Source organism: bacterium, assembly GCA_035307765.1.
Classification (GTDB): Bacteria; Sysuimicrobiota; Sysuimicrobiia; order Sysuimicrobiales; family Segetimicrobiaceae; genus Segetimicrobium.
The window spans coordinates 1-57,671 of record DATGHU010000006.1 but is presented as its reverse complement, the minus strand read 5'-3'; the positions used below and the strand labels follow the sequence as shown (position 1 = coordinate 57,671).

Genomic DNA, 57,671 nt, shown 5'->3' with positions numbered 1-57,671 from the left:
AAGTTAGCATACTGAGGACTGTTGAACTGCCGGTCAAGAATGCGCTCGAGGGTCGCCTCCACATCGGCCGCCACCAGTGACGTGCCGTCATGAAACTTGACGTCTTTGCGGATGGTGAAGTGCCATTCGGTCGGGGTGACGGCCTTCCACGCCGTGGCGACATAGGGCTCGATGGCGCTCGTTTGCGGATTGCGGTGAAGGAAGTTGTCGTAGATGTTTCGGTAGACGTCATAACTGTTGGTATCATACTGACGGCCGGGGTCGAGCGTCGCCGGATCCCCCTGGAGATCGATCGTCAAGGCGGTTGCCCCGGTGGCCATGGTTGGTCCGGCGGCGGCCACCGCCAGTGCGAGTGCAAACGCGGTCAGGGTCCGCATTGACATCACGAACAGCCCCCCGTCGAACCGGTAGTGTTGCCCGGGACGTTTCGTGAGGGCGCTCACGACTTCCTTGCGGACACACGGCACGACGATCACGCGTGTACTGACCGCGACCGAGGGGGCACCTCAGTTGAGACGGTACCCGTGGCGGCCAACCAGGAGCGCTCGGACCGGTCCCTCCGAGGTTAACGGAGAGGTGATAGATGCGATTTTCAAGGGATCTGTGGAGTCGTGCTAAAGATCTGCCTCTTCGAACTTGACGCCCCTTCCAGCAACGATACTGCGGCGCGCACGGGCGATCCGCTGAAAAAAGCGCGGATCGTGCTCGAGTCGATACTCAAACCAATCATCCTCGGAAGAGAACCCGATGAGCACCCCGGCAGGCTTTCCATGCCGCGTGATCACGATCTCCTCCTTCTCCGCATCACGAAGATACCTGGAGAGATCGTCTTTAGCTTCGTGAAGAGGGACCCTTCTCATTTTCCCATGAGGTCCATGGTCACACCGGCCCCAGGCCCCGCAGTCGCGGATCGAGCACATCCCGCATGCGGTCGCCCAGCAGGTTGAAGGCGAGGACCACGAGGGTAATGGCCACGCCGGGGATGGTCGGCATCCACCAGGCCTGCCACACCAGGTCCTGCGAGTACCCGAGCATCTGCCCCAGGCTCGGGGTCGGCGGCTGGATGCCGAGGCCGAGGAAGCTCAGCGCCGCCTCCAGGACGATCACCACCGGCAGGTGGAGGGTCGCTAGCACCAGCACGGTCGGAAGCACGTTTGGCAGCACGTGCCGTGCGAGGATGCGGACGTCCGAGGCGCCCACCGCCCGCGCGGCCGCCGCGAACTCGCGGTCCCGTAGGGACAGGGCCTCGGCGCGCACGACGCGCGCGTAGGCCGGCCACCCGGCGATCACGAGGACGGCCACGATCTGCAGCAGGCCCGAGCCCAGCACCGCAACCACGGCGACCGTCAGCAGGAGCGTCGGGATGGACAGCTGCGCGTCCACGAGGCGCATCAGCGCGACGTCGAGCCATCCGCCGCGGTATCCCGTCACCATGCCGACGGTGGCCCCCACCAGCGTAGAGAGCGGGACGACGGCCAGGGCGACCAGCAGCGAGATCCGGAGGCCGACGAGCAGCCGGCTGAACACATCGCGCCCAAGCTGATCCGTGCCTAGCAGGTGGACGGCGCCGCGCACCGGCGCCAACGAGGGCGGATGCACGGTCAGGCCCAGGTTTTGCGCCGCCGGGTCGTAGGGCGTCACAAACGAGCCGACGAAACCGGCCGCGAGCAGCACCGCGAGGAGCGCGGCGCCCACCACCCCCGATGGGCTGCGCAGCAGCCGGCGAAGCGGCGAGTCCCGCCGCGCCTTAGGCGCGCTGCGCGGCGTTTCGAAGGCGAGGGTCGACCCAGCCATAGAGCAGATCCACCATGAGGTTGACGGCGATGAAGACGGCGCCACCCATGATCGCGGCGCCCTGCACGACCGGGAAATCGCGACCCAGCACCGCCTGGACGGCCAGACGTCCCATGCCGGGCCACGCGAAGATGGACTCCACAATTAGCGCGCCGCCCAGCATCTGACCGAAGTGGAGGCCCAGGACCGTGAGCACCGGCAGCGCCGCGTTGCGCAGCGCATGCTTGAACAACAGCACGCGGCCCGTCAGGCCTTTGGCCCGGCCGGTGCGGACGTAGTCCTGCGCCAGGGCATCGAGCAGGCTCGTCCGGGTGAGCCGGCTGACCTGCGCGGCATAGAACCCGCCGAGCACGAACGCGGGCATCACGAGGTGGTCGAGACCTCCGTAGCCCGAGACCGGCAGCCATCCCAGCTTGACCCCGAAGACGATGATGAGCAGAAGCCCCAGCCAGAAGCTCGGCATGCTCGTCCCAAGCAGGGCGATCGTCATGGCGGCCGTATCGACGCCCGACCCGCGGCGGGCGGCGGCCACCATGCCGAGCGCCACGCCGAGGAGCATCGCCACCGCCAGGGCGGCGAGGGCCAGTTCGAACGTCGCGCCGAGGCGGTCGCCGATCAGTTCGGTCACCGGCAGGTCCTGGCGGTACGAAAAGCCGAGATCGCCGTGGGCGACGCGGGTGATGAAGCGCCAATACTGCACGGAGAGCGGCCGGTCCAACCCGTAGGCCTGCCGGATGCGGTCCATGTCCTGCTTCGTCGCGTTCTGCGTCACCAACAGCGCCGCTGGATCGCCGCTCGCGTGCAGCAACACGAACACGATCGTGATCACGCCGAGCATGGCGGTCAGCGAGAGCGCCAGCCGGCGGATCAGATACTCGCTCACAGCGAAAGGTTCGGCGCGGGCCGGCGGCGCGCCGCGCGCCCGCCGATCAGTGCGTCCACGACGCGTCGAACATCGTTAATTCCAAGTCCGGCCGGGGCGTCCACTCCAGGTCGCGGCTCATGCCGTTGGCGTTGGGCGCGGTAAAGAGCGTGAGGGCCGGCGCCTGCTCCTTGTACATCAACTGCAGGCGCTTCGAGATGTCGCGCAGTTTTGCCTCGTCGGGCGCGGCCTGCGCCGCCTCGACCAGCTGATTGAACTGCGAGTACCCGGGGCGCCACTGCGACCATTCGCCGGGCGAGTAGAACGCGCGGAGCGGGATGATGGTGCTGATCCCGAAGAAATCGGTGAAGCGGGTAAACCACCCGTCCTCGGGCAGCTTTCGGTCCAGCACCGCCCGCAGCTGCACGCCAATCTCCGTGGTGTCCACTTTCGCGCGCACGCCGATGTGGCTCAACTGGTCCGCCACGGCCAGGACGATGTCCCGGTCGCCGGGGTAGGTCCCGCTCGTCCCGCTGATGGTGAAGTCGAACCCGTTGGGGTATCCCGCCTCACGCAGCAGCGCGCGGGCCCGGTCGGGATTGTACGGGAACGGTGGGATGGACGCATCGCACGCCACCATCACGTCGGAACAGAACGTCGCCACCGGCGTGCCCACGTTGTGCATCACGCTGGCCAGAATCGCCTGGCGGTTGATCGCGTAGTTGAGCGCCTGCCGCACCCGGGGGTCGGCCAGCGGCTTGTCCTTCGCGATGTTGACCAGGTTGTAGATGACGAAGAACACGCTCAGGCTCTTGCCGATCACGAGTTTGGTCTTCGAGGAAATCTGCAGGGGACTGAAGAGTTCGGGCGGCAGGAGGTTGGCCAGCTGCACCGACCCGGCCAGCAGTTCGGCGACCCGCGGCGCGTCGGTGGGAATGACGCGGAAGACCACGTGGCCGATCTTGGGCCTGCCGCCCCAGTAGTCGGGATTGGCCTGCAGCTCCACGCGGTCGTCCTGCACCCAGCGGACGAAGCGGTACGGCCCGGTCCCGACGGCGTGGCGGATCAGCGCGTCCTCGCCGTTTTGTTTGAGGTATCCCGGCGGCACGATCATCCCGTAGTACCCTAGGTATCGCGGCATGTCCGGCCAGGGCTGCGAGGTGGTGAATCGCACCGTGCTTTCGTCAACCGCCGTCACTGTTTTGATCAGCTGCAGGGCGCCGGCGCCCGGCCAGTGCGTCTTCGGGTCGAGCATCCGGTCGAACGAGAACTTGACGGCGTCGGCGTTGAAGGGCTCGCCGTCGTGAAACTTCACACCTTTGCGCAGTTTGAACTCCCAGGTGGTCGGGTCGACGGCCCGCCACGACAGCGCCAGACCCGGCTTGAGATTCAGGGCGGCGTCCCGGTGGACCAGCGTGTCGTAGATATTGGCCAGGACGGCTATCGTCGCGAGTCCGGTGCTTTTGGCAGGGTCGCCCGTGACAATGTCGGCGCTTTGAGCGACGACCAGGGTGCGGGGCGTCTGCGCCTGCGTCGCCGCGCCCGAGCTTACCGCGAGCACGAGCGCCGCACTGGCGCAGACCGCGGCGAATTTCCGCCAGCTACCGAGTACCATTCCGACACCTCCCTCTCAACTTCGCCGCGCGCGGGCCGCGTCGACGTGCCGCTCCGCCCCTACCAGCCGGCGGCATAACTCTCACGACGAGGGTCGGCGCCGCCTTCGAGCACACCGCCGTCGCGGCGCCGTATCGCGCACACCGCCGCCACCGAGGGCGAGACATTGGGCAGCACCTCAACGGTGTGGCCGAGCGCGGCCAGCCGGTCCCGTACGTCGGGGGGAATTCGGCCCTCCACCCGTACCATCCCCGGCTCGTATGGATGGGGGTGGAAGGACGACGGGAAACTCGCCGAGATGACCCGCGGCGCTTCGATGGCGGCCTGCACGTTCATCCCAAAGTCCAATACGTTTGACGCCACCTGCACCATCGCCTGGACCTGCGCATCGCCGCCGGGGCAGCCGAAGGGCATCAGCGCCCGCCCCGACTGCACGAGCATGGCGGGATTCGGCGTCAGCCGCGGACGCTTGCCCGGCGCAATCGCCGAGGGGTGCCCCGGCGTGGTCCACAGCTGCGCTCCGCGCGTCGAGATGATGATGCCGAGGCCGTCGACGAGCGGAGCGCTCAAGCCGGGATCGGACGGCGTCGCGCAAAAGGCGTTGCCCTCGGCGTCCATCGCGCAGACGAAGGCCGTATCGGCCTGCGCCGCGCCGGCGGCGGGAGCCGGAACGTACCCCACGGGCCCCGAGCGCCCTTCGTACCGCCACGGGTTCCCGGGGAGCGGAAGTTCCGGGCACGCCCGCCCCGGGTCGATCAGGCGGCGCCGCTCGTCCGCGTACTCGGGATCGAGCAAGCCCCCAATGGGCACGTCGACCTGAGCCGGATCCCCGATGAACGCTTCCCGGTCGGCGCACGCGACCTTGATCGCTTCGATGAGATAGTGTAGGTGCGCGGCGCTCCCCTGCCCCAGCTGCCGCAGGTCCTGACCCTGCAGCAAATTCAAGACCATCGGCAGGAGCGGTCCCTGCGACCACGGCCCGCAGGCGTGCACTTCCACGTCCCGGTACCTCGAGGAGACTGGCGGCTCGACCGAGACATGGTACGCCGCCAGATCCTCCGCATCCAACTCGCTTCCGGTCCGTTCGGCGTGCGCGGAGAGCTCGCGCGCGACCTCGCCGCGGTAGACCTCGTCCCGGGCCGCCATGATCGCCGCCTCGCGTCCGCGTTGCTTGGCGCCGCTTTCGACTTTGACAAGCCGCCTGAACAGGTCGCCGAGCTCCCGTTGCACCAGGACCTCGCCCGCCTGCGGCGGCCGGCCGTTGGGCAGAAACACCCGCGCACTGGCGGGCCATTCCCGCAGCCGCGGAGCCAGGTTGGCGATCGTACGGGCGAGGCGGTCGTAGACCGGGAATCCGTCGCACAACTCGCATGCCGGCCCGAGCACCTCGCGAAGCGTGAGGCGCCCGTACCTCGCCAGCGCGGTCAGCCAGGCATCCGGTGCCGCGGGCGTGACGTAGCGCGGCGCGCCGAGCGGCATCTCCCCGTTGTACCGCTCGAGAAACCGCTCCAGGGTCAGCCGCCGCGGCCAGCATCCGACGCCGGCGATCGTCTCGGGCCGCGGCATCCCGGGCCGAAAAAACATGATCGGCGCGACGCCGCCAAAATCCGTCAAATGGCGTTCGAGGACGTTGAGCGCGATGCCGGCGGCCACCCCCGCGTCCGCGGCATTCCCACCGAGCGCGAACATGCGCAGTCCGGCCATCGTGGCCAGGTAGTGCGTTGAGCTGACCATGTGGTTCGTGCCCAGAAATGCGGGCCTGCCTTGCGTGACGGGGAGCGCCGGGCCGGTGGCCCCGGTCATCAAGTCGAGCATCTCGCACCTCGTCGAGGGACTCGTAAATCCTGAACCTGCCAGGGCGGATGAGCGACGCCCAAACTTACGAGAGTGTAGCACTCTCGAGGGTACTTCTCGCACGGAGGCGCCCAATCCCGCCATGCGTCAAGAGCGGTAAGCAGAAGAGGATCCCCTCGACGCGAACGGCAGAACGTGGCCCTGCCAATCTACGGTCAGGGGGGGTCGTTTCAAAACGAATTCAACGGGTTGGTACCACCGAAATAGGGCTTAGACTTACGAACCCGCGGGAAGCTAAAGTGTCAGATCCACCTCATTAGCTTCAAGAAAGCATAGAGTAGAATAATCAAGAATGGCAGAATCAAAAGAAGCGGTATGCGTTCTTCGTTCTCAAGGACCCACCGGGTTCTGCCATTTTGAATCAACTCTCGTTCCCGCTGGAACACGGAGAACAGGGCCACCACGCTGCTCGAGCTCGCGAAGAACCGAAAACTTTGCCCCGAAAAGCGTCCCATAGGACACGACGGTTGGAACCATATACAACACAATAGGAAGGCGAAAAGTGGCACAACCACTCGGAGGATCGGTTGTAAGTCCGTGAGACCCTCGCCAGGCTTTGTAAGGGCCAGAATACCAAGCAGAGCTGTAATGATGGAAAGATGAAACCCGTTCAAGGTAGTATACCTCGCATCAGTGTTGCTGAGGTCTTGAAGGTAAGCCTTGTACTGCTCCAAGAAGGCAGGTGGCGGCGTGGGTATGTCATTCATAAATATATCCTCCGTGGCGGGGTGCTGCATGACGATTTTAACACCAGGCGATTTCTCGCCCACCATACTCCCAATGTCTATCCCAATCTAGCTTTGCGGTGATGCAAGGGCTCCTCGGTTTCTAGGAAGCATTGAACAAGCGATCCCACTGCTTCATCTCCCCGCGTTTCATTTCTTCCTAGCTCTCATCATGCCCAATGCAAGCTATTCTTATTCTCGGTGCGGCCGTAGTATTTTCCTCATAGCAGCGCACGCATGTACTGTGATGAATTGCGTATCTGCACAATGGGGACGGGAATCTAATGAGCATGCAGTTAGCCCCCCCGGTTATGCGGCGAAGTTGCACGTGACTCCGGCGCTGGCGGGGCGAGCCGCGGGGACAATCTGCCGCACCCGCCGGCAGGCGCGCCTCAGGCGCGCTAATACACCCTATCGACAATCAGATTGCACGGACCTTGCCGCACCGCCATCCCGCTGCAGCGGACGGGAGTTTTTTCTGCGCGGGGCCGGGTTGGATTTCCCAGGTGAGATGGGACGCTCGACACACGCATGAGTTATCGATATTGCTCCAAATCTTCTGCACCGTCCAGCGATTCGCACCTACTGTGATGGTGTCCTGTCCTTGCTCACAGAGGTCGCCGATTTCGGTCATCCCGCCGTCAGGACTCCAGGCATCATACTCTGGATCGGTGATAATCTCCGCGAACTCATGGCTGGCCACCGTGGTCGTGTCATCGGTGTTCGCGGAGTATGCGACGAAGCCGTAGTAGACAGGGTCCCCCGCGGCCGTCGTGAAAAACTCGTGATACCCAACGTCATAGGCTCCCAGGAAATTGAGTTGGCGACCGGTCGCGGGGTCGTTAATGATTATGTGTTCATCGAGATAAAGCAGGATCACATGCGATCCTGCCTGCTGCGGGGGCAACGCCCCGGGGAGGACGTTGGATTGAATGATGTTCTGATATTTCGCGACTGTCAGCACCCGGGGGACCCAGGGGAGGAAGGAGGCATTCACAAAAGCGCCAGCGCCGGGCCCAAGGATCCCGTACTGTGTGAGCACGTCCATGACGCTGCTATTTAAGAGATCTTGATGGAATTGGTTGAGCTGTGACGCTTGCGCTTGGTGAACGGGATCGGTCCACCCCGGGCCCCAGAAGCTTGAGTAAACTAACGGGCGTCTGACCACCGGTCCCCCTGCATAAGTGATCTGCATGCCGGAACCACCCTCCTCACATTTCTGTACACCGTGTGTGTAAAAGACTCCATTGGCAGAGTGTCAGCAGATCCCACTGCGGAAATCAGACGCCGACCTCGCGCCTATCCGCAGCCATACCGCGCTTAAGGGTACAGGCTAAGCGCAGCTTCCACCAAGAGCGAAATTGCCTTGGCGAGCCGCTGGATGGCGCGAACATCGGTCTCGGCGAGGGAACGCACGGCCAACTCCCTTGCCAGCAGGGTAAACGTTAGGGCATCCTCTGCGTAGGGGTCCTTCTCGGCCACCCGTTGCCCAAGAGCAGGGATAATCCCCAGCGGAAGGCCCTGCGTGTCAATCCCCTCGCTAGGATTCCCGGCGCGCCGATCGAAATGCGCCCCCCCCGGGCCTTCAAGGACATTCAATCCTTGCTTAATACGAGACCTGAATGCATCGATTGACGTGGCGAATGCGCTCATCTGACTGATCCCGTCCCAGTGACGGGACCCGATATTCAGTTGGTCGAGCGGGACTTTTGCGCCGGGCCCCATGTCCCCCCTCCTCAAACGTTAAGCGCGGTACTCCCCTCTCTTCAACTACACTCGGGTGCGGCCAGAGCGTGAGCACCCTGTGCGGTTACCGACGATTTCCCTCGTCAGATCGATGCGTTGGCGTTAGAACATCTCCCTTCCGGCGATCCGTCGGTGTCCATTGCTTCACTGACAACCCGATCCAGGGTCATCGCCCTTCCCGCCGACCACGCTGCAGCGAAAGCGTCCAGGGTTAGCCGCGCTCGCGCGGCAGCGACTTTGCGGTCGTAATCGGGGCGATCAGTGGGTCGAAGGGGGGCGCCGATAGATTCCCGCAGGGCCTCTGCAGCTCCAAAGAGCCGTGCCGCCCGCGCCCCTGCCCCCCGGGCTTCTGCCAGGCCCGCGAATCCCTCGAGCGAATGTGCGATGCCCCATTTGTCCCCTGCGGCCAATCGCACTTCGAGGCTTTCCTTCAGGAACCGATATGCCCCCGCGAAACAACCGCGGCTCAGAGAAACGAGTCCAAGGTTGCTGAGGGTCTTGGCAATATTCTGCCCGTCACCCTGCTCTCGCCAGAGAGCCAAACTCTCCTCGAAGAGTGCGTACGCGGCAGAGTAGTCATTCTCGCGGTACAACACAAAGCCCAAGTTGTTCAGGGAAAGGGCGAGGCCCCATTTGTCCTGGAGCTGCCGCCGAATTGCCAAGCTCTCTTCGTACAAGGCGCGAGCTGCGGCGTGATCATCCTGGACGGAGAATAGGGTACCAAGATTGTCGAGCAGGGCCGCAATGTTCGGCCTGTCTCCCGCGTCTCGCCAGATCGCGAGACTCTTGCTGAGGAAGTCGCGTCCGGCCGCGTAATCTCCCTGGCCTAGAACGGCAATAATGCCAACCGCCTGCAGCGCTTTCGCACGCACAATTCTCGTTCCTTTGCCCTCGCTATTCATCAACAGGGCCTCAAGCCAGGTCCTGCCCTCCCCAAAGTAGCCGCGGATCCACCAGAAGCGCCAGACCGCCGCAGCCAATCGCAATCCTGACTCCGCCTGATTGTTCTCAAGCGACCATGAGAGTGCCGCCCGCAGGTCATCGTGCTCGAGCTCAAGGCGGGTAAGCCGTAGGGTCTGACTAGCCGCGACTAGCTCGGGTTCCGATCGCTCCGCTAGCGCCAGGTACCACATGAGGTGCCGGTTCCGGACACGAACCGCTTCTGCTGATCGCATTAGCCGTTCTCGAGCATACTGCCGAACCGTCTCCAGCATGTGGTACCTAACTTCCCTTTCCTGATGATCCATGATCACGAGAGACTTGGACACAAGCTGGGTCAGCAGGTAAAGGACATCCATCCCTGCGTCTTGATCATCCGCGCAGATCCCCTCCGCCGCCTCTAGTGTCCAGGGAGCGGCAAAAACTGAGAGCCGGCGCAGCATGGTACCCTCCCGCTCCGAGAGGAGTTGATAGCTCCAATCCATCGTCGCCTGAAGAGTCTGCTGCCGCGCAAGGGCCGTCCGGCTGCCTTGGGTCAGGAGCCGGAAACGGTCGTCCAACCGCGCAACCAACTCTGCGATGGACAACGCTTGGATCCGGGCCGCCGCCAGTTCAATGGCAAGGGGTATCCCATCCAGGTGCCGGCAAATTGCGATGACGGCGGGGGCGTTTTCAGCAGTTAACTTGAACGTCAGCCGCATGGCTGCGGCTCGTTCAACAAACAGGCGGATGGCTTCACACTCCATGAGATCATCCACAGTTCGGGCCCGTAGTGGATCGGGCAGGGGAAGGGGGGTCACTGGAAAGATGGTTTCTCCCCCGATTCCCAGCGGTTCGCGGCTGGTGGCGAGGATCCGAATGCTTGGGCACATGTGGAGCAGCGCCTGGGCCAATTGCGCGCAGGCGGTGATAAGGTGCTCGCAGTTGTCGAGCACGACTAGCATCTGTTTTTCGCGGAGAGCACTCATAAGAGTTGACAGCAACGGCTGTCCGGCCTCTTCTCTGATGCCCACGGCGGAGGCTAAGGATCTGGGGACGAACGCGGGGTCGGAAAGACCAGCTAGCTCCACGAGCCATACCCCGTCTGCATAGTTCTCCAACAAGCCTAAGGCCGCTTGAAGGGCGAGACGGGTTTTGCCGCAGCCACCGACCCCGGTCAACGTCAGCAGGCGGGTCATGGATAGGAACTGCTTGGTTTCCGCGACTTCAGAATCCCGCCCAACGAAGCTCGTCAGCGGTCGGGGCAGATTGTTTGCGAGAGTGGTAAGGGACTGCGGCAGTCGGAACTCGGTTGGAAGGTGCGGGTCGATCACCTGAAAGATCCACTCCGGCTGACGAAGATCCTTCAATCGATGCATGCCCAGGTCGCGCAACGCTACCCCCGGGGGCACGCTGCCGGCAACAAGCATTGCCGTCGTGCCTGAGAGAAGAATCTGCCCCCCATGTCCGGCCGCGCAAATGCGCGCCGCCCGGTGGACATCCATCCCTTCGTACCCCGTCGCCGTGATGAGGGGCTCGCCCGTGTGCAGGCCCATCCGGACACGGACGAGCGCCCCATCGGTCCACCGATGGTCCATGATGGCGCACTGAGCCGCTATGGCAGCTGCAATAGCGTCTCGTGCCCGAGGGAAGGCGACGAAGAATGCATCTCCCTGAGTTCGGAGTTCTTGACCACCGCAGTCCTTGAACGCAGCGCGGAGTAGTCGGTGATGGTCGGCGAGGACTTCCACATACCGAGCGCCTAGTTCTTGGAGCAGGCGCGTGGATCCCTCAATATCGGTGAAGAGAAAGGTGACCGTTCCGGTCCGCAGCCCGGGCATTTGCGGCCTCCGGGAGAGGCTATGATGGGGCCGCTTACATTAAGGGCGACGTTCGCGAAAGACGAAAGCCGACTCGGGACAATTCCAACAGTGAATACCAGGACCAAAACAGTCTTTCACAATGGACGCTTGATCAACAGGGGGATCGGAAAACCCGAGCCCCCCCGCTAACTGGCAAAGAAGAGAACACACTAGCCTACCGTGAGCTTCTTTGCTATTCGCTAGAAGAATCCCTTCAATCCGATAGCCCTTTAGCGTGGCGAAACCAAACGGCAGTCGGAAAAATCTTCGAGAGGCTTCCGCTCTCCCCCGCCCCCCCATAGTGAAGCCAATCCGTGCCAACCCCAGTAAAATAAGGGTTTTTTGAGGGTTGACCCACGCGCAAGTCCCTTGCAAGCGACACTTCGAGATGGCTAATACGAGGATCAGGCTCTGGCTTGGCCGAGGCGAATTGGTCGATCCTCTACTATCCGTTCCACCTCACCGCCCTTTCGACTCCATGCGGCAGGGGCCTCTTGGGGCTACGCTGGCAAGGTCGTTGAACTGTGCTGGGTGCTTCGAGTGAACCTGAACTTCTATCGCCTTTGGGGGGGCGGTCTTCAAAGCACAAAAGACGGAGCAGGCCTGGCGAACGGTCGCGGCTCCCGTCGGTCCTGTTGGAGATCCTGAAGAACCTCGGCGAAGGCCTGAGCCGGCAGAAGTTGCTCTTTTCGCCTACCCAATCAGGTCAAAATGATCGCCCGAGTTTATCGCGTCCCCCGTGTCCGCGAGACCGCCTTTCCCCCACCCTACCGGGGTCGCTGAAGTGTTCTGCGCGTGGCGCAGGTAAGTGGGGGCTGACGGCCTGACGCAGGCGCCCGCGCGGACGCTACGGCAGCGCGGTGAGGACGGCAGTCAGCTGCGCCGCGATGCGCTCAAGAGCGCCGGGTTCGTCCAGTATGTCGAGTGTGCAGAGATGGGCTCGCGGGCCTTCACGTCCTCGACAAATTTCATCGGCGCCTGGCCGGGTGCGGGCGCCGCCGGGTAGCCGCGGTTGAAGAGCGGCTCGAGGTGGTGCGCAACGAAGTCAGCCGAATGCCAAAAGTTCTGCCAGCGCCAGCGCAGCATTCCGGCGGACGTCTCCAGTGCGCCCGCCTGCGCGAACGCCGCCGGGCACGCCTCGGTCCAAAGGTCAGTGGAGTCCAACAACGACGGCTTGCGGAACAGGAAGAGTGAGATGGGGGACCCCATCGTGGCCATCCCGACCGGGCACACTATGTCTTGAACCCGCTTCGCCCTCTCGAGGAACTTCTTTCTCTCCTGCAGCGCTGCGTGCGCATCCTCCACGCCCCCCCTCTTGCTTGCGGCCGCTGCCGCAAGAACTGTCGTGGGGACCGCAGGCGCCGTCTCGAGCGCCGCCAGCGCGATGTTGACGGCCGCCAGGTCCCGGTGGACAGCAGTCGGCTTGTTCCACGTGGTCGCGCTCGTGCCGAGCAGAATGTCGTACACAACGACGGTGCCAAGGCTGTGCCCGACGAAGACGACCGGCAGCGCTGTCAGGGTGCTCGCTTTGTCGATCGGGTACGCTTCGGCAAGATAAGGCTCGATCGTATCCAGGACCACTTTGAGGATCTCCTCACGGGGGGCGTCACTCCCGTACAGGACCACATCGCTCAGGGTGTTTGCCTCGAAACCGCGCGCGAAAGTCCAGAGATGGCCCCATGGGTACCGGGGCAGAATGAGGAACCAGGCGGCCAGCGAGGCTGCCACAAGCCCCACGGCCGTTCCAATGACCCAGCCGAACACCAGCGGCGGAAGGCGAAGCATGCCGAAGCCCGTGCCCACCGCCCCAATTACCGGCACGACCAACGCGTAGAGCACCATGGTCAAGATTCGCCTGGCACGCGTCCACTGGCTAGCGTGGCTGGGGAAGAGGTGCGCCAACCAGCCCCCGCGTTCGTTGAATAAGTGGCTCCAGTCGGCGCGCTTCACAAGGAGGCGTGGCGCGAGGTCGCTACGGCCGAGATCCTGCAACCTGTGTATTGTTGCGGCGCGGAGCCGATCGAGGAACTCGTACTGAGCGGTCGAGTTCTGAGGGCCGATCCCGTGAACGAGAACAGCCAGCAACGGGCGAGAGCCGTTCACGCTCAAGCACCTCCCCGCAGAGTCGGGGTTGAGAGTTCCAGCGTCCTATTGCTGATCCCTTTGTGAGTTCTCAGAATCCCCTACGCTGCCAGACGGCTGGGTGAGGTGCTTGCAAACACCCGGGCATCCTTACACCTTCGCTAAGTGTCCGGAAGTGGAACCGGCCAACCGCCTTTGGGGATGCTGCTAGTTCGCGCGACGCGTGGCAAGCATATGTCCTCATACCAAACCGCCTTCGACAATCTCTATGCCAAAGGCTCAGCCGGAATCAACTCCACCCTTGAGCTAAAGGGCCTCACAGTCAAGTCTTTGATCTCTGAGGATCTCGGGGAAGTAATTTTCTTTGTAGATTCAAAGAACTGGGGGGAGCTGTATCGGGAACCTCGCGGTGTGCACAAAGGTCCAACGATGGGGGCACAGCTTGGCTGCGCCTAAACTGTTTGCGATCAACGCCCATCGCGGGGAGCAGGCCGAGATAGGTCTTACGGCTACGAATGGCAGGACCGTCGTCACCCGGTCGACGAAACCACCAAGCGGAACCTCCACCGTGAGGCAGATACAGGAACCCCTGTCGGTATAGAGATGTAGTAATCGGCGCTTTTCGCATACAAGCCGGGTAACGAGCAATTCTGGAGGACCGCCGACCTGGAAGGCAACTGTTCTGTGCATCACCCGCTGGCTCAAGAGCATCAGTGCGAGGCCGCGTCGGGCCAGGGAGAGCATCGCACGGAGCAGAACACTACCCGCAGATGCCATCAACAAGCCAACCACGCTATTTACCACGGGAGACCAAGCCGAGATGAATGCCTCTCGGACGTGGAGACCAAACAACCGCTGACGGAGGGTGCGCAATGTCGGCCCATAATCCACTTGACCTGCCGCCTGATCTGCCTGTCCCCGAGGATGACGGGGCGTGCGCTCATCTCAGCGGGATGCGCATGCCCCCCGTCGCGCTGTCGTCAACCGAAGGCGGCGCCGTCCACTTGTCCGCGCTCCCGGGGTGGACGGTCGTCTACTGTTACCCCCGGACCGGCCGGCCGGACCAGGAGGTCCCCAAGGGGTGGGACGAGATTCCCGGCGCGCGCGGATGCACGCCGCAGTCCTGCGCGTTCCGCGATCACCACGCCGCGTTCGAGGAGCTCGGCACGCGGGTGTTCGGCCTCAGCACGCAGACGACGGACTATCAGCGCGAGGCCGTGACGCGCCTGCATCTCCCCTTTGCGTTGCTAAGCGACGCTGATCTCGCGTTCACCCGAGCGCTGCGACTGCCAACGTTCGAGTTCGCGTGGAGCTTCGGGGCGCAGCCGGCCGAGTTGATCAAGCGTCTCACGCTGGTGCTCCGCGACGGCCGCGTGGAGCACGTTTTCTATCCGGTGTTTCCGCCGGACAAGAACGCCGAGCGTGTCCAGGCGTGGCTCGCGCAGCACCTGCGGTAGACTCGCGCGCCGGCCTTCCCGCCGCCGGGGGCGCCCCCCACCATTGGCTTGGCATCGCGCTAAACCTCGCCTCCGCCGTCGCCTACAGCACCTCCGGCTTCTACACCCGGCTGATCCCGCTTGACCCATGGACGATCCTGTTCTGGCGGGGCATCTTCGCGGGCGCGTTCATCGCCATCGTGATCGTGTGGCGCTACGGCCGTCGGGCCGTCGACATCGTCCGCGGCATCGGCGTGCCGGGCGTGACCGCGGCGTGCCTCTCGACGTTCGCCACCATCATGTACATCAACGCCTTCCGACGCACTTCGGTCGCGGATGTCATGATCATGAACGCGACGACGCCGTTCCTGGCGGCGGCGCTGGGATGGTTGTGGCTCCGAGAGCGCGAACGCTGGAACACCTTGCTGGCAAGCGCGGTCGCGCTGTTGGGCACCATGATCATGGTCGGCGGATCGGTGCGCGAAGGACACCTCGCCGGGGACCTGCTCGCGTTCGGGATGGCGCTGTGCATGGCCGGCGTGATGCTGATCATCAGGCGCCATCGTGAGACCCCAATGCTGGCGGCCGCGAGCCTCTCCGCCCTTCTGTGTCCGGTGTTTGTGTGGCCGCTGGCCCACCCGGGCACCGCCGGTCCAATAAACATGTTGTATCTTGGCCTGTTCGGCGTAACGCAGTTCGGTCTCGGCCTTCTGCTGCTCACGCTTGGCGCGCGGCTGATCTCCGCAACCGAGACGGCACTCATCCAAGCCGCGGAAGTGCCACTCGGACCGCTTTGGGTCTGGCTGGCGTTTCGCGAGGTCCCGCCGGTGCCGACCTGGATCGGCGGAACGATCATCATGGCCGCCGTGTCCAGCCATGTCTACATTAGCCGGCGCCCGTCCACGCCCAACACGTAGGCGATCGTCGCCGCCCAATCCGCCCGGTGCGGCGCCTGTACGGCCAGCGCGGGTGTAATCGACACCGCAAGTGGGCGGCCGCCCTCAGTGCAGCCGGGGATCCAGGGCGTCCCGCAGCCCGTCGCCGAGCACGTTGACGCCCATCACGCTGAGGAAGATCGCGATGCCCGGGATCGTGGACACCCACCACGCCTGTTGTAAGTAAGCCCGGCCCTCCGAGACCATGGCCCCCCACTCGGCGGCGGGGGGCTGCACGCCGAGCCCGAGGAAACTGAGCCCCACTCCGGTCAGGATCGCCGTGCCCAGCCGCAGCGTCAGCAGCACCACGACGGGCGCGAGCACGTTGGGGAGGATGTGCACCCTGATGATCCGCCCCTCGCTTCCCCCCACGGCCCGCGCAACCTCGACATAGGCCTCCTCCTTGACCGGCAGCACCGACCCGCGAACGAGCCGGCAGACGCCGGGCACGCCGGAGATGCCGATGGCGAGCAAGACGTTTTGAAGGCCCGGGCCGAGCACCGCGACGATCCCGATCGCCAGCAGCAGGCCCGGAAACGCGAGCCAGACGTCGACGGTCCGCATGATCACATCGTCCAGGCGGCCGCCGTAGTACCCGGCCGCGATGCCGAGCGGCACCCCCACGGCAAACGAGATGACCACTGAGATCGCGCCCACCGTGAGCGAGATGCGCCCCCCGTACACCAGCCGGCTCAGGATATCGCGGCCGAAGGAATCGGTACCGAGGGGAAATGCGGCGGACGGCGGTTGCAGCCTCAGATTGAAGTGCGGCGCGGTCGGATCGTAGCGGGCGACGTACGGCGCCAGGAGGGCGCCGAGCAGCAGGCCGACGATCAGGAAGGCCCCCACGATGGCGCCGCGGTGGCGGGCGACCCGCCGGAGGCCGATCGCCCCGTGCGACAGCGTCCGGACCGGCGGGGCGCTGCCGGCGGCCTCAGACGTAGCGGATTCTCGGGTCGACGAGAGCGTACAGGAGATCCACGCAGAGGTTGACGGCGACGAAGATTGCGGCGGCGACGAGAACGACCCCCTGGATCACCGGGATGTCCCGGTTGAAGATCGCGTCCACGGCGAGGCGGCCGAGCCCGGGCCACCCGAAGACCGATTCGACGATGACCGCCCCACCGAGGAGCCCGGCGAACTGTAGCCCGACGATCGACAGCATCGGGATCAGGGCGTTCCGCAGGCCGTGCCGGTACAGCACCCGCAGCTCGCCCGCGCCTTTGGCCCGCGCCGTGCGAATGAACTCCTGCCGCAGCACCTCCAGCAGACTGCTCCGACACAGGCGGGCGATGATCGACGCCGCCCCGGTCCCGAGCGTGACGGCCGGGAGGATCAGACTTCCGGCGGTGTCGGCGCCCGCCGGCGGCAGCCAGCGCAGGTAGTATGAGAAGATCAGGATCAGCACCAGCCCGAACCAGAAGCTGGGGAGCGAGATCCCGGCCAGCGCGACGACCGTCGCGGCGTAGTCGAGGAGGCGGCGGTGGTGGATCGCGGCGAGGGTGCCGAACACGAGGCCGAGCGCGATCGCGACGACCATGCTGGCCGCCGTGAGCCGGAGCGTGTAGGGCAGCCGGAGCGCGATCTCGGAGGCGACCGGCCGGCCGGTGCGGATCGACCTCCCCAGGTCACCGTGGGCCAGACGCCACACGAAGAGCCCGAACTGAAGGGGGAGCGGTCGGTCGAGCCCGAGCGTGTGCCGGAGGGCTTGGGCCTGCTCGGCGGACCCGTAATCCTGGAGCATCACCTGCACCGGGTCCCCCGGTACGAGGTGGATCATGAGAAACACGAGGATCGAGACGCTCAGCAGCACCGGCACGAGCTGCAGGAGCCGCTGGGCGATGTACCGGTGCACGGCGGCGGCTACTTCTGGATATAGGTATCGTCGGTGAGCAAGTCGCCGTACTTGTCCTCATAGAAGTCGTGGACCCACGGCTGCGCAAGCGTGATCGTGTAAGGACTCGCGATCGGGATCCACGGCGCCTGTTCGAGCAGGGTCTCCTGGAGCTGCCGGTACACCTCGAGACGCTTCGCGGGGTCCACGGTCACCCGACCCTCGTTCAGCAGACGGTCGACGTCCGGGTTGGAAAAGTGCACCCGGTTGGTGCTGGCCATCCGGCCGCTGTTAAAGAAGTAGTACAGGATATCCGCGTCGGGCCAGCCGTAACTGATGAGGATCGCGTCCTGCGCGCCCGAGGCCGTGCGCGCGAGCAGGGCGGCGGGTTCGATCTGCTCGATGTTCATCCTCACACCGGCTTTCTTGAGTTGGGTCTGGACGACGACGGCGATCCGGACATTCGTTTCCAGCGGGTACGTCCAGACCGTGAAGGCGAGCGGCTGGCCGGCCTTCTGGAAGATACCGTCCGGGCCCGGTTTCCACCCCGCTTCCGCGAGCAGCCGGCGCGCGCGGTCGGGATCGTAGTGATACGCGTTCTTGAGGCCCTTCGCGTATCCCCAGATCGTGGGCGCCAGCGGGCTGTCCATGGGCACCGCGAGCTTCTCGAGCGCGTAGTCGACGACCTCGTCCCGGTTGATCGCCCAGCCGAGCGCCTGGCGCACCCGGATGTCGGAGAAGATCGGCTTCGTGACGTTCAGCCCGAGGTACAGACCCCCGTCCTGCGGCGTCCGGAACACCTGGTACTTGCCGCTGGCGATCAGCTGCTGAGCTTGAGCCGCCGGCGTCGCCGGCAGGACGTCGAGATCGCCGCGCTGGAACGCGATCACCCGGGTCGATTCATCGGGGATGATGCGCGTCACGACCGAATCGACGTAGGGTGCCCCGCGGTTCTTGTAGAACTTCGGGGCCCACGCGTAGTCGGGATCGCGGTCCAGCACGATCCGGTCGCCGGGGATCCACTGCCGGAACTTGTATGGGCCGGCCCCGACGGGCGTCTGCCCGTAGTTCGGGCCGAGCTTGGCGATGGCGGCCGGGGACAGCATGCCGAGGAAAACGATGCGGAGCGACGAGAAGATGGGCGCGTAGGGCTGCTTGAACACGAATCTGGCCGTCAAGTCGTCCGGGGTCTCCACCCGGTCGATCGGGCCAATCCAACTGGAACCCGGCGCGGCCGTCTGCGGATTGATCAACCGCTCGATCGTAGCCCGCACGGCCTGTGAGTTGAACGGCGTGCCGTCGTGGAATCTCACCCCGGGGTGCAGCTTGAACGTAATCACGCGGCCGTCGGCGCCGATGGTCCAAGAGTCGGCTAGCTCCGGGATGAAGTTACCCGTGTTCTTGTCGGCGGTGACGAGCGTGTCGTAGAGCAGGGCGTGGACGAACACCCCCGAGGGTGTCTTGTGTGGATCGAGCGACGGCGGATCGGAGTCGGTCACCAGATTCAGCGTCCCGCCGCGAATCGGTGCCCCCACGCTGGGGGCCGCGACGGCTAAGGCCAGGACGAGGACGAGCAGGCAAGCAAGACGCATGCGCAACACGGTCGCGTTCCTCCTGGATCCGCCACGGCATCGGTCGGGTGGTCGGCGGGGCGCGATCATTGCCAAGGTGAACTTCTGTGGCGCCTTAGCATCCCCTGCGTGTTTGGCCGACCCCTCCGTTGGGATGGGGGGTCTGCGCCGCACAATCATGATCCGCCGGGAGTCTACCTCGGTAGCCGCGAATGTAGACCCAAGAACTGTTGCATACCGACTACGCCACAGTGTCCCAGCGTTTACACTGGCGACTCATACTCAGGGCATCTCTGAGATGCAGCGGCAGGGGTTGCTAGGAGCTTGCAAGTAAGACCAGCGGCCCACTGAGCGGAGATGCCTCGCGGAAACCGTTGATAATATGGAGCCGGCGAACGGATTCGAACCGTTGACCTGCGCATTACGAGTCGGCTCCCCTCTTTGTCGCCCTTTGCCGTGTCGTGCGCTGGTCCGCCTCCTCCAACTTTTCCGGCAAGCGCGACTGCCGCCCTCCGCCGTCCTCTCCACCCCTCTGCCGCCAGGTCCGGTAGCAAACCGGTAGCAGATTCCCGCCTCGTGAGCGCCGAACTTCTAGCAGGAAGTTGGCATTTCCCATCACAAGACTTGGGGGAGCCCCGACCTCCGGCAGCAGGTGAATGCAGATGAATGGTCACGGCGAGAAGTTGACTCGCAAGCAGGAACAGGCCATCGCCTCGCTATTGATCGAATCGACTTTTACGGCTGCGGCCACTCGGTGTGGTGTAAGGCGAAAGCACGCTTCGGCGCTGGCTACAGAACCCCGAGTTCAACACAGCCTATCGATCGGCCCGGCGCTGTATGGTCGACGCCGTCGTCGCCGACCTCCAGCAGGCCGGGGTGGAGGCCGTTTCGAGGTCAAGCCGGTCCTGGGTCCCAAGGACATATTCGAGAACGACGCCTGCGGCCCGCACTTCGGTGCCCGGGTGTCCGGAATTGAGGTTGCGGCGGAGGCATGCGAGAGCGGCTCCAGCGGCTGGAGGCGCTGCCCCAAGTCTGCGATGCGAACGATCGGGCATAGCCGTCTGGTCCACCGGTTGGACAAGGTGGAAGCCCGCCTTAACCCCGGGATACCTCGGCCGCTGGGTCCAGCCCTCCGGGAGCGGCTGCTGGGAGTTATGGGCAGCGGAGATCCCGCGGCGGTCCGCAGGGCTGTTGAGGACTTGCCCACCTGGCAAGCGCTTTTTCCCACAATGGACCCGGAGCACGTCGCGATCGTCCTCGATGTGTTCGCGAGCGGGAACTGGCCACGGGAGCGGACCGGCCGGTGCAACCTGGCGCGGATCGTCTACCACATCCTTGCGCAGGAGTGGGGCGGGCCCCTGGCCTTGCCCAGAGTGGTTGCGGATCTGTACCTGAACGATCCCGATACCTTGCCCATCCACAATTGCGCAGCGTGTCGGTACCGAATACCGACGTATGCTGGGTCTGGTTGTGAGAAGCGCGAAGTCTACTTCGCTGAATGTCCCCTGTGCGGCGGGCGCATCCGCTGGGAGTTGATCAGGATGAGCGACAGCCCGATCGGACCGGATGGGTATCCACTGCACCCTAAGCTCTGAGAGCTGGGGAATCCACCAGAGACGGGCCGGAGAGATACGGTCATAGCCGTGCGCGGAGCGGATCGCAGTAGCTCCATTTATCCAGCGGGCGTTCGGCGCAAGATCGATCTAAATTTTTGCACCGTCAGAAATGGCTGTTCGCGGTGGACCATGCGATGACAGTTCGGACAAAGGGGCCTCAGCTGATCCGGCCTTACCCTCTTCCGCCGGTTCTCATGGCTAGCTTCGTCTATCGTGGCTTGCAGACGTGGAACGGTCCCCTCGGCATGGAAGGCCGCGCTGGCTTGGGCAGGCCTGTGCGAGGCTTGGATGATACCTCCGACACCGGAGTTGAATGATGTTGATACTGCGGCTCTTGCACAAGACTTGTCGACGCTCCACCTCTGAAGAACATCCGGCTAATTACTCCCGCGGATGCGGTTTGTCGACGCACAGTTGGCAGGTTCGATCTGCGGCTCGCCCAAGTCTTCGTAGTCGGTTACGGTGATACCCTCACCGGTTGATACCCTAGCCGCCGCGAAATCTCGTCTGCGGCACGTCGCACAGCAATTCCGATGCGCAATTGGGCCGCTTGATCCATGCGGATCGATGGGCCAGACACGCTAAGCGCCGCCACCACTTGACCACGGCGTTCCCTGACCTCGGCCGCCACGCAGCAAATGCCCTCTCTGTACTCCTCGCGATCGATAGCGTAACCGCGCGACCTCACTGCAGTCAGATCTGCGCGCAACGCATCGCCGGTGGCCAATGTGTGCGTCGTGTGTCTCTCCAACCCCGCCGCGATCACGGTTGACAAGTAACCTTCTCCCGCTTGCGCGAGGATAGCTTTTCCCAACGCTGTGCAATAGAGCGGACTGCGTGTCCCAATGTGCGACACCATTCGTAACGACTGAGCGCTTTCGACCTTGTCAACATAAACGACTTCGGATTGGCTCGGGATCCCCAAGTGGACGGTCTCAAGCGTCTCGGCCGCAAGTTGCTCTAGCATCGACCGCGCTTGTTCGACGACATCGAGATCATCCAAGTACGCGGAAACCAGGTCCACGAGGCCCAGTCCGATACGGAAGCGCCCGTCCGACTGTCGCTCGACCAAGCCGTTGTGCTCGAGGCTATTCAAGAGTCGTAGAGCGGTGGTCTTGTGAACGCTGGCCTCTGCAGAGATGGCACTCAGTGGCATGCCTCGGCTGGGATGCCCACGACCCAAAGCCGCAAGTAGCCTTGCTGTTCTGTCGACGGTGGAACGGCTCTCGAATCCTTTGCGTACAGATGTTCGATCATGGCCCATCAAAAAACACCCCCACTTGTCAAATCCAGCAACCGTAGCCATAATAAAACCGCCAAACCAAAAATCGATAATAGCGTACCATATTCGTACAGCATGTGAAGGAAAACGGATGGGGTGAAACAAACTCTGTGGACGCTGAAGCGAGCTCGTCCGGGATCGAAGAGGGGGGACCGCCCTGATGAGAAAGCGTGACATCGCTCTCATAAAGAACGACGTGGCACACGCCCGACTCGGCCGCCGCGAGGCAATTGTCCGACTTCTCGCCCTTGGGTTGTCTGCCGCAGAGAGCGGGGCGTTACTGTCCACGATCGATTCGAGACCGGCGGCAGCCGCTCAGCCGCAAAGACGAGGCGCTGATGGAACTCTGAAGATACTCTACTGGCAGGCTCCGAACATCTTGAACGCCCAGTTGGCCGAAGGCAATCAGGAGATCCAGGCGACGCGGTTGTGCACTGAACCGCTCCTGACGGTGAATGCAGCGGGCCAGTTTACGCCGGTGCTAGCGGCCGAGGTGCCGACCCGCGCGAACGGCGGCCTGGCGCCGGACGGCAGATCGGTGACATATCGGCTCAAGCGCGGCATCCGGTGGGCCGACGGTCAGCCGTTTACCGCGGATGACGTCGTCTTCACGTATAAATTCATCACCGACACGCGCACCAAGGCGACCTGGTACGCAAGCTATTCGAGTATCGATCGTGCCGAGGCCCTGGACGCCAACACGGTAAAGATCACGTTCGCCAAACCGACGCCGGCATGGTATCAGCCCTTCGTGGGCGACAGGGGCCAAATTCTCCCGCGGCACGCGCTGGAAGCGTATCTGAACGAGTCGGCGCGCAGCGCGCCCTTCAACACGAAGTGTTTCGGCACCGGACCGTACAAAGTCGATTCGTTTGCCCCGGGCGACCTGATCGTCTATTCGATCAACGAGTTCTATCGGGAGCCCCTAAAACCGGCCTTTAGTCAAGTGCAGTGGAAGGGAGGCGGGGATGCTGTCTCCGCAGCACGTGCGGTCTTTCAGACGGGCGAGTACGATTTCGCGTGGAGCCTCCAGGTGGAATGGCCGGTCTTGCAGGCGATGGAGAACTCCGGGCGGGGCAAACTGCTGACTGCTCCGGGCGCCAGCCTCGAAGGCGTCTATTTCAACATGACAGATCCGAACACCGAACGGAACGGGCAGCGGTCGGCGCTCGGCATTCCCCACCCTATCCTGACCGATCTCCGCGTGAGACGCGCGCTCGCCCTGGCCGTCGATCGGCAGACCATGGCGTCGCAACTCTACGGTGAAGAAGGCGCCGCCACGGCAAACGTGCTCACCACGCCGACCCGATATGCGTCGAGAAATGCGCGGATCGTCTTCGATCTTAATGAAGCGAATCGGCTGCTCGATGCCTCGGGGTGGCAGCGCGGTCCGGACGGCATCCGAGTGAAGAACGGTGACAAGTTGCAACTGACGCTCACGACGAGCGTCAACTCACTCCGGCAGAAAGAACAACAGATCATCAAGGCCGGCTGGGACAAGATTGGAGTATCGACACAAATCAAGGCGCTCGACTCCGGCTCGTTCTTCAGCATCTCCGCAGGCAATAATGACACGTACCTGCACTTCTACAATGACGCCGAAATGTATGCAGTGAATTTCACGCTCTTTCCGAGCGGTTATATGGCGCAGTTCTACAGCGGGGATCCTGCACGGTCGGTTGCGCAAAAAGAGAATGGCTGGTCCGGTCAGAATGTGACGCGCTGGCAAAGTGCCGAGTACAATCAGATGTATGAACAGGCGTTGGTCGAACTGGATGCTCAGAAGAATGAAGATCTCTGGAGGCGCATGAACGACCTGCTGGTCGAGCAGGTTGTCGAAGTGCCCCTCATTGACCGGAAAATCGTCGCGGCCCGAGCGGCGACGCTCTACACAGGCAACAACATGAGTCCATTCGACAGCGCGACGCCCAACGTCGCCGATTGGCGCCGCGTGTCCTAAGCCGCATCCTCTGACCGGTCCGGCATCCTGACGAGGATTTCATGATGAAGATTGTCTCCGCCGAACTCATCAAGATTCGCATGCCCCTGGTCGTGCCCTACGTTGGCGCCGGAGGTTCACGGTCGTCGGTTGATCGTACGCTCGTCCGCCTTCGGACCGAGGATGGCCTGCAAGGCCTCGGGGAGACAGTCGGGTCTGCCAGCACCTTCGGGTTCCTGACCGCCATCTGCCAAGCCCTTTTAGGGGAGGACGGCCTAGACCGGACGGCCCTCCGGGTACGGATCGCCCCGCCTACGTTGCGCGACTCCGAGGGGCGGGATGGCTGGATGGCGGTCGCGGGCATTGAGATGGCGCTGTGGGACCTCGCGGGCAAGCGCTATGCGGCGCCGGTCTGGGAGTTGCTCGGAGGTGCGGTGCGGCGACGCGTTCCGGTGGCTCTTTGCTTCGGCGCGGCGTCGCTCCCCCTGGGAGCCACGCGAGAGGAGGCGGTAGCGTTCATCGCCGACGATCAGAACGTCGCTCGCCTAGTCGACCACGTCGCGCGCTTCGCCCGGCAGGACGGTTGCGGGACGGTCAAGATGAAGAGCCTAGGAGTGCGGCGAGACTGGGACGTGGCGGTGATGGCAGGCTTGCGCGAGGCCCTTGGGCCAGCCGTCGAGCTTCGCCTCGACCCCAACGCTGCCATGTCGCTCCCAGAGGCGCTGGCGCTCTGCACCGCGCTCGAACCTCTCCGGTTGGAGTACTACGAGGATCCGACATGGGGCCTCGAGGGCATGGCCAGCTTACGGCGACGGCTCCGGACACCGCTCGCCGGCAACATGTGCGTCGTCGAATTCAACGACCTGTCCTCGGCCGTTCGGCTCGGTGCCCTTGACGTCGTCCTGGGCGACGTTTTCTGTTGGGGCGGCCTGTCGGCGCTCGGGGAACTGGCAGCGATCTGCCGAACGTTTGGGCTCGACCTCGTGATCCACAGCTGGTTCGAACTCGGAGTGGCCACGGCCGCCAACCTCCATCTGGCTGCTGCAATTCCGCACATCAAGCGGGCGATGGACTGCACGTTGCCGCTCCACGCCGGTGACATCGTCACCGGGGGCAAGCCGCAGATCCGCGAAGGGATGCTGAGCGTGCCCGATGCGCCAGGCCTCGGTGTCAGCCTCGACGACGGGGCTGTTAATCGCTACGCCATCGAGCGCTGGGAGGCGATGCTGTAGCCGTCCGCGGCTACCTGTTACACCCGCTGGGGGGAAGTTCGAAGTGTCCCGTCTCACCGGAGCAGGAATCAAGACCGAAGCTTGCCCCCGCTGGTGGCCAGTCGTGGCCGCGTGACGATGAGCTCAATGGTCCCGCCGATGTTTGGAAAGACGAAATCTCCCTCCCGGCACCAGCTTCACCAAACAGAGTCGCAACGATTGAACCACCATGTGCTATTTGTGCAGCCAGCCGAAAAACTCGTTTCCTGAAATACCCAACCGGTGTACTTCATCATGGTCGACATTGCACAGCGTTATCAGGTTCTCGTGGTTGTTCGATCCGCCAGCCTTATGATGCTCGATATGATGCACTTCCAGGAATTGCCTGCGTTCCTCCGATCGTCTCTGCTCCACGGACCATCCACAATTCCTGCACCTGTTCATGTCCCTTTTCAAGACATCGTCATACACGGTGTCGGAGATATGTCGATCATGGTCTGGTAGTTGGTCTTCGGATTCGAGAACATAAAACTCACTCGAAAGATCCGGGCGGCCCGTAAACCGAGTAGCAACCCGATAGCCGTCTTCGGTCCGCAGCTCACGAGTTCTTCGGCCTACCTCCCTAACCCGGCCTGCCACGTACGCCAGCTGTTCTCCTGTCACAGGGCGCCGAACATTCGCAAGAAGGAAGGCCAGAATCCTGCTCTTTCCCGACCCTCCCTGCCGTCGAATCGTGTTGGCGACCTGCCACTTTCTGGCCGCCTCTGTGTCGGGATCGGTGCTCTCCAACACATATTGATCCGGCCGCAGATCCTCACGCACATTACCTGCCGCAATGCTTCCGGTTGAGATTTTGTAGCCATCCTGCACCCTCAGTTCCCGAACCCGTCGGGCGAACTCTTGAATACCTGAAACAACCTGAAGTTCCTTGCCTTCAATGACCTCGCTCTCGAAGAGTTTCATATACGCGAGTATTCGTTGGGTCGCACCCCTCGCGGAGGTGACGGCCTTGAGACGAACTCGTCCCAAATCCCTCGTATTATGCACGGCCTCTGCGAGGAGCAAAACCTCCCGACGGATTTCCGACGGGTCCCTTGCGAGGGGCTTTTCCAGTTCACGGAGAAGTTCTGTTATACGCTTGACGAGGTTCGCGGTCTCTGGATCAGGCTGACTCAACTCCGCTCCACCGCATTGCCGCGAGAAAAGACAGAGGGCCTGGTTTCGTTACCAGGCCCCCATTTTGGGGTTTTCCGCGCCTCTGCCAACGGGCGAGACCTCCTAGATTCGTGCCAGCTGTTTTTCCGATCCCATCCTCCGCTGCTTGATCTCTTCGAGTATCGCCCTTACTTCAGCCGCAACCGCACGTGCCAACTTGGGGGGAACCGCATTGCCGATCTGACGCGCCACCTGAATCTTGGACCCGTAGAATTCGAAGTCGTCCGGGAACGTCTGAAGCCTCGCCGCTTCTAGATGGGTAATCGGCCGGTCTGCCTGAGGGTGGAGATACCTACCCTTCTCCGGCTTAAAGAACTCCGTGCGAATCGTCAGAGCCTGTTTGTCCCATTCCAGGCGTCCGAAGACATCCGTACTCCCGGTGGGCTTGTTGAGCCAGCAACGGGGAGCCAGATCGGGCCTCTTCTTTATGAGATCGAACCGATTCCCACCGGGCGGAACACACCTGTATCGCTTGACCGACTTCGGAGTAGGATTCCGACCAATGTGCCAATCGACGCCCGTCGGTTGCAGAGGCAGATCGCCAATGGCATCACGGACCGTCATTCTCCCGGTCGTGGGGGGAGGAAGGCGCGGAGTGCCGCCCTTCACCGCCACTACGAATGTCCTCTTTCGCTGCTGGGGGACACCGTATTCAACCGCGTTTAGCACCGCGGCCGCGATTTCGTATCCCAGTTCCGTCGCCTTCCGCTCAAGGGACTTGAACTCCAACGATCGCAGGAACTCCGGCACATTCTCCACGATGAACACGGTAGGGTTGACCTGCTCGACGATCCGCATGTAGTGACGCCAGAGCTTATTCATGCTGCGGTGTTCCGCCAGCGGGATCATTTTCCCTAACGGGGAGAACCCTTGGCACGGAGGACCGCCGATGATGATCTCTGCCTTCACAGGAATGCGATCTAGACTCTCAATAGGCCCGTCCCAGACTTCGTGCTTGAAGTTTCTCCTGTACGTCTCCGCCGCCAGCTTATCAAAGTCCACCGCATAGACAGATTTGAACCCCGCCTGAACAAAACCAAGAGCCATACCCCCCGCCCCGCAGAACAGGTCAATGAACGTGTGTGGCTTCACTCCGTGCCCTCCCATAGAAAGCACAAATGTCCTGCATGGGGCACTTCTCATGAATCGGCCTCCGCGTCCGACAGATCGTCGAGGCGAGGTCGAGCAAGGCGAGATTCATTTCCCGACTGCGTCCCTTCGGCATCAGGTCGTCCACCGTCCTCCACATCGAAGAATCGGTGTGCGGCCGTTGTTTTGTAGATACGAACCCAAAAACTCTCCCGATGACGCGATAGATGTTTGGGTCAAAGAGGCCAAGTCGCCGGTGGTGTGCAAACACCAAAACGGCGCGACCTGTGTAGGGACCAACCCCCGGAATCTTGAGTAGCTTCTTGAGTGAGGATGGAAGTTTCCCCTTGAGCTCTCCGGCCAGATATAGCAAGGCCCTCCGGAGTATCTTGTACCTTTCGACCCTTCCCAAAGGCCAAAGAATGCCTCGAAGTGTCTTTCCGTCGGCCTCTGCGGCGTCATGTAGTGTAGGGAACCTCTTGACGAACTGCATGTAGACCGGCAGAACCTGCTGGGCCCCCGTGCGCTGAAGCATGAACTCCGCCACAAAGATCCGGTATGGTTCTCGCGTTTCGCGCCACGGATAACGCCGGCCGTGAGCCCTGAACCAACGAAGCAGTCGGCGGGCGAAAAGTCGCCGATATCGCGCTTGGTGTTCACCTTCCGGCTTCGAATCACCGCACAACTCGGGATGCACGTATTCGCGCCCTGTAGGGCGAACTCCTGTTCGTTATCGGCTGGTTGATCCTTCCATCCCTCATTCCGCTAACTATCCCACCCGCAGTCCTTCGCTTCTCAATTATGGAGCCTGCTTGTGAGTCCCCTTGTTAATTTCTTGTGTATTTACCGGAAATAATTTCTCGCCCCTCCCATGCCCCTGAAGCAGCCCATTTGTCCCGTGCGATTCCCCCGCCCGCTGATGACGACGAACACATTGCTTCACATCGCTTGTTGCGAGATGCATTCGCAATCTTGGTTTCTCGTCACGGTCTCAGACACTTGAAGATAGCGCTGTAAGCATCTCACTCGGTTGGTCGAATGCTTCATACCATTCTTTTGATGCCCGGATAGCGAGTGCCGGGCGATGTTCGGGGGCCCGTGCGATACAAGTCCGACATGCTGGACGATCGGGACCTTGGCCAGCCCCCGATCGGTGGGGTACATTAGGCGCGACGGCGACCATGCGAGCCGACCAGCGCAGTCGTAACCGGCAGGAGACCTGACGATGGCCGACAACGGTCCGCACAGAACTGCGACTGAAGTACGTGTGGGGTCTCCCCTCGTCCCGGGCGTCGATCCCTAGAGGAACGCTGGTGACCGGCGGCAGGGCCTCGTCCGTCTCGTTCGGGCGGCCGCGGGCGATGGAGAGGACCAAGAGAGACGAACAGCGTCTGCTTCCCAAGCATAGGTTCAAGGCTCTGCACCACCTCATAAGCGATATGAACGGCTAGCCATGGCTAGCCGCGGCCGACGACCGGCGGCACGAAACGTGCCTCCTCGACGCTCTTCGGGCGCAAGAAGTCGAGATCGCATCCTTCCGGCGCCTGCAACACGTGGTCGGCGAAAAGGCGCATGTAGCCGCGCACATGCGGTTGTGACGGCAGCGTCGACGTCGCACGCCGCCTCCCGAGTTCTTCATCGTTCACCTGAACCTCGATACGGCCGGCAGGGATGTCGAGTGTAATTTCATCTCCGTCCCGCACGAGACCAAGTGGACCACCCACTGCAGATTCCGGTGCAGCGTGCAGCACCACCGTGCCGTACCCGGTACCACTCATGCGCCCGTCGCTGATGCGCACCATATCGTCGACGCCCTGCCTCAGCAACTTTGGCGGAATTGGTACCGCACCCCACTCTGGCATACCCGGAACCCCGACAGGCCCGCAGTTCTGCAGCACGAGCACACTGTCCCGGTTGACATCGAGGGTTTCTTGCACGATTTTCATGAGCATGTCGTTATAGTCGCGGAAAACAACGGCGCGGCCTGTATGGCGCATGAGGCGCGGAGAGCACGCGGTCTGCTTCACGACGGCACCGTCAGGAGCGAGGTTGCCACGCAAGACCCGCAGTGCTGGCCCGAAGGATACAGGGTCGTCGAGTGTACGGATGACACCACTCGGCCCCGTTTGCGCAGACCGGTAGTTCTCGGCAACCGTCTGTCCTGTTGCCGTTAGGGCGCCACTCTCGAGGCACGGAAGCAGCACTCGCATGACTGTCGCAAGGCCCCCGTCTCTGTGGAAATCGTCCATGTTGCCTTTACCGTTCGGCTGAAGATCGACGAGTTGCGGGATACCGTCCCAGGCCACCTCAAAATCCTCTAGCCCGAGGAAGATGCCGCGGCGTCCTGCCATCGCCGTGATGTGCAACAGTGCGTTCGTCGACCCTCCGAGTGCCGCGAGCACGCGGATGGCGTTCCGGAACGCCGCCTCGGTCATGATCTTCGACAGCCTCAGATCCTCCCGCACCATCTCGACAATCCGTCTCCCGGTCGCCTCCGCGGCCGCGATCCGCCGTGCGTGGGTCGCAGGGATGTCGGAGGTACCTGGCAGCATCATCCCCAGTGCCTCCGAGATACTCTTCATAGTCGACGCCGTTCCCATTACCGCGCAGCCCCCCCCCGAGCTAGACATGTTGCGCTCCAGCGAGTCCCAATCGTCGTCGCTGAGGCGGCCTGCCGCGTACTCGTCGAGATAGCGCCAGTAGTCGGTCGCATACGTTACTCGATTTCCCTTGAAGCATCCGGATGAACGGTGACCGGCTGCGAGCTGGATCGTCGGCAGGTCGACGCTTGCCGCACCCATGAGCTGTGCAGGCGTCGTCTTGTCGCACTCTGCAAGCAACACGACCCCGTCGATGGGATGGCAGCGCAGCATCTCCTCGACGTCCATCGCCATGAGGTTGCGGTAGAGGAGATCCGAAGGCTTCACGAAGTCCGACGCCGTGGTAATGGTGTGGAACTCCATCGGGTAACCTCCACCAGAGATTACGCCACGCTTCACCGCTTCGACGAGGTGCTTGTGTGGCAGGTTGCAATTGTTGAAGTCGTTCCACGAGTTTGCGATGCCGATGATGGGCCGTCCACCGTACTCAGCATAGTCACGACCGACGGCCGCCATCGACATGCGGTGCTGAAACGTCGACGACTTCGGCCCGTCGAACCATTCCGCGCTGCGCAATCTCATGTCTGCCACCTCCGAAGCGATCGGTCATTGAGCCGTGTAGCCGCCGTCCACCATCAAGACCGCCCCGGTTACGAACGAAGCGTCCTCCGAGGCTAGAAACAGCACCGCTCGGCCCACCTCGTCCGGGCGGCCCAGTCGACCCAGCGGTTGCAGTCGGCGGATCTCTGGCATCATGGCCTCGATGCCACCGTGCTTGTCCATGGACCGGCGGGCCATCGGGGTATCGATCCAGCCTGGGCAGACGCAGTTGACGCGAATTTGCTCGGGGGCGTAGTCGAGCGCCATCTCGCGGGTCAGCATCACGATCGCACCCTTCGACGCCACGTAGGCTGCGCCGTTCCGCTCACCCACGATGCCCTCGATCGACCCCGTGTTGATGATGGCGCCGCGACCCTGCCGCTGCATATGGGGAATGACGTATTTGGAGCAGAGGAAGACGCTCTTCGTGTTCACGGTCATCTGGCGGTCCCAGCGCTCCTCAGAAGTCCTCGTGACCGAATCCGTGTCCTCGATACCCGCGTTATTGAAGAGGACATCGACACGAGTGAGGCTCCGGATCACGTCCTCGACCATCGCCTCGACGGCTCCGGATTGAACCACGTCCACAGTATAGGCCCGCACGCGGTCCTTGAAAGGAGACGCAGACACCCATGCATCGAGACGTCGCCCGTCGATGTCCACCGCTGCGACGGACGCTCCTTCCTCGAGGAAAAGCTCAGCCGTCGCTCGCCCGATCCCCGAAGCAGCTCCTGTGACGACGACTACAGTACCGATGAACCTCTCCATGCACGATCCCTCCTTAAACCCCTTGGACGTCCCCTGCTTCTGTAATCTGCAGAACCTCCGAGAACCCACGGAAGCAGACCAGCACGATCGAGGCGTGAAACTGCGCATCTGGTTTGATCCAGCAGGCCGTCCCGGCCTCGACCGCCTGGCTAAGGGTGATTGGATGTCCTGTCCAGGGCTCCAGCGCCACGTGGTAGTAGCCGCGCCAGCCGCCGTACACCTGCCAGAGCCAGAGCCCGGTGAACGCCTCGGAAGCCCAAAGCCCAAGCCCCGCGCCCCCACCTGGGTCCGTGAGCGCCCAGAAGGCGCGCCCGGCGTCTGGAAACAGGAAGTGCCCGGCAAACTGGCCAGCTTCGGGTCCGCGCACGACGCCCATGTCGACCGAATCACCGCCTGCGACGGGCAGCATGGGCCAGCGATAGCGCTGCCCGACGTGGCCCATGCTGCCACCGCTCGACTCATCCACCTGGGCCGTTCCTGGCGGCAGGTGGATGCGGCTGCCCGGCACTACCTGAAGCGCAGGATGGAACCCGATTAGGAACGGTAGCGGTGCGTGTCCAACGTTCCGGATCGAGAAGTCGACGCGAAGATGACGAGCGTCGTGGCCTAGACTTATTCGCCTGAGCGATTCCACGGGGAAGACGCGCCCGCCAGCGCGGAGTTCCAGCCGGACGGCTGCCTCGTCTTCATGGGTGGAATCCTCCCATGGTACGTTCCACCATTCGCCGGAGTCCGGGATGTCGAGTCCGTCGACGCTACATGGATAACATGTGGGAAAGAAGGTGTCCGCTCCACCCGACCAGTGGTCATCGAACGAATCCCCGACGGATGCGCGCTCTGGTGCGATCCGCGGATTGCGCCAAAGCCACTCCCGCCGCTCCGCGCGGTCCTCTAGGCTGAGGAGTTTGCCACCGGCCTCCGGCAGCACCGTCAGCCGAAGAAATCGGTTCTCCAATACGACGGCCTTGAGACCGTTGTACGCCCACCGATTGTCGGCCACCGCACGCGAACGGCTCACCGCTGGCGCTCCCCTGTGTCCGCACGGAACACGACGCGGCAGGGCGCACCATCGAGTCCGACGAGCGGCAGCGGTAGGCAGATAAGTTCGCCGGACGATCCGGGCACCTCCTCGAGGCGGATCAGACCTTCGAGCACGGCGACTTGACTCCCAAGCAGCGCCTCGTGCATGGTTTTCGGATCCTGCTCATGCGGGGTCGGCGTGTCCATCCCCACGAGGACGACCCCAGCTTCGATCAGTCGCTGTACTAGCTGCAGGCAGAGGGACGGGAAGCCAGAGAAGTATCCTCCTGCGCCCCAGCGCTTCCCCCAACCCGTGTGCAGCAGCACTCGGTCGCCCGAACCTGGCTCACGCGGCCAATCGAAGTCACCGTAGTCCACTTCTCCAGACTGCGGCTCTCCGCGTAGGCGGGCGATGATCGCGGGCCCGATCAGCTGTGTGAGCGGCCAAGTCTCGATCCCGCCGCCGTCCTTGATGAAATGGGACGGCGCGTCGAGATGCGTCCCGAGGTGCGTGTAGAGAAGGAGTTGGTGCGAAACCCAGCCCTGCACGGCGAATTTCGCAAACGGCAGGACGTAGCCGCCGGGCTCTCCCGGAATGCTCGGCGTTCCGTTACGGATCGGAATCGTCAGGTCAATGAAGTCCATGCGCACCCTCCTCACGGGCAGGCAGGTCCCTGTCAAGTCCCGACCTTTGGACGAACGGGCGGCTGAAGATCAAGCAACGCGGTCGGGGAGGATTAAGGAGGTGATGTGCTACGGTCGATACGCTCGGCCGTTCGCAGATAGCGAATACTGTGAGTGGCCCGACATCGCGCGTTCCGGCTGGACTCACCGATTCTCCGGGCGCCAAGCCCTAACCATGGTGCCATCGACTTTAAGGCCGCGTTCATCTGGCAAAGTCCGAGGCCGACCGTCAATAGGCATTGGCCACGAATATGCTCAGGGCCCGAGCCGCTCTCACGACCTCGGCGGCCACGGCGTCGAGGTTACGTTCACCCGGAACTACCAGCCGGGAGATGCTGATGCCAGCGACGGCAACGCCTCGATCATTCAACACCGGGGCTGCAACGCATTCCAGGTGTTCTGAGTACTCTTCCAGATCCACGGCATAGCCCTTCCTACGCACATCGCCCAAGTGCCTGACCAGTTCCGTCGGATCCACCAGGGTATTCGGAGTATGGGGGATCAAGTCGGCCTGCTTTATGTAAACACCCACCTCTACGGTCGGGCGGAATGCCAACATCGCCTTGCCGAGCGCGGTGCAGTACGATGGCGCCGTGCGACCGATGCTCGTGTCGATCCGCACCACTCGGTCGGTGACGATCTTGTCAACGTGGATGACATCTCTAAGGTCGTCGCTCAAGACCCCGAGGTTGACGGTTTCGTGGACCCGAGAGAAGAGGTTCTCCAAAACCGGGCGGGCGACGCGCGTAAGGGTGAATTGCTCCTGCAGCTGAATCGCGACTTGCAGGAAATGGAGCCCAGGTCGATAGAGCCTAGTCTCCTCATCGACGGCGGCAAAACCACTTTGAACCAGAGTTCGCAGAAACCGCATAGCGGTGGAAGGCGCGATGTTCAGCTCGCGCGCCAACTCCCGCACGCGCACCTTGCCCCTGGATGCCAGGATCTCGATGATCTTCAATACGTTCTCGGAGCCGGTCGCCTGGGCACGTTTCTTCGGCATACGCACTATCGCCTTGTACAGTCCGTCATTCTAACACCCAAGCCTCAACCCGATCCACCCGTATTCGCTTCGGGTGTGTGTGAATGAAAACGATCAAAAGGATCGACTGTGGCCAACGTCCGGCCCTTCGGCAAGGAAGCCGTGAAGATCACATCGACGGCGGGGCCTGTCGACCATCGAACTCGGGTCGCGCCGTGCGACGAGCGAGCTGCGCCCCTGCGAGAACGCAGTGTAACCGCATGCGATCTCAGTATACGGCCCACCTACTACTCCCGTAATCCGCCTGGTGACTTCGATGGATCCATGGCCAACCCATGGCCCGGCGGCGACATCTTTCCAAGGAGCCCCGCACGGTCCAGCGCCTCCAAGCCGATTGCAGCCAGTCGCACCCGCTCCTTGATCTGCAGATTCGCCGTCGACTGCAGGTGCAGTCCCACGGGGTCCGTTGGCGACTCAGTGCTCAGCCCGAACTTGAGGTGTACCGGCGCCGCGACCCGTACAATTTCCGGCAACTCGTGAAACCGAGATCCCCCTCCCAAATCGGCGGGAGCCTCCACGTACACGTCGAGAGGGATGGGGATCGCCTGCCGGATGGCGGCGATAGCGCCCAGGGGCAGGTCGACCGGCAGATTGAACGAGTTGGCACCCAAGCGCCAGAGGACCTGAGCCGAAGCCGGATTGCCGTGCCCCATGGACACCGAGGTCTTGAGCGAGACGTCGACAGGGATCTCACCGAGAGTCCTGAGCTGGTCCAGAACCGAGAGGAGCCCTTCGTCCGAGATCAGGAAGCCCCGGATGCCGGCGCTCAAGGCCCGCGAGACATCTTCCAGGGCAAACAGGAGCTGCGTTGCACCCTGCAAACGTTTGCGGGCCGAACCGCCCGCGCGGCTGCGGGGTTGTGCCAGAGGCCCGTTCTCCCCCCGCACGCCCATGAACAGGAACAGGCCGATGTTGTGCGTCGAGGCCATCGCTTGCATGTCCCTGAGATCTCGGTCACTGAGCTTGGTGATACCCGTTCCCTGAGACACCCGATGGACAGGCACGCCCATCTGGCTGGCGGCGTACACCATCACGTCGAACACTTCGAGGTTCTCGACTTCCGGAATCTCAATCCGGAAGCGCCCTCCGTCCGGGAAGGTCAATGGTGACTCCGGCACATGGGTTAGGTCGGCGGAAAGACCCAATGTTCTAAGCCAGTTACCCGGCGTTTCCAATATGGGCGCACCCTTCTTTCATGGCTTAATCAAGTACCCGAATCTCCCCGCGCCTAAGCGCCTCAAGTAAGGCCGGAGTTTTGCGCGATCAGGCCAGCTCCAAACGTGCATATAGCTCGTCCGGAGCCGAGAGCGCGGCAAGGGCTTCCTTCAGGAAGGCCTCCATGCTCCGTAATCGATCAGGGGCCAGGCCGCTGAGATCGGTATTCTGCCACGGATCAGCCTGGGTGTCGAACAGGAGCGACTCCCTATACCACGGGTCAAACCGAACCGGATAACGCCAGACCGGGGTCGGCGTATACGGCAGAAACCGGCCGCTAACCACTGTGTCAGGATCGGGCAGCCGAACGGGGTGGAACCAGTCGAGCGGATTCATGAATGCCGTCGAATACAAATACAGTGGCCGCTCCCAGTCGGGAGCCCTGTGATAAGTGTAACGGCCGTCCGTAATGTTGACTGCCCGCCCGTAGTAGCCGTATAGCGCCCAATCTCGAACCCGTTCGCCGGCCTCGGTCAGGAGAGGAACCAGGCTGTGACTGTGCGGTCCGGGGTCGACATCGAGTTCCAACAGATCCAGCACGGTGGCATATAGGTCTACGGCTGAAGTCAATGCCTTAACCCGGCGGCTATTCGTTGCCGCCTGTGGATGCCAAATGATCAAGGGAGTTTTGGCGAGCACGTTGTAAACATGACAATCCGGCTTGCCCATCGCGCCCTTCTCGCCAAGGTAGTGCCCGTGGTCGGAGGTCAAGATCACGGCCGTGTTGTCCCACAGCCCATAGTGATCCAAACGCTCCAGGAAGCGGCCCAGCCACCGGTCCACCATGGTCATCTTACCGGCGAACTGCGCGCGGACGAACGCCACCTGCCGAGGCGACAGCCGGGCTGGCCCGGACTCGTATACGTTCCCGTAGACTGGCCACAAGATCATCTCCGGGTCGTTCACGTCCTCGTCCGTGTACATTCGCGCGTACGCGTCGGGATTGTGGAACGGCTCGTGCACATCGAAGCTGTCGATCACAAGGAAGAACGATTCCTGATCATGGTTGTCGTCGATCCAGCGGGCCGCGCTTTGGAATACGCGAGGGGCGAAAAACTGCTCCTCATCCTTGAACCCGAATGTATTGCGGGCGTACGAGAGCGGGTTCATGTAATCGGTCGAAGGCTGCGCAGAATCAAAATTCAATTGCCGCAGAAAGGTCGGATCGGGCGAGCGGGGCGCAGTCTTCCAAGCGTCGTGTTCCTGGCCGCGGATGAAATCGAACCCCTGGTAATCGCTATAGTATCCTTGGCTTCCATGTTGGAAAAAGTGGAAGTGGTCGGTCACCAGCTGTGTGACGATGCCCGCGCCCCGGGCGAGACGCGCCAGCGGCCGGTCGAACGGCTCGATCGGGCCCCACGGACGCCAGAGGAACTCTTGGACACCGGCCAGGAATTCCCGTCGGGCGGGCATGCACGGCAAGCTGCCAGCAAAGTGCGTATCGAACACGGTCCCTCGGCCAGCCAGAACGTCCATATTTGGCGTCTTGACGTCGATCTCGATGGGTTGGCCATAGATCTTGAGAAAGTGGCGGTTTAGGCTATCGATCGAGATCAGGACAACGTTCATCGCAAGCTCCTCTTTCCGGCATCCTTCGTAGCCACACCCTGGGATTTGGGGGTCACGGACTCCCGATCATACGGCGGCTGCTCGCCGCACCCGCCAGCGATAATGGTCTTGCATCTCCCCGTGGTAGGGCAGTCCGAGGATCGCGTCCAGCATGTCCCGCGCCTGCGACTCAGACCGCGTCCAGGGGTCCATAATCACCAGTTGGAGCAGCGCCTCATAATCGCCATTCGCGTACGCATCGAGCTCCATCTCAACCGGCGCCACCCGATCTCTTAGCGCGTGCGCCAGAAGTGGCGCCGGCAGTCCATCCGTCTGGATTGCTTGGATGCCGCTTCCACTCACCAGAGCGGGGATCTCGACGGCGAAGTTTCTCGGGATCCCCGGCACATACGAGCCCGTATTGGGGACGTCGACGATCAGAACTCGCGGTGTATCCTTGGCAAGAGACTCGATGAGTGGAATCATCGTCTCTCCGGATGGCTCAGCCCCAAGCACCGACATCAAGGGTTGAGACGGGTTCGCCGCAGCGTCCCGGACGCGCGCCACAACGCTTTGCGTGTGCTGAAAGTAGCGGTCGAACCAGTCGTCGGGATCCTCTCGCCAAAGATGCTGGGTGTTCGCGTCCGTATGGTACCAAGACCCCCACGCCCCCCCCCCGGGCGTGCACGTGTCCCCGATGGGGAAAGCTCTGAATCGCCGGTACAAGTCGATCGCCTTGGGTCCCAGGTAATCGCTCGGCGGGCACTGGTTCCAGTAGTCTTGCGCGTGCTTCTCGATCCAAGCATCGACGAGCGGGAACGCGTTCTCGCCCCGGTACCGCAACTTCGTCAACCAGACGAAGTGGTTCACTCCGGGGATCTCGTAGGTAACGTCCCTGCGATCGAGTCCCATCGCGTCCGTGAGAGTATACACATGCCGGTACCCGTGGCAAAGTCCTACGATCTTGGATCGCGGATACTTGCCGGTCAGGTACGTGACCCCCGCCATGACAGGATTGGCAACCAGTACGTACCAAGCGTCGGGACATTGGACAGTCATGTCCTGCAAGATCGACTCCATTAGCCGGAACTGATAGAAGTTGATCCAGAAGGCCTCATCGTGCATGACATGGAAACTGCCTCCAAAGCGATATCCGCGATCTTTTGCCATGGACCAGCCCGCGCGCCACCGGTCATGTCCCTCCGCCAGGGCCGTGTTGATGACGAAGTCTGCACCTTCCAGGGCGATACGGCGGTCGGTCGTCTTCTCAAGTCGCAATGCGGCGCCAGCTTCCAGCGCATACCGGTTGCAGACTTCGAACGCGGCCCCCAGACGGTCTGCGTCGATATCCATGAAGGTGATGGTATTGCCCCGCAGTCCCGGTGTCAGGCAGATGTCCTTGACGAGCGAAAGCGAGAACATCCCACTCCCGGCACCAATGACGGCCACCTTCGGCAAGGCATCCGCTCCTTCAAAAAAGAATACACTGTTCTGTTAGTCGATACAAAATATAGGGTCTATGTAGCTGCCTGTCAACCCGAGTAGCGACGTCTTAGGCTGCTGTTTCACACCTGAAATCCTAGCGTCCCCCGCACATTCGCCCGCCCACCGTCTAGCCTCGATAAGATGCGTTGCGCTTTTGCATGCGCACACCAGTTCGTGTTGATTGATTACCTGCACACCCCATGCTCCGTCCAGGTTGACCCCAACGGTCGCCCCAGATCCCGGCCGAAAGCAGCGCGGACATACAAAGCAGGTTGATTGCGCAACGCACCGTGGCCGCCGGCTGTAACGCGTAGCACCCATAGTCAGTGCTCCACACCCACGAGCACGCCGCTGGCGAGGTGCCGCTGGAACAGGAGGAAACAAATGACCGTCGGTACGCTACCGATCAAGAGCAAGGCGAACATCGCCGGATAATTCGTCAACCGCTGGCCAGTAAGCAACGCGATGCCCACTGTGATCGTGCGCGTGCCTTGCTGTTGTAGAAACACTAGTGCGATTAGTAGATTTGTCCACATTTGGACGAAGTTGATCACGCCCAATGTCACGAGCGCAGGACGTGCCACAGGAATCATGATGCGCGTGAATATGCCGTGATAGGATAGGCCGTCCATTTGAGCGGCCTCGATGAGTTCATCCTGCACGCCTGCGTAGTACGACCGCATAAGGTAGACGCCGAAGGGGCAAGAAGTGGCGACGTACAGGAGAACGACAACCTGAAAGGTATTCACCCAACCGAGATGTGCCATATTCACGAACAGGGGGACGAGGATCACTTGGAAGGGTACCATCATGGCACTAAGGATACTAACGAACAAGAACCGGTACCCGGGAGGTCGCAGTTTCGTCAGCGAGTACGCCGCCATGCTGGCCACCAGGAGGTTCAGCAACACGCCAAGAACAACGACGATCGTGGAGTTGAGCAGGGCCCTCAGCGGGTCCATCGTGTTGAACATGAGCTGGAAGCTAGAGAGCGTCCAGTCCCGCGGTAATCCGTATGGGTTGGCGAAGTACTCGCCCATCGATTTGAACGAGTTGATGAACATCAGAAAGAAGGGGTAGAGGGAGGAGATCGTCACGATGCTCAACCCCGCATACACCGCGATCCTGCTCACGTGTAGCCTACCGAGTGCGTTCGCCACGTTCGGTCATCCCCCCGTCTGCAGAAACTTCATGGGAACCAGCGCGACCCCCAGCATCACCACAAACAGCAACACGCCGACAGCGGAAGCTTCTCCGAAGTTCATGTTGGAGAATGCGTCAACGTATATGTAAAACTCCATGGTCGTTGTGGAGAACCCCGGTCCGCCATTGGTCATGACAAAGATTAGCGCAAACAGGTTGGTAAAGGCGTTGATGATGCTGAACACACCGAAAAATTCCACGTACCGTTTCATGAGAGGTAAAATGATCGACCGCATCATGGTGACCCCGCTCGCTCCATCGAGCTTGGCTGACTCAAGAACCTCCGGCGGGATGGCGCCAAGACCGCCGAGGTACACAATGAGCCCGGTACCCATGAAGGTCCAGATTGCGGTAACCACCAGTGCGCCCATCGCCGTCACGCTGTTGGCAAGCCAGTCCACGCGCCCCACATGGAAGAGGCTCAACAGTGCGTTGAACGGCCCGTTGTAGGAGTAGATGTACGCCCAGACGATCCCAATTACCGTATACGAAAGCGCGGTTGTGGAGAAGATCGCCAAGCGGAAGAACTGCCAACCCCTGACTCGGCCGTGCAGCATCACCGCCAACACGAGCGGGAATAGAGTCCATATCGGTATACAGGCGAGCAGGATCACGTTGTTGATCGCGATCTGCTGAAACGTGATGGAATGGAGGAGGTGCAGGTAGTTGCCCAAGCCCACAAAGATGGCATGAACGCCATCCCAATCGAAGAAGCTGTAGTAGAAGGCTTCGAGGATCGGGACGAGGAGAAAGAAGGCCAGAAAGGCAACGGCGGGCAGTACGTATACGACGCCGATCAGCCCTGCATGATGCCGTCCCCAGAGACGCCGACTCAGTGATGGCCGTCGGGTGCGGGGAGCAGGAGTCACGAGAAGATGGTGTCCGCCTCTGTCTCGGATTGAGTAGAGATCGGAGGGCGGTGCCGTCCCATACCGGTACCGCCCCTCGCCCTCACTTCTGACGCGCGGGCAATGAGTCCCAGGCCTGCTGCAACTGAGAGAGGGCCTGCGTTGGCGTAACTCCGCCCGTGATCGCCGAGCCGAATACCGAGTTCATAGCGTCCGCGATGTTGGCCTGGATGAGGTTATCGAACATTGGCCAAATGTGGCCCGTCTGGGTCCTTTGGTAGAGATTCTTCTGCAGAGGATCCGCCAGCATGTCCGCCGGTATATTTTTGTCTGCAGGTACCAACCCCGCTTTCGCCATCGCGCCGCTAACGGCAGGTTGTAGCGCGTCCTGGATGAACTCCAGCGCTAGCTGGCGGTGCTTGCTATAGCTGGTGACAGAGGTCATCCAACCTGGGAAGGAGACAACATTGCCATACGAAGGGGCGCCCGGGTCCTGAGGGATGAACATCAATCCCACGTTGCTGCCGAGCGCCTTAGAGAATACTGGGACGTTCCAACTGCCCGCGTCGAGGATCATGGCAGCTTTGCCGTTAAGGAACATCTGCTCCGGGTCCTTATTGGTTAGGGTGTCAGGATTGACGTAACCGTCCTTGTACAGGGCCACGTAGCGCGTCAGGGCCTGCATGATACGCGGGTCCGTCCACTTGATGCTGCCATCCTTGAGACCGGTGATCTGTGATGCGGTGAGGTAGTTCATCAGGTAATACGAGAACATGTTGTACGCTTGATAGGCCCCATCGACGATAGGCAGGATCCCGTGTCCTTTCAGCATGGCGCAGTCCTGGAGGAACTGTGAATACGTGGTCGGGTAGCTGTTGATTCCAGCTTGGTGGAACAATGTCTTGTTATAGAAGCCTTCATACGATTGCAGTTCGCTCACGATACCGTAGATGCTGTTATCGGTGTTGAATCCCTGGGCAGTGTATTTGAGCCCGATCATGCTCGCTTTCTGCGCGGGGGTCAGGTACTTGTTCAGCGGGACCAGGTAGTTTCCGTACCGTAGGGCGTACAGGCCGGTCCACAGATTGAGGATGTCAGGTCCTGTCTTCCCAAGCGAGGCTGCATCAAAAAGCGAGAAGTACTGGGCGCCGCGCGGTTGCGGAACAATTTGGACCGTGGCGCCGGGATGATGCTTCTCGAAATTCTGCACGGCTGCCATGATCCATTGGTGCTCTGCTTGAGTAGCCGTAAAGTACGTCCAAAAGGTCAGGGTTGTGTGGTCAGATGCGGAACTGGTTGTCGACCCCGCCAAGCTGGTGGCGCTCACGAGCAACAGGATAGTCGATAACGCAAACACCTTAGACTTTTTGCTCATTCTGCACTCTCCTTTCCTTGGATGAAAGCTTGAGGGATCCTTGCATGGGCCGATGCAACGCTCAATCCATGTGTTTCTTCTACCAGAACGTTGTTTCTACGACATCATACTATGGCGACTCCGTAATGTAAAGGATTCTCCCGATGAAAATCGTCTCAGTCATTTCATCGGAACCGCGTCCTTTTCCACATGACTCCCGGACCATCAACAGAAGTTCCCCAGGGCGCGTTCGGCGCGGATGAGACGGGATGGTTTGCTCCCAGCCCCTCCTTTGTTAATCGCCTGCTCATGAGCCTGTTGAATTAGTAGGGAATATCAGGGGCTACAGCGTCCCGAGACGTCGTGTTCCATGCGAGATGTGGGCATAGACGAGGTGCGCGAGGTTTGGTGTCAGTGATCGGGCAGGGATGTTTCGCGAAACATCCAATCGGAGAACTAATTAGTTCGCCATGAAAAATGCAGGTCGAATAACCGATCTGGTACAGATCCGGTAGCGGGCTGAAGGGATGAGCGGGTCCTTTCGCCCGAAACTACCGCGTCGCACCGATCGTCACCAGTCGGTCCAGGTTGTGGGTCAGAATACCGAGTCCGATCCAGATGTCTGCACCATCTCGGCCCCGCAAGCGACTGCGTCGCCACTCGTACTTGCGACTGCCCAAGCTGATCGTGGCTTCCTGCCCACTCCGCCACCGTTGTTGACGGCGGAACCACCGCTGATGTTCATGTGCCGCCCGAGCGGCACCGAGTCTTCCTTTATAGGGCAGGCTAATCTGCTTGACCCCGGCGTTGCGCAAACGCGCTTCGTTGTCCTTGCTACCAAAGCCACGGTCGGTGGCGACGACGCGCGGCGTCCGCGGAACGGTCTGCGTATGGCCCGCCAGGGCAGCGGCCAGTAGGCCGCTATCTCCCGGGTTCCCCACGTGGACCTCGTAATGCGTGATCACGCGATCCTCGGTCTCCGTAAGCAGTGCCTTGTAGCCGAACTCCGTCTTCATGCTCAACTTTCCGCGGCGGATGGGGCGTGCCTCAGGATCAAACACGCTCACCACCCGGTCGGGAATGGACGTCGTGCCCCCGATGCGGGTGCGGGCTTGAGCCATAACTCGCGTCGTCAACTGCAGTTGGCGCCGCAAGCGCAGCCGGGTGCGCTGGACCAGCGCGGCCGTCCGGCCCTTCCCGTGCGGGCCGCGCAGCCGGCTATTGCGCAGGACGCGCTGGGCTTGCAGGCTGATCTGCCGAGTCAGCCGCAACACCCGCGCGGTCTGCGTCAGCACCGCGGTCTTCGCCTCGTTCGTGCGCATCCGGAGACTGCGACCAACCGCGGCGAGCGATCGCTTGATGCTCCGCGCCCGCGAGCGAAAGGTCGTGCGGACGGCCGCTCCGACGGTATGGAGCCGGCGGACCGTTCGCGTCACCACCCGTACACTATCGGCCAGCAGGCCGATATCGGTGGGATAGTCGATGGGCGCTTGCACGACCGTCGTGTCCACGCGCAGTCTGCGACTCCGCACGAGCTTCCGCTCGCTCGCGTGCTGCACCAGGAGGCGGTTCAACTCGTGCACGACCTCAGGCCCGTACTTCCGGGTCAGCTTGCTGAGCGTGGTGGGATGCGGCACCGCCGCGTCGAGCGCCAAATGGCAGAAGTGGCGCCAATGCAGACTGTCGGCGACTTCGCGGACCAGCGTTTCATAGCCGAACCGATAGCGGTGCTTCAGGTACATCAGGCGGAGATAGGTCTCCACGGGGACGGTGGGGCAGCCGATCAGCGTCCGAAAGCGTTGCCGGTAGGGTTCGAAGAAACGGTCATCCGCCAAGCAGGCATCGACGGTCGTCAATTCGACACTGAGGGTGCGCGCTTGGGGCGGCAGCAGCTGTTCCCACAACGACTCTTGGGGGTCCCTCAGCCGCAACATGGCCAGCCTCGGGAGGAGGAGTGGCGAACCGGAGCGCGAAGAAACAGCATTGGGATTCCCTCCCCGGTGTGTCGGACAGGTGTGACTTGGCGGTTGCATCAGTTCGATTCGCCGTCTGGGTTGGGAATCCCTAGTATTTCGCACGTATCTCACCCAAGAAATCCTTGTTTTACTTGGGTTTGCAGCAACGTATTTCATGGCGAACTAATTAGGTGCGCGAGGCTCTGTCATGACCCTTCACCGTCCGGCCCGTAGGTTGTCCAAAGGGCTGGCCCTCCTGAACTGGAAGGAAACGGGATCGACGATACCACACTGACGAGGTTTGGCTTCGCACGGAGCATGGAGTATTGGGCACGCAAGGAAGTCGCCGATGTGATCGGCAGTCGTAATGGCTTCGATGCGGGCAGGGTGATCAAGATAGCCGCTAAGGCCATTACCCCACGCAATGGCGGCCCGATGGTCGCGTCAAGGTATGCCGCCCGACCTGTCTGCAACGGCAGTGTTCTGCTGACCCTATGAGCCCAGACAAGCGACAACCATTTGGGGGAGTTGTGAACCGACCTGCCGCCGCATTGGGTCAAACCGATGCTCGTGGTCGACGTGGACTATGGGGAGCCGCCAGCAGACGGCCTACGTCACCCACCGCTGAAAGCGTTGCGAGCCGACCAAGACCTTCGGGAGGTCAGGCTTCCTCGAAAATCCTGAGATGGGCTTGGTCGCTTCGCGTTGAATCTGGGACCGTTGTTGATACACGGTTATGTCTGCCATCAGGAGTGAGTGTTCAGCAGGGCGGATGGATGCCTCCAGCGAAGGGCGCCACGTCCACGCAACACGGGGCTGGCGCTGCGCGAACAGGCCCGGCCCTGGGACCACGAGGGAGGATCTCTCATGGCCGAGCAGGACCCGTACTTCGGCGCGATGCCGCACTCTATCCCCCGACGAGGTCGCCAGCTTGGCCGGCCGCGAAGATGTGGGGCGGGCACGGGCGAAAGGACGGGGGTCAATGTGTCGAACGTGCGTGGCGCGGCGCACTGCTTTCCGACCGAGGGGACGCCGATCTCGCGGTGCCGGGCCATCGGGCTGATCGGCAGTCTCGCCGCCATAGCCACAGCCCACAGCATCGTCCGGCCCGCCTGGGCCGTCAGTGGTGTGGGCTGGACCCAGTGGGCTCAGGTCCCCACCATTCCCAGGCTGACGTTCTCCCCCGCGGCGGCCGCCTACCGGGGAGGCACCGGCGGGGGGTCCTATATGTGGGTCTATGGCGTGAGGGCCGATGACTTCTCCCTCAGCTACGCCGAATGGAACGGAAGACAGTGGGGCTCCTGGCAAAGCCTCGGGGGCAAGTGGACCTCCAGTCCGGGCGCCTGTGTCACCGAGGTCGGCGGCCACCTGGTGTACTGCCGGGACGTGGACAACGCGACCTATCAGAACAATGGGCACCCGCGCATTGGGACAGTCTCGGGGAAGCGGGATAGATTGACGCTAGTCGAAGCCTGAAGCCTGGGCCCGCGACGGCAATTCCAACTTAGCGGTCACCACTATACGCTGCCGGCCAGTGTGAGGACGGATTCAAGCAGTACGTCGGCGCCACGCGCACAATCTTCGGGGGCACTCCATTCAGCCTCATTATGGCTAAGACCATTTCTGCTGGGCACAAAGATCATGCCAGTTGGAAAGTGCTCGGCCATGTACTTCGCGTCGTGACCAGCGCCCGCCCATAAGCGTCTCCGACTATATCCACGGCCTGCCGCCGCATTCGCTACGGCCGTGACGACCTGGTGGGCAAACGGCGTAACTGGGCTCCGCCAGACTTCGCTGCGTCGAATGGTGACATGATCTAGTTCCTCAACGCGCTGGCATGCCTCGTCGGCCATGCCCAGCGCCCGCGTCAGCCCATCATCGCGCGGGGACCGCACGTCCAACATCATCTCCACGCGGCCGGGGACGACGTTGACAACGTTCGGCGAGACATTTAGCTGGCCGACGGTAGTTTTGATATCGTTCAGCCGCTCTGAAATGTCCCTCAACAGCAATACGAGTCGCGCTGCAGCAACCATTGCATCTCGGCGATCCGGCATGGGTGTTGGACCCGCGTGAGCCGCGCGACCAACGACCTCGATGCGATTCCAAGAGATGCCTTCGATGCCCTCCACGATGCCGATTTGTGCCCCTGCCCGCTCCAGGACGGGACCCTGCTCGATGTGAAGTTCGAGGTAAGCGGCGCATTCGCGAAGACGGTTATTAAGGTCACCAAGATAGCCGATGCGCGTCAGTTCGTCGACAAAGGTTCTCCCTTCTACATCGCGCGTCGCATACGCCTGATCTCGGGTGAAATGACCGCAAACGGTGCCGCTCGCCAACATTGCCGGTCCGAAACGTACACCTTCTTCATTCGTCCAGTTCACGACTTCCAACGGGGCTTCGGTTCGAACGCCGGCATCATTAAGCGTGCACACAACTTCGAGTGCGCCCAGCACGCCAAGTGATCCATCAAACCGACCGCCGGTCGGAACTGTGTCTAGATGGGATCCAAAAACTATCGGTGGCGCGCTGTCATCGACACCCTTTCGTCGGCCGTACATATTGCCGAGATCGTCAACCCGAAGCGTCAAGCCTGCCGCTGTGAACCACTGTTTTAACAAGTTCCGCGCGTCACGATCGGCGTCGCTCAAGGCGAGGCGCCGGACGCCGTGGCTTGACGTCTTACCAATTTCCGCCATGGTCATGAGGTTAGACCAAATACGCTCGGAATTGACTGAAGTCGGACCTTGAGTCACTAAAGCTACCTCCGGCTTTTCCTCATGCCAACCTGCCCGCTAGGCGCGTCTCTGCAGATTAGACAACTCAGTTTGTGCATGAAGAATCTTCACGTATTGAATATGTCCTAGACCGCCAATCCTCCACGTTGTGAGAGAACGATCTCGTGCTAGCATCCTATGACACTGTCACGCCGGCGAGCGCAGCGTTGAATGCCTCCCGCGCCCTGAGGATCCGCAAGATGTGATCCTTCGCCGTGCGAATATGAGCTCGAACCACTCTCTCGGCCTCATCCGCGCGGTGCCGGTCAATTAGTGTGACGATCATGGCGTGCTCGCGACGCGTTTCTTCCGCCGCCGCGTCATCTTCCTCGACCACCTCGATCCAGATCACTTGGCACATGCGATTCAGAAGACGGCACACCGTTTCGTAGAGAAAGGAGTCACCACTCGCCTTCGCAATACCCTCGTGCAACCGGAGCCCCACGAGTATTTCTTCACCGCGCTTTGCCGGATCATCGCAATATTGTGCAAGCCGCGAGAGAATGTTTCTTAGACCGTCCAAAGTATCAGGAGTCAAACGCGCAATCGCAAGTCGTACAGCGTGCACTTCGAGAACTTCCCGGAGATCATAAAGGTCAGCTACTTGCCTTGCGTCAAGATCAATAATGCGCACCCCGCCCAAGGCATGCTGTTCTACAAAACCATCGCGCTCTAATCGGCGCAGTGCTTCGCGGATGGGCGTTCGACTAACCCCCAAGTTCTTTGCCAATTCTCGATCACTGAGGCGCTCCCCAGGCCTCAGAGAGCCTTGAATAATCCTGTCCCTCAAGTGAATGTATGCCTTTTCGGTTACGGCACTTCCGCTCCCCAAATCGCCACCCCCCTGCCCCTATTGCGGTCCCGTGCTCGTACCGAGTCTGCTGTGCCAAGAGTCAAACGGCGTGTCTATGTTTATATATATGTTTATATAATAGAGGGACTGTTTTGGTTCGTAACAAAGACAATATAGCATACCGATTGGTATTTCATAGAGAGAGCCAGATTGGTATACAAACTGGGCTAGGATCAGTTACAAGTACCCGGGGTAGAGCTGCTCGGCAGACGGGCGGCGGCAATGAGCTCGCCCCTATGACCACGGTGCCGTGACGGTGCCTCACGGACAACCATTTGCATGAAAAAAGGGGGGATTTCGGATGACAAGCGCCGGAAACGATGCGAAGCCAAACCACATGGGACGCAGAGAGCTCTTGGCGGCGGCCAGCATTCTGCCTATCGTGGTGACTGTTGCAAGTAGCGTGCGTTCGGCCCAGGGGGCGTCACCTTGCCCGTCGTCATCAACGCTGGACCAAGTAAAGAAGAGAGGAAAAATTGTCGTCGGAATAAATCCGGCGCAAGCTCCCTACGGCCTCCTCGGTAATAACGGACAGTGGACTGGTTTCGACCCCCACTTGGCGCGGGAAACGGCGAACCGATTAGGAGTCAAACTCGAGATCACTCAGGTAACTCCTTCCTCCCGGATTCCCCTCCTTTTCGCTGGAAAAGTTGACGCTTTGATGGCTGGCATGGCCGTGACTAGAAGACGAATGCTGCAAATTGACTTTAGCATCCCCTACATTACAGTGGACGAAAAACTTCTGGTTAAGCAAGGGAGCGGTATTAGCGGTCCTGTAGATCTCGCAGGACGAACTGTGGCGGTCGTCGCCGGATCTAGCACCGAAGTGGCCTTACAAAAGGCACAGCCGAAGGCTAAGTTGTTGCGCTATCAAGAACTGCCCGACGGGTTTCTTGCACTAAAACGAGGACTAGCGGACGCCTTTGCATCTGATGTTATGATTATCACGAAGCTCGCCGCAACCGATACTCAGCAGAAATATGAAATTGTTGGCCCGGACCTCGACGTCATTCCCATTGCGGTGGGAGTCCGTCCCATTGACTCGAGATGGCGTGACACAATGACCTTTACACTCTTGGACATGCAGAAGGACGGTACTTACGCGAAATTGTTCGACGAGTACTTTGGTAAGAACAGTCAATTTCACTTGCCGGTTCCGGCACTAGATCTGCAGGGAATGCCAGATTAAAGAGCGGCGTCGTGGGGAAGTGTACCAGACGCCGCCGTTGACGCGGACTGTATGATCATCAGCGCGTCGCGCGTGGTCGTCGTTCTCTCCCACAGGCATAGCCATGCTCACCGTTGCCAGTGTCGCACTGGTGTCAGCGACAAACATAGGGACGCCCCTTGAACAGGCAGCGGGCTGACCGTTAATGCCAATCGACTGGGAATTCATCATCAGCAAAGGCGTGCTGCAACAGATCGCTGCTGGACTCTGGCTCACCGTAATAATGTCGATTTCGTGCTGCGTTGGCGCGCTTCTCTTTGGCGCGCTCGGTGCGTTGTTGCAACTTAGTACTTCTAAATGGCTAAGGTCCATCGGTCAGTCATATGTAACTATTTTCCGCAACATCCCCCTCTTGGTGGTACTCTTTTTCTTCTACTTCGGCGTTCCGACGCTTGCGCAACCGCGGCAGCTACCGATCCTGTATTCGGGAAGCTACGAGACAAATATCGCGATTCTCGTGATATCCCTAGTCTCCGGCGCGTATATGGCCGAAGTTATCCGCGCTGGAATCGAAGCCGTTCCAGGCGGTCAAATCGAGGCTGCGCTCGCCTCTGGCATTAACAAGCGACAGACCTTCCAGCATATAATTGTCCCGCAACTCGCGCCAATTATTCTTCCTGGCATGGCGAGCGAGGTAATAAACGTAACAAAGAGCACAGCATTCTCAATGGCAATCGGCGTCAAGGAACTTACATCGCAAGGCCAGCAAATTGAATCCGCGACATTCAAAGGCTTTGAAGCGATGACGGCCGTTACCCTGACTTACCTGGTCTTGAACGGAGCGATATTCGCCATCATGACAGCGCTCGAAAGAAGTTTCGGCAAGAAATAGGCCATGGCGGGGTCGACTCTATGCCCGTGATCCTGGAGAGTTGGCGTTACTTCTTGCTGGGCACTTATCCGCAGGGCCCAATCGGGGGCCTAATCCTTACTGTATACCTAGGCGTCTACACGGGAGCAACAGCGCTCGCTATCGGCCTGACATTGGGTTCTATGTCGCTGGTGCCTTTCCCACCGATAAGATGGATCGCCCGTGTTCTAGTGATGCTCGTTAGAGGCATACCTTCGCTCGTTTTCTTGTTTTGGATGTACTTCCTGTTGCCCCGACTTACCGGTATTGATTTATCGCCCTTCCAGAGCCTCTCGATAGGACTAGCTGTTTATCATGGCAGTTACATGGCGGAGGACATTCGGGGAGGCATTCAGGCGGTACATCGAGGGCAGAGGGAAGCTGGTTATGCTACAGGGCTCGGCGGGCTCAACATCCTCCACCATATCATCCTACCTCAGGCCGTGCGAGCCATTATCCCAGCCTTGGTCAATCGGTTTGTGACGCTGTTTATGTACACATCTGTAGTTGCCCTATTCGGCGTCCTGGACTTCATGCGAATTGGCGTACTGTTGAATGACCGCTCCCTAATCTACCCGATGCAAATCTTCGGCTTTGTTGGTGCCGTGTATTTCTGCTTCAGCTACGGTCTGACGCGATTGGGTCGGAAACTTGAGAAACGGTGGCAGTGGGCACCGAAAGTACACAGTTTCGATACAGCAGTGTAGGGGTGAGACACGAAGAAGGGAGTGTGGATACATGTCCCAAACGCAGCCGAATAAAGGCGCAATGCTCAACAGCGTACTCAAGATATTGGACGCCAAACGCAACGAGTTGGTTGAGTTCACACGCGACATCGCTAGGATTCCTAGCGTCACAGGTAACGAGGCCGCAATATCCGAGACATGCGCCCAGCGAATGCGTAGCTTGGGACTCGAGACCGAGCTATCGAGCGTATCCTCCAATCAAAATAACGTCTTGGGGTGGATTCGAAGTTCAGGCGAGCGCGAGAGCCTTATGCTGACTGGACACATGGACACTCTACCGCCTGCCGACGGTTGGACCCGAAACCCCTATGGCGGCGACGTCTTCGAGGGTAAGATATTCGGCAATGGTATTTCAAACATGAAGGCATCGGATTCCGCAATGGTATATGCAGCCTACGCGATAAAGGAAGCCGGTCTAAAGCTTCGAGGCGATGTTCTCGTTGCACTGGTAGTAAGCGAATGCCAAAGTGGCATTGGCTCAATGGATCTGATGTCCAAGAACATCAAGACAGGCAGGTTCATCAATACGGAGCCAACTGAACTCGGAATTCTCACGCTCAATTCTGGCCCTCAGTATATCCGAGTGAACATATTGGGACGAGCGGGTCATTCGGGCTCCCACGATCGTGGCGTAAACGCAGCGGCCCTGATGTGTCAGCTGGTGGGTCGACTTGGTCCGATGCACCAGAAGATCCCTGCAGGTGGGTGGCTCGAATATGAGGATCGTCCACAATATCGAGGCTTGCCAATTTATCATCTTGGTGCAATAAGAGGCGGACTCGGACGGGAGTTGCTCGAGGTGCCGGCCAACACCCCCTCTTTTTGCACCGCTGTCATCAATGTTCGCGTACCACCCAACCAGCATTTCCAAACGACCCTAGAGTGTTTCGAAAAATTGCTACGGGACATGCAGAAGGGCACCCCGGGTTTTCAATTCGAGCTTTCATGTTCTTGTGGAAAGCCAGCGTTTGAGTCGCCGGAAAATTCGGCCACGGTCAAGGCCCTGGCCGACGCCTATCGAGAGATCATGGGAGCCGAGCCCCCATTGGGACCGATCGAGCCCTATATGTTCACGGGAACCGATGCGGGGTTCATGCAGGAGGCCGGAATTCGAGACGGCGTTGTCATGGGGCCGGGACGATTCACGTCGAGTCTCCCGGACGAATATGTGGAAGTCGACAAGCTAGTGTGTGCCGCGAAAATTTATGCGGCAGCGATAATCGATCTCTGTGGCGCGGTGGTCTAAAAGGACGAAAATCGCTAGGATACTCTCATTATGACCTCACGAAGAGATTACTCGGCCCCCGTGGCATATTCGAGACCCGAGGACGAAGTCGTTACGATCATTTGGGACATAGCGACTTGCTGGCCGAAGGTCGGAACCGTTGGCGTCTAAACCTTCGGCCAGATTGGCACCGGCAGGCGCGTCGCCGCCTACAATCGAGTTCCGAAAAGTAAACAAATGGTTTGGCAATCTTCACGTACTGCGCGATGTATCTTTTGCGGTCGCGCCGGGCGAAGTCATAGTTATTTGTGGCCCTTCGGGATCCGGAAAGAGTACGCTGGTACGGTGCATTAATCACCTAGAGCCGGTTCAATCGGGCACCATTTCTGTTTTTGGGCGGCCCATTGATGAGTGGAAGCGCAATCTCAGGGAGCTGCAATCGGAAATAGGGGTGGTGTTCCAGACCTTCAACTTGTACCCTCACAAGACCGCCGTGGAGAATGTGACACTAGCGCCTATTTTGGTCAAGGGACTATCCAAGCGAGAAGCGCGCGATCTAGCGATGTCGCTATTGGAACGAGTAGGGGTAGCAGATAAAGCGAACGTCCACCCCGCCTATCTGTCTGGAGGACAGCAGCAGCGCGTGGCGATTGCACGTGCCCTAGCTATGCAACCTAAGATCATGCTCTTCGATGAACCAACATCAGCGTTAGACCCCGAGATGATTAACGAGGTCCTCCAGGTAATTGCCGCCTTGACCAAAGAAGGCATGACGATGGTAATTGTTACACACGAAATGGGGTTTGCCCGCGGCGTCGCGCACCGAATAATGTTCATGGATCGAGGCGAAATTTTGGAGTTCGCTAAGGCGACGACCTTCTTTGCAAACCCGGAGACTGAGCGTGCCAAAGCTTTTCTTGCGAAGATTCTGTCCCATGACATCACGGGATGAATCCAGTGCGGCTTCGCTCGGTCCTAGGATTTGGCCCATGATTCTATGTAACTGTCTAGTCGGTCCCAAGGGGATTCGGCCCACAAACTAATCGATCGGCCCGGAGGTTACCGTCCTGCCTCGCCCGTTCATGAAATCCGCGGTTATGAAGCAATTTCGCCGATCTGTTTCGCGGCTCTTCTTATCGATTCTTCGCCCTTCGTGGCGGTCCCGTTAGCAAACCGTTAGCACTAATGTCTGAGGGAACCTCATCATACACTCTCGAAGAGACTTACATCGTGGCGTATACCAGGAAGCTTCTTGCGAAGCTGCAGAAGGTAGACTTACGCAACGCTTGGAGCCACGAAGCGCTCGATTTTACCAATTGGCTCGCGCAGGAAGAAAACCTGGGCCAGCTTAGCTGTATTTAGTTAAGGATCTGGAGACACCCAGGGTCTCCCGGCGCGTCTGCTAGTTTATCCAGTATGGGCGAGGTGTTGACACTTTTGTCCTCCAACCATCGTCCTCATTCGCGCTCAGCTGGCCTTCGGGGCCAGAAAGACCGCGGCCGGCGTGCGACCGTGGAGCCGATAGCCTTGGTGCGATCGGTCCCGGTTGTAGAAGCGCAGGTACGCCTGCGGGTCCTGCTCCAGTTGCGCGACGCTCCAGTAGTACGTCCGGCGAAAGGCCCCGCGCCACAGCTCGGTGATTTTCCCTCCGGATAAACCGTCACTCTACCCGATTCGCAAATTCGTCCCACAAAAAATGCATCCGGGGATAGTTAGACCGTCCAATGACCAGTATTCGGCCCGTTCTGCGAACAGGCGATGAACCGGACTTTGTCGGGGCTACTCAGCCTCTTTGGCGCGAGGTTGCAGCGAGGAAAAAGGTAGCAGTCCCGGACGCCCGAGATCAGGTGGCCTACGAACTGTCCGGTTGGAAGGCCTGAACGAACAACGGCTACCCCGGCCCAAAAGGAGTTCCTTACGGGCAGGTAATTATCACTTACCGGAGCCGCCCAGAGTACGGCTTTCGGAGGGCTCTACGTGACTCCCATTTCGGACACCTGCCAGGAGCCGCCCAATCGTAGCCCGTCCGACGCCCAACCGCCGGGCGGCTTCCGCTCGGCTGATCTGTCCGGCGTAGAGGGCGGGTACGAGCCCCTCCCACTCGCAAAGGAACTCCGCATCCTGGATGCGACTGGGACGCCCGAGCCGCTTCCCCTGGCGTTTCGCCCTGTCCATACCTGCCCGAACTCTCTCGCTCAGGATGCCTCGTTCCAACTGGGCGTAAGCGACGGTGATATAGTAGAGGGCTTCCCCGAAGGGCGAGGTTGTGTCCAGCCACGGCTCGCTAAACGAGCGGAGACCCACGTTCCAGCCTCGGAGGCGCTCCAGCGTCGTAGAGGCGTCCAGAACGCTCCTGAAGGCCCGGTCCAGCCTCCAGACTAGGACGAGGTCAATCTTGTGCCTGCTGGCGCCATCCAGGAGCCGCCCCCACGCCACACGGCCTCTCAGGTCGGTGGCCGAAGCGTGGTCCATGTACTCCCCGACGGCCGTCCACCCCGCCTGGCTCTCTACAAACTCCCGCAAGGGTAGCAGTTGGGTCTCGGGGTTCTGGTCCTTGTCAGACGTACTCACTCTTGCGTAAACTCCCACTCTCATCACCGTAACCCCCTGTCCAATGCGATTATTATACCAGAGGGGGTCAGGGATTGACATGAGAAATCCGTAGAGGGTATCGTTGGTGCATGGCAAGGAAAATGAATCTTCCCGAAGAGATCAGAAAGCAGTTCGTCGAGTTTGGACGCCAGGGAGGGCGGATTGGTGGTCCGGCCAGGATCAAGAGGCTGGACCAGCAGGAACGCCAAGCCCTTGCCAGGAAGGCCTCCAAAGCCCGCTGGGCCAAGGTGAAGAAGACCACGCCGAAGTGACAAGGGTCAAAACGGCCCTGCGAAATGTGGGAATCACACCACCGGTCCGGAAATCGGCGGGAAGTGGGGGACAACTTGAAGACGATCGATTGGCGAGATTACCCGGGGCAGCCGCGGCGTTTTGGGTGATCGTGGCAATCGTGTTGGGCCGAAGCCTTGGCTCGGGCCGTGGTCGAACGTGAGAATGGATGCAGTACTTATCCCGCTAAGCATCGTATTTGTGCGGTCCGGGTTCTCCGAATAAAGGCACGGCCACGTTAGTAACCCAAGGAAAATCCGAGTAGTCTCCGTTGTGCCCTTGCAGCCCCCGACCCTCTTGCATGTAATTATTGGTTGTCAAAGCTGAACCACCGGCATGGCTATACGCAGGGACGAGACGCGGCGCGTGTGGGAAAGTAGGCAGGCTGGCAAAAAAGAACAATTTGCCCCGGGGGAGCTATCGCTGTTTCGGGGGTCACTTCCGAGACGGCGCGCATATGTCCGTGAGTTATCCTCAGGATGCCCAGAAGGGAACTCACAGAGTGGCCGGTAAACCGGTTCGCTTAATAGACAGTCTCCGCTGGGAAATGCCAGTTGGGCTTGCCGCAATGCTGCGGAAGGGAGGAACCGATGGAAATGTGCAGAGGGGTGTTCGTTAGGGGTGGGAGATTCCGGATTCATACCCTCACTAGGGAGGACCTGGACGCTAAGGAGACCCTAGCGAGCCAAGGTATCCGGTTGGTGGAGTGGGAATTTGAGGTCGAGAACCTTGACGCGGCAGAAGCTAAAGCTATCAAAGACATGACGAAGTACAATGCGAATAGCCAGGATGCTATGCGCTACATCTATGTCGCGGACAATCATGGCAGAGTCCGAGATATTTTTGACCGTGGATAAGACCTGTGCCCCGGCACCGTCGTGGGCAAGGGGGAGGTGAGGCACACCAGAAGCGGGAGAGGGGGGGAGGTATCATGAGTCCCTATCTCTATAATTTTGGGAACATACCATATTCAATGTCCCAGGTCCCATGGTACATCCAGCTCGTTGAGAAATGGCCAGACTTTGTGGTAACCTTCTTTGGCGTGCTTGCAGGGGCGTATTTAGCTTACCGAATCGAGAGAAAAGTCGCGCATTCTACACTGAGCACGGAAAGGTCACTAGAAGAAAGTCGTGACCAGGAATACCTGCTTGTTCACCTTGATCGACTGAAGATTGAGATTCGCGATAACCAGCAGACCGTGCCCAAGGTAATCGAGGCACTAAACAAGGCGCTCATCGCCGACCGCCATAGGAGGGTGATCCTTCTCGGTTGGGCAGCCAAATTAGCCGGCGGATTATCCGTTGCGGCTTATGAAAATCTGTCTGCATCCGGGTTGCTTCGACTGCTGCCGGATGAGATTCAAGCGTCAATATTCGACGCTCGGCAACGTACGGCGAATCTGAGGGCCATGGTTGAGGCGGGCGAACCGGCCATGTCTTTTTACGCATCTCATTTGGACGGGGACCTCCCGGGCGAAACACACATCAAGGACATTCTTAGTTACTCTCACACGACATATGACGGTCTTAAGACGATAAAGGAGGAGATATTCAAGTTTACCGGACAATTCAAGGAAAGGGTCAGGGCGAGAACTCGAAATGAGACGGGTCCGGACGCCGTGGGCCGACGCCGACCTAAGTGAGGGCTAGTTGTTTGCGGGTGTCTGGAATAAGCTTGCGAAAGGTATCGACGACACTTAGAAGATGGGGATCCAAACCGAATTCTCCTACCAGCCTGGAAAGATCGGCCCCCGGATCGAGCACTTCAATCCCCACGAGTCCACCATCTTCGCCCAGGTCGAGAATGATGTCCTCTGAGAACTCGCGCTGGGACACAGACTCCACTCCGCGCAAATAGATATAGAGCGCGTTAGCGGCTCGGTCATAGGTGATGTTGTAGCCCTGCTTCATAGTTCCGCCCAAAAAGATGTTACAATCCAGATTGTGTCGTCTGTCTCCTCAATTACCACATTCAATCTCCGACCCCGTATAGTTCCCATGAGGCGCCTTCGCTTCCCCTTACGCGGAAGAATGATTTCAGGGTTCTGTACGATGGATCTGGCCTCCTCCTCTTGAATACCTCGTTGGTGCATCCGGGCCAGTCCATGGTCGTAGAACTGGATCGTCTTCATTGATCATATACCCCAAATCGCTGTGCCCACACCACCCACTAGTTGTTGCCCTCCACAAGAGCCCGTCAGACCGCCTAGGAGCCCCTTCCGGCACCCCAGGATACAGAGCCAGACCACCCCGCGCCCACTACGATCCTCTTACCCGGATTGTTAAAACAAGGGCGCAGGGTGCCTACTTTTTCCATCCCCGGGCAGTAACCTCGCTTGTACCACCTGGTACTCCTGAAGCAAATGTGAGAATCGGCGACACGAAATATCCATTCGCTTTCGTGATTCCTCACCGATAGTGGTTTGGCGTCGGACTCATCGCTCTTGCCTTTCTGCTGCAATTGCCCAAAGTCATGATCAACCTGCAGTAGTTAGGCCCATCGAGTCTACTTCCACGGAGGCATGGGCGAGACGATCAGCAAGCCCCCCACCGATGGCAGTAGGACATGCCGATGATCCCCAGAACCCAGATAACTGCCAGCGCCAAGACAAAGAGGACGATGAATGCCAAATAACCGAGAATGCCATGGGGGCGATGTTGATGCTGAAGCACTGCCCACGTGGCGAAAATGATTAGCACTGGAGGGCCGAGAACCAAGAATGATCCCAGAACTACAGTCATGGCGAATAACACCCAATCCACAACAATCGCCAAAGGGCCAATGACAGGGTATTTCTCAATCCCCGCGAGATGATCGAATGGAAAACCTTGGGTTAGAGTCTCGCCCAGGTTCTTGAACACATAACGGACAACAACATTGATGAGAACAATGAAAAAGGTGAGGACTAAGAACCCTGAGATGCGCCTTAGCCAATGCACAACAGGCCGTTCCCCTACGGAGTTTGTCTTAGCGACCGCCCATGAATCGGCTATCGTATTCATCTTATAGTCGCCATATGCCTTCTAGCGGTGGCAGACGGCCAGGCGCGCAACGCAATCTAGGGTGTACTGTTTGGATGTAGTGTTGACACTTGGAGGGCTACCTCCCGTGACAGCAAGAGGGTCACAGCCCAGCCTCCGAATACTCCAACCGAGACCTGCCGGGTTTCGGGAGGAGGGAGACGGACGTGACCCTCGAGGACAGC

47 protein-coding genes (1 of these 47 running past the window's edge) are annotated in these 57,671 nt (G+C 60.7%); 13 read left to right on the top strand and 34 right to left on the bottom strand.

Annotated features, from left to right (window positions below; translation table 11 throughout):
- From VKV57_01620 to VKV57_01575, 10 genes are all read right to left on the bottom strand, one after another.
- Positions 1 to 476: the 5' portion of an ABC transporter substrate-binding protein gene (locus VKV57_01620; protein HLW58603.1), read on the bottom strand. 1,123 nt of this gene lie to the left of the window's left edge; 476 of the gene's 1,599 nt are visible here — the first part of the coding sequence; its start codon is at positions 474 to 476; the stop codon falls past the left edge of the window.
- Positions 477 to 614: 138 nt separating this feature from the next.
- Positions 615 to 860, bottom strand: a complete 246-nt coding sequence (locus VKV57_01615) for a type II toxin-antitoxin system Phd/YefM family antitoxin (GenBank protein ID HLW58602.1) — start codon at positions 858 to 860, stop codon at positions 615 to 617.
- Between the two features lie 19 nt (positions 861 to 879).
- A complete protein-coding gene (locus tag VKV57_01610) occupies positions 880 to 1,794 on the bottom strand; it encodes an ABC transporter permease (protein HLW58601.1) in 915 nt (304 codons plus the stop codon).
- Positions 1,748 to 2,677, bottom strand: coding sequence for an ABC transporter permease (locus tag VKV57_01605; GenBank protein HLW58600.1), 930 nt, complete (start codon positions 2,675 to 2,677; stop codon positions 1,748 to 1,750). Before VKV57_01605 ends, VKV57_01610 begins: the two co-directional genes overlap by 47 nt.
- A 46-nt stretch (positions 2,678 to 2,723) precedes the next feature.
- Entirely contained in the window at positions 2,724 to 4,271 is a 1,548-nt protein-coding gene (locus tag VKV57_01600) for an ABC transporter substrate-binding protein (protein ID HLW58599.1), read from the bottom strand.
- Between the two features lie 59 nt (positions 4,272 to 4,330).
- Positions 4,331 to 6,085, bottom strand: coding sequence for a gamma-glutamyltransferase family protein (locus VKV57_01595; protein ID HLW58598.1), 1,755 nt, complete (start codon positions 6,083 to 6,085; stop codon positions 4,331 to 4,333).
- A gap of 1,185 nt (positions 6,086 to 7,270) precedes the next feature.
- Complete coding sequence (locus VKV57_01590) at positions 7,271 to 8,044, bottom strand: hypothetical protein (GenBank protein HLW58597.1); 774 nt, start codon at positions 8,042 to 8,044, stop codon at positions 7,271 to 7,273.
- Positions 8,045 to 8,169: 125 nt separating this feature from the next.
- Complete coding sequence (locus VKV57_01585; protein HLW58596.1) at positions 8,170 to 8,574, bottom strand: hypothetical protein; 405 nt, start codon at positions 8,572 to 8,574, stop codon at positions 8,170 to 8,172.
- 104 nt (positions 8,575 to 8,678) lie between these two features.
- Complete coding sequence (locus VKV57_01580) at positions 8,679 to 11,354, bottom strand: tetratricopeptide repeat protein (protein ID HLW58595.1); 2,676 nt, start codon at positions 11,352 to 11,354, stop codon at positions 8,679 to 8,681.
- An 894-nt stretch (positions 11,355 to 12,248) separates the two neighbouring features.
- Positions 12,249 to 13,478, bottom strand: coding sequence for a hypothetical protein (locus VKV57_01575; GenBank protein HLW58594.1), 1,230 nt, complete (start codon positions 13,476 to 13,478; stop codon positions 12,249 to 12,251).
- Between the two features lie 851 nt (positions 13,479 to 14,329).
- Here VKV57_01575 and VKV57_01570 point away from each other — a divergent pair.
- Positions 14,330 to 14,914, top strand: coding sequence for a peroxiredoxin (locus tag VKV57_01570; protein HLW58593.1), 585 nt, complete (start codon positions 14,330 to 14,332; stop codon positions 14,912 to 14,914).
- Positions 14,890 to 15,810, top strand: coding sequence for a DMT family transporter (locus VKV57_01565; protein ID HLW58592.1), 921 nt, complete (start codon positions 14,890 to 14,892; stop codon positions 15,808 to 15,810). Before VKV57_01570 ends, VKV57_01565 begins: the two co-directional genes overlap by 25 nt.
- A gap of 84 nt (positions 15,811 to 15,894) precedes the next feature.
- Here VKV57_01565 and VKV57_01560 read toward each other — a convergent pair whose 3' ends face one another.
- Genes VKV57_01560 through VKV57_01550 form a run of 3 tightly spaced genes read right to left on the bottom strand, consistent with a single transcriptional unit; the run spans position 15,895 to position 19,254 of the window.
- Complete coding sequence (locus VKV57_01560) at positions 15,895 to 16,716, bottom strand: ABC transporter permease (protein ID HLW58591.1); 822 nt, start codon at positions 16,714 to 16,716, stop codon at positions 15,895 to 15,897.
- A 46-nt stretch (positions 16,717 to 16,762) separates the two neighbouring features.
- The gene (gene nikB / locus VKV57_01555) at positions 16,763 to 17,683 is read right to left on the bottom strand and encodes a nickel ABC transporter permease (protein HLW58590.1); all 921 of its coding nucleotides are present in this window, start codon (positions 17,681 to 17,683) and stop codon (positions 16,763 to 16,765) included.
- A gap of 8 nt (positions 17,684 to 17,691) precedes the next feature.
- Complete coding sequence (locus tag VKV57_01550) at positions 17,692 to 19,254, bottom strand: ABC transporter substrate-binding protein (protein ID HLW58589.1); 1,563 nt, start codon at positions 19,252 to 19,254, stop codon at positions 17,692 to 17,694.
- Positions 19,255 to 20,432: 1,178 nt separating this feature from the next.
- On the opposite strand from VKV57_01550, the gene VKV57_01545 reads away from it, so the two are divergent.
- A complete protein-coding gene (locus VKV57_01545; GenBank protein HLW58588.1) occupies positions 20,433 to 20,828 on the top strand; it encodes a hypothetical protein in 396 nt (131 codons plus the stop codon).
- 478 nt (positions 20,829 to 21,306) lie between these two features.
- Here VKV57_01545 and VKV57_01540 read toward each other — a convergent pair whose 3' ends face one another.
- A complete protein-coding gene (locus VKV57_01540) occupies positions 21,307 to 22,113 on the bottom strand; it encodes an IclR family transcriptional regulator (GenBank protein ID HLW58587.1) in 807 nt (268 codons plus the stop codon).
- A 178-nt stretch (positions 22,114 to 22,291) separates the two neighbouring features.
- Between VKV57_01540 and VKV57_01535 the strand changes: the two genes are divergently transcribed.
- Both VKV57_01535 and VKV57_01530 read left to right on the top strand, forming a co-directional pair.
- On the top strand, positions 22,292 to 24,091 hold the full coding sequence (locus VKV57_01535; protein HLW58586.1) for a peptide ABC transporter substrate-binding protein: 1,800 nt from the start codon (positions 22,292 to 22,294) through the stop codon (positions 24,089 to 24,091).
- A 41-nt stretch (positions 24,092 to 24,132) separates the two neighbouring features.
- Entirely contained in the window at positions 24,133 to 25,302 is a 1,170-nt protein-coding gene (locus VKV57_01530) for an enolase C-terminal domain-like protein (GenBank protein ID HLW58585.1), read from the top strand.
- A gap of 213 nt (positions 25,303 to 25,515) precedes the next feature.
- On the opposite strand, the gene VKV57_01525 is transcribed toward VKV57_01530, so the two are convergent.
- From VKV57_01525 to VKV57_01455, 15 genes are all read right to left on the bottom strand, one after another.
- Positions 25,516 to 26,457, bottom strand: coding sequence for an HNH endonuclease signature motif containing protein (locus VKV57_01525; GenBank protein ID HLW58584.1), 942 nt, complete (start codon positions 26,455 to 26,457; stop codon positions 25,516 to 25,518).
- A gap of 102 nt (positions 26,458 to 26,559) precedes the next feature.
- Entirely contained in the window at positions 26,560 to 27,588 is a 1,029-nt protein-coding gene (locus VKV57_01520; protein ID HLW58583.1) for a DNA cytosine methyltransferase, read from the bottom strand.
- On the bottom strand, positions 27,566 to 28,132 hold the full coding sequence (locus VKV57_01515; GenBank protein ID HLW58582.1) for a hypothetical protein: 567 nt from the start codon (positions 28,130 to 28,132) through the stop codon (positions 27,566 to 27,568). Before VKV57_01515 ends, VKV57_01520 begins: the two co-directional genes overlap by 23 nt.
- A gap of 910 nt (positions 28,133 to 29,042) precedes the next feature.
- Entirely contained in the window at positions 29,043 to 30,767 is a 1,725-nt protein-coding gene (locus VKV57_01510) for a dihydroxy-acid dehydratase (protein HLW58581.1), read from the bottom strand.
- A gap of 24 nt (positions 30,768 to 30,791) precedes the next feature.
- Positions 30,792 to 31,553 carry an SDR family oxidoreductase gene (locus tag VKV57_01505; GenBank protein ID HLW58580.1) on the bottom strand — a complete coding sequence of 254 codons (762 nt, stop codon included), beginning with the start codon at positions 31,551 to 31,553 and terminating at the stop codon, positions 30,792 to 30,794.
- A 13-nt stretch (positions 31,554 to 31,566) separates the two neighbouring features.
- A complete protein-coding gene (locus VKV57_01500) occupies positions 31,567 to 32,571 on the bottom strand; it encodes a hypothetical protein (GenBank protein HLW58579.1) in 1,005 nt (334 codons plus the stop codon).
- On the bottom strand, positions 32,568 to 33,218 hold the full coding sequence (locus tag VKV57_01495) for a cyclase family protein (protein ID HLW58578.1): 651 nt from the start codon (positions 33,216 to 33,218) through the stop codon (positions 32,568 to 32,570). The genes VKV57_01500 and VKV57_01495 overlap by 4 nt, the downstream gene beginning before the upstream one ends.
- 268 nt (positions 33,219 to 33,486) lie before the next feature.
- The gene (locus tag VKV57_01490; protein HLW58577.1) at positions 33,487 to 34,257 is read right to left on the bottom strand and encodes an IclR family transcriptional regulator; all 771 of its coding nucleotides are present in this window, start codon (positions 34,255 to 34,257) and stop codon (positions 33,487 to 33,489) included.
- Between the two features lie 266 nt (positions 34,258 to 34,523).
- A complete protein-coding gene (locus VKV57_01485) occupies positions 34,524 to 35,471 on the bottom strand; it encodes a hypothetical protein (protein HLW58576.1) in 948 nt (315 codons plus the stop codon).
- An 88-nt stretch (positions 35,472 to 35,559) separates the two neighbouring features.
- Complete coding sequence (locus VKV57_01480; GenBank protein HLW58575.1) at positions 35,560 to 37,080, bottom strand: sulfatase; 1,521 nt, start codon at positions 37,078 to 37,080, stop codon at positions 35,560 to 35,562.
- A gap of 66 nt (positions 37,081 to 37,146) precedes the next feature.
- Positions 37,147 to 38,508, bottom strand: coding sequence for a hypothetical protein (locus VKV57_01475; protein HLW58574.1), 1,362 nt, complete (start codon positions 38,506 to 38,508; stop codon positions 37,147 to 37,149).
- Between the two features lie 359 nt (positions 38,509 to 38,867).
- Positions 38,868 to 39,677 carry a carbohydrate ABC transporter permease gene (locus VKV57_01470; protein ID HLW58573.1) on the bottom strand — a complete coding sequence of 270 codons (810 nt, stop codon included), beginning with the start codon at positions 39,675 to 39,677 and terminating at the stop codon, positions 38,868 to 38,870.
- 33 nt (positions 39,678 to 39,710) lie between these two features.
- Positions 39,711 to 40,616, bottom strand: a complete 906-nt coding sequence (locus VKV57_01465; GenBank protein ID HLW58572.1) for a sugar ABC transporter permease — start codon at positions 40,614 to 40,616, stop codon at positions 39,711 to 39,713.
- Between the two features lie 82 nt (positions 40,617 to 40,698).
- Positions 40,699 to 41,970: an ABC transporter substrate-binding protein gene (locus VKV57_01460; protein HLW58571.1), complete on the bottom strand. Its 1,272-nt coding sequence runs from the start codon at positions 41,968 to 41,970 to the stop codon at positions 40,699 to 40,701.
- A 530-nt stretch (positions 41,971 to 42,500) separates the two neighbouring features.
- Positions 42,501 to 43,883: an ISNCY family transposase gene (locus VKV57_01455; protein ID HLW58570.1), complete on the bottom strand. Its 1,383-nt coding sequence runs from the start codon at positions 43,881 to 43,883 to the stop codon at positions 42,501 to 42,503.
- 1,005 nt (positions 43,884 to 44,888) lie between these two features.
- Between VKV57_01455 and VKV57_01450 the strand changes: the two genes are divergently transcribed.
- On the top strand, positions 44,889 to 45,380 hold the full coding sequence (locus VKV57_01450) for a hypothetical protein (GenBank protein HLW58569.1): 492 nt from the start codon (positions 44,889 to 44,891) through the stop codon (positions 45,378 to 45,380).
- Between the two features lie 41 nt (positions 45,381 to 45,421).
- On the opposite strand, the gene VKV57_01445 is transcribed toward VKV57_01450, so the two are convergent.
- Entirely contained in the window at positions 45,422 to 46,660 is a 1,239-nt protein-coding gene (locus VKV57_01445; protein ID HLW58568.1) for a Zn-dependent hydrolase, read from the bottom strand.
- A 157-nt stretch (positions 46,661 to 46,817) separates the two neighbouring features.
- Positions 46,818 to 47,513, bottom strand: coding sequence for a GntR family transcriptional regulator (locus VKV57_01440; GenBank protein HLW58567.1), 696 nt, complete (start codon positions 47,511 to 47,513; stop codon positions 46,818 to 46,820).
- Between the two features lie 322 nt (positions 47,514 to 47,835).
- On the opposite strand from VKV57_01440, the gene VKV57_01435 reads away from it, so the two are divergent.
- The 5 genes from VKV57_01435 (at position 47,836) to VKV57_01415 (ending at position 52,535) form a co-directional block, all read left to right on the top strand.
- Positions 47,836 to 48,723, top strand: coding sequence for a transporter substrate-binding domain-containing protein (locus tag VKV57_01435; protein ID HLW58566.1), 888 nt, complete (start codon positions 47,836 to 47,838; stop codon positions 48,721 to 48,723).
- Between the two features lie 184 nt (positions 48,724 to 48,907).
- Positions 48,908 to 49,594 carry an amino acid ABC transporter permease gene (locus VKV57_01430; GenBank protein HLW58565.1) on the top strand — a complete coding sequence of 229 codons (687 nt, stop codon included), beginning with the start codon at positions 48,908 to 48,910 and terminating at the stop codon, positions 49,592 to 49,594.
- Between the two features lie 20 nt (positions 49,595 to 49,614).
- Positions 49,615 to 50,319 (top strand): amino acid ABC transporter permease, encoded by a 705-nt coding sequence (locus tag VKV57_01425; protein HLW58564.1) that lies wholly within the window; start codon positions 49,615 to 49,617, stop codon positions 50,317 to 50,319.
- 31 nt (positions 50,320 to 50,350) lie between these two features.
- Complete coding sequence (locus tag VKV57_01420; GenBank protein HLW58563.1) at positions 50,351 to 51,604, top strand: M20/M25/M40 family metallo-hydrolase; 1,254 nt, start codon at positions 50,351 to 50,353, stop codon at positions 51,602 to 51,604.
- Positions 51,605 to 51,743: 139 nt separating this feature from the next.
- Positions 51,744 to 52,535 (top strand): amino acid ABC transporter ATP-binding protein, encoded by a 792-nt coding sequence (locus tag VKV57_01415; protein ID HLW58562.1) that lies wholly within the window; start codon positions 51,744 to 51,746, stop codon positions 52,533 to 52,535.
- A 980-nt stretch (positions 52,536 to 53,515) separates the two neighbouring features.
- Here the strand turns inward: VKV57_01415 and VKV57_01410 are convergent.
- Entirely contained in the window at positions 53,516 to 54,154 is a 639-nt protein-coding gene (locus VKV57_01410) for a recombinase family protein (protein ID HLW58561.1), read from the bottom strand.
- Between the two features lie 110 nt (positions 54,155 to 54,264).
- On the opposite strand from VKV57_01410, the gene VKV57_01405 reads away from it, so the two are divergent.
- Both VKV57_01405 and VKV57_01400 read left to right on the top strand, forming a co-directional pair.
- Positions 54,265 to 54,447 (top strand): hypothetical protein, encoded by a 183-nt coding sequence (locus VKV57_01405; GenBank protein HLW58560.1) that lies wholly within the window; start codon positions 54,265 to 54,267, stop codon positions 54,445 to 54,447.
- Between the two features lie 950 nt (positions 54,448 to 55,397).
- Positions 55,398 to 56,108, top strand: a complete 711-nt coding sequence (locus tag VKV57_01400; GenBank protein HLW58559.1) for a hypothetical protein — start codon at positions 55,398 to 55,400, stop codon at positions 56,106 to 56,108.
- Here VKV57_01400 and VKV57_01395 read toward each other — a convergent pair.
- A complete protein-coding gene (locus tag VKV57_01395) occupies positions 56,101 to 56,376 on the bottom strand; it encodes a DUF2283 domain-containing protein (protein HLW58558.1) in 276 nt (91 codons plus the stop codon). The two genes, VKV57_01400 and VKV57_01395, sit on opposite strands and share 8 nt — an antisense overlap.
- A gap of 624 nt (positions 56,377 to 57,000) precedes the next feature.
- Positions 57,001 to 57,468: a hypothetical protein gene (locus VKV57_01390; protein HLW58557.1), complete on the bottom strand. Its 468-nt coding sequence runs from the start codon at positions 57,466 to 57,468 to the stop codon at positions 57,001 to 57,003.
- Between the last annotated feature and the right edge of the window lie 203 nt (positions 57,469 to 57,671).

What these genes read in the sequence shown, in the direction of transcription:
- VKV57_01615 (HLW58602.1), bottom strand. Translation starts at nt 860, where the DNA reads ATGAGAAGGGTCCCTCTTCACGAAGCTAAAGACGATCTCTCCAGGTAT.
- VKV57_01610 (HLW58601.1), bottom strand. Translation starts at nt 1,794, where the DNA reads ATGGCTGGGTCGACCCTCGCCTTCGAAACGCCGCGCAGCGCGCCTAAG.
- VKV57_01600 (HLW58599.1), bottom strand. Translation starts at nt 4,271, where the DNA reads ATGGTACTCGGTAGCTGGCGGAAATTCGCCGCGGTCTGCGCCAGTGCG.
- VKV57_01595 (HLW58598.1), bottom strand. Translation starts at nt 6,085, where the DNA reads ATGCTCGACTTGATGACCGGGGCCACCGGCCCGGCGCTCCCCGTCACG.
- VKV57_01590 (HLW58597.1), bottom strand. Translation starts at nt 8,044, where the DNA reads ATGCAGATCACTTATGCAGGGGGACCGGTGGTCAGACGCCCGTTAGTT.
- VKV57_01585 (HLW58596.1), bottom strand. Translation starts at nt 8,574, where the DNA reads ATGGGGCCCGGCGCAAAAGTCCCGCTCGACCAACTGAATATCGGGTCC.
- VKV57_01580 (HLW58595.1), bottom strand. Translation starts at nt 11,354, where the DNA reads ATGCCCGGGCTGCGGACCGGAACGGTCACCTTTCTCTTCACCGATATT.
- VKV57_01570 (HLW58593.1), top strand. Translation starts at nt 14,330, where the DNA reads ATGTCGGCCCATAATCCACTTGACCTGCCGCCTGATCTGCCTGTCCCC.
- VKV57_01550 (HLW58589.1), bottom strand. Translation starts at nt 19,254, where the DNA reads ATGCGTCTTGCTTGCCTGCTCGTCCTCGTCCTGGCCTTAGCCGTCGCG.
- VKV57_01540 (HLW58587.1), bottom strand. Translation starts at nt 22,113, where the DNA reads ATGGGCCATGATCGAACATCTGTACGCAAAGGATTCGAGAGCCGTTCC.
- VKV57_01535 (HLW58586.1), top strand. Translation starts at nt 22,292, where the DNA reads ATGAGAAAGCGTGACATCGCTCTCATAAAGAACGACGTGGCACACGCC.
- VKV57_01530 (HLW58585.1), top strand. Translation starts at nt 24,133, where the DNA reads ATGATGAAGATTGTCTCCGCCGAACTCATCAAGATTCGCATGCCCCTG.
- VKV57_01510 (HLW58581.1), bottom strand. Translation starts at nt 30,767, where the DNA reads ATGAGATTGCGCAGCGCGGAATGGTTCGACGGGCCGAAGTCGTCGACG.
- VKV57_01505 (HLW58580.1), bottom strand. Translation starts at nt 31,553, where the DNA reads ATGGAGAGGTTCATCGGTACTGTAGTCGTCGTCACAGGAGCTGCTTCG.
- VKV57_01495 (HLW58578.1), bottom strand. Translation starts at nt 33,218, where the DNA reads ATGGACTTCATTGACCTGACGATTCCGATCCGTAACGGAACGCCGAGC.
- VKV57_01490 (HLW58577.1), bottom strand. Translation starts at nt 34,257, where the DNA reads ATGCCGAAGAAACGTGCCCAGGCGACCGGCTCCGAGAACGTATTGAAG.
- VKV57_01480 (HLW58575.1), bottom strand. Translation starts at nt 37,080, where the DNA reads ATGAACGTTGTCCTGATCTCGATCGATAGCCTAAACCGCCACTTTCTC.
- VKV57_01460 (HLW58571.1), bottom strand. Translation starts at nt 41,970, where the DNA reads ATGAGCAAAAAGTCTAAGGTGTTTGCGTTATCGACTATCCTGTTGCTC.
- VKV57_01455 (HLW58570.1), bottom strand. Translation starts at nt 43,883, where the DNA reads ATGTTGCGGCTGAGGGACCCCCAAGAGTCGTTGTGGGAACAGCTGCTG.
- VKV57_01435 (HLW58566.1), top strand. Translation starts at nt 47,836, where the DNA reads ATGACAAGCGCCGGAAACGATGCGAAGCCAAACCACATGGGACGCAGA.
- VKV57_01430 (HLW58565.1), top strand. Translation starts at nt 48,908, where the DNA reads ATGCCAATCGACTGGGAATTCATCATCAGCAAAGGCGTGCTGCAACAG.
- VKV57_01425 (HLW58564.1), top strand. Translation starts at nt 49,615, where the DNA reads ATGCCCGTGATCCTGGAGAGTTGGCGTTACTTCTTGCTGGGCACTTAT.
- VKV57_01420 (HLW58563.1), top strand. Translation starts at nt 50,351, where the DNA reads ATGTCCCAAACGCAGCCGAATAAAGGCGCAATGCTCAACAGCGTACTC.
- VKV57_01405 (HLW58560.1), top strand. Translation starts at nt 54,265, where the DNA reads ATGGCAAGGAAAATGAATCTTCCCGAAGAGATCAGAAAGCAGTTCGTC.
- VKV57_01400 (HLW58559.1), top strand. Translation starts at nt 55,398, where the DNA reads ATGAGTCCCTATCTCTATAATTTTGGGAACATACCATATTCAATGTCC.
- VKV57_01395 (HLW58558.1), bottom strand. Translation starts at nt 56,376, where the DNA reads ATGAAGCAGGGCTACAACATCACCTATGACCGAGCCGCTAACGCGCTC.
- VKV57_01390 (HLW58557.1), bottom strand. Translation starts at nt 57,468, where the DNA reads ATGAATACGATAGCCGATTCATGGGCGGTCGCTAAGACAAACTCCGTA.